This window comes from Streptomyces sp. NPDC042364 (assembly GCF_056437585.1).
In genome coordinates this window covers 1-56,839 of sequence record NZ_JBWKAJ010000033.1, presented here as the reverse complement: position 1 = coordinate 56,839, position 56,839 = coordinate 1, and the positions used below count along the sequence as shown (strand labels likewise).

51 protein-coding genes and 3 pseudogenes (1 of these 54 cut by a window edge) are annotated in these 56,839 nt (G+C 70.6%); 18 read left to right on the top strand and 36 right to left on the bottom strand.

Going from position 1 to position 56,839, the window contains the following annotated elements:
• On the bottom strand, positions 1-135 hold the beginning of the coding sequence (locus AC067N_RS37145; protein WP_478683369.1) for a hypothetical protein. 270 nt of this gene lie to the left of the window's left edge; only the first 135 of its 405 coding nucleotides appear in the window; the start codon lies at positions 133-135; the stop codon falls past the left edge of the window.
• A 158-nt stretch (positions 136-293) separates the two neighbouring features.
• Here AC067N_RS37145 and AC067N_RS37140 point away from each other — a divergent pair, with 158 nt between their 5' ends.
• Positions 294-971 (top strand): DUF4389 domain-containing protein, encoded by a 678-nt coding sequence (locus AC067N_RS37140; RefSeq protein ID WP_478683368.1) that lies wholly within the window; start codon positions 294-296, stop codon positions 969-971.
• A gap of 87 nt (positions 972-1,058) precedes the next feature.
• Here the strand turns inward: AC067N_RS37140 and AC067N_RS37135 are convergent, their stop codons facing one another.
• From AC067N_RS37135 to AC067N_RS37125, 3 genes are all read right to left on the bottom strand, one after another.
• On the bottom strand, positions 1,059-1,187 hold the full coding sequence (locus AC067N_RS37135; protein WP_478683367.1) for a hypothetical protein: 129 nt from the start codon (positions 1,185-1,187) through the stop codon (positions 1,059-1,061).
• Positions 1,188-1,244: 57 nt separating this feature from the next.
• Positions 1,245-2,351 carry a ricin-type beta-trefoil lectin domain protein gene (locus AC067N_RS37130; RefSeq protein WP_478683366.1) on the bottom strand — a complete coding sequence of 369 codons (1,107 nt, stop codon included), beginning with the start codon at positions 2,349-2,351 and terminating at the stop codon, positions 1,245-1,247.
• A gap of 734 nt (positions 2,352-3,085) precedes the next feature.
• Positions 3,086-4,042: a hypothetical protein gene (locus AC067N_RS37125; protein WP_478683365.1), complete on the bottom strand. Its 957-nt coding sequence runs from the start codon at positions 4,040-4,042 to the stop codon at positions 3,086-3,088.
• A gap of 461 nt (positions 4,043-4,503) precedes the next feature.
• On the opposite strand from AC067N_RS37125, the gene AC067N_RS37120 reads away from it, so the two are divergent.
• Positions 4,504-4,737: a hypothetical protein gene (locus tag AC067N_RS37120; RefSeq protein WP_478683364.1), complete on the top strand. Its 234-nt coding sequence runs from the start codon at positions 4,504-4,506 to the stop codon at positions 4,735-4,737.
• A 455-nt stretch (positions 4,738-5,192) separates the two neighbouring features.
• Here AC067N_RS37120 and AC067N_RS37115 read toward each other — a convergent pair whose 3' ends face one another.
• From AC067N_RS37115 to AC067N_RS37075, 9 genes are all read right to left on the bottom strand, one after another.
• On the bottom strand, positions 5,193-5,828 hold the full coding sequence (locus tag AC067N_RS37115) for a CoA transferase subunit B (protein WP_478683371.1): 636 nt from the start codon (positions 5,826-5,828) through the stop codon (positions 5,193-5,195).
• A 20-nt stretch (positions 5,829-5,848) separates the two neighbouring features.
• The gene (locus AC067N_RS37110) at positions 5,849-6,631 is read right to left on the bottom strand and encodes a CoA transferase subunit A (RefSeq protein ID WP_478683363.1); all 783 of its coding nucleotides are present in this window, start codon (positions 6,629-6,631) and stop codon (positions 5,849-5,851) included.
• 46 nt (positions 6,632-6,677) lie between these two features.
• Positions 6,678-7,427 carry an SDR family NAD(P)-dependent oxidoreductase gene (locus AC067N_RS37105; RefSeq protein ID WP_478683362.1) on the bottom strand — a complete coding sequence of 250 codons (750 nt, stop codon included), beginning with the start codon at positions 7,425-7,427 and terminating at the stop codon, positions 6,678-6,680.
• A complete protein-coding gene (locus AC067N_RS37100; RefSeq protein ID WP_478683361.1) occupies positions 7,424-8,395 on the bottom strand; it encodes a fumarylacetoacetate hydrolase family protein in 972 nt (323 codons plus the stop codon). The genes AC067N_RS37105 and AC067N_RS37100 overlap by 4 nt, the downstream gene beginning before the upstream one ends.
• 116 nt (positions 8,396-8,511) lie before the next feature.
• On the bottom strand, positions 8,512-9,450 hold the full coding sequence (locus tag AC067N_RS37095; protein ID WP_478683360.1) for a VOC family protein: 939 nt from the start codon (positions 9,448-9,450) through the stop codon (positions 8,512-8,514).
• 8 nt (positions 9,451-9,458) lie between these two features.
• Positions 9,459-10,475 (bottom strand): amidohydrolase family protein, encoded by a 1,017-nt coding sequence (locus AC067N_RS37090; protein WP_478683359.1) that lies wholly within the window; start codon positions 10,473-10,475, stop codon positions 9,459-9,461.
• Positions 10,472-11,647, bottom strand: a complete 1,176-nt coding sequence (locus tag AC067N_RS37085; protein ID WP_478683358.1) for an FAD-dependent oxidoreductase — start codon at positions 11,645-11,647, stop codon at positions 10,472-10,474. Before AC067N_RS37085 ends, AC067N_RS37090 begins: the two co-directional genes overlap by 4 nt.
• A 207-nt stretch (positions 11,648-11,854) precedes the next feature.
• Positions 11,855-12,817: a cyclase family protein gene (locus tag AC067N_RS37080; protein WP_478683357.1), complete on the bottom strand. Its 963-nt coding sequence runs from the start codon at positions 12,815-12,817 to the stop codon at positions 11,855-11,857.
• Positions 12,814-13,797 carry a fumarylacetoacetate hydrolase family protein gene (locus tag AC067N_RS37075; protein WP_478683356.1) on the bottom strand — a complete coding sequence of 328 codons (984 nt, stop codon included), beginning with the start codon at positions 13,795-13,797 and terminating at the stop codon, positions 12,814-12,816. Before AC067N_RS37075 ends, AC067N_RS37080 begins: the two co-directional genes overlap by 4 nt.
• 119 nt (positions 13,798-13,916) lie before the next feature.
• Between AC067N_RS37075 and AC067N_RS37070 the strand changes: the two genes are divergently transcribed.
• A complete protein-coding gene (locus tag AC067N_RS37070; protein WP_478683355.1) occupies positions 13,917-14,867 on the top strand; it encodes a LysR family transcriptional regulator in 951 nt (316 codons plus the stop codon).
• A gap of 89 nt (positions 14,868-14,956) precedes the next feature.
• On the opposite strand, the gene AC067N_RS37065 is transcribed toward AC067N_RS37070, so the two are convergent.
• The 3 genes from AC067N_RS37065 to AC067N_RS37055 all read right to left on the bottom strand — a co-directional run bounded on the left by AC067N_RS37065 (position 14,957) and on the right by AC067N_RS37055 (position 18,322).
• On the bottom strand, positions 14,957-16,225 hold the full coding sequence (locus AC067N_RS37065) for an MFS transporter (RefSeq protein ID WP_478683354.1): 1,269 nt from the start codon (positions 16,223-16,225) through the stop codon (positions 14,957-14,959).
• Between the two features lie 651 nt (positions 16,226-16,876).
• Entirely contained in the window at positions 16,877-17,371 is a 495-nt protein-coding gene (locus tag AC067N_RS37060) for a GNAT family N-acetyltransferase (RefSeq protein ID WP_478683353.1), read from the bottom strand.
• A 432-nt stretch (positions 17,372-17,803) separates the two neighbouring features.
• Complete coding sequence (locus tag AC067N_RS37055; protein WP_478683352.1) at positions 17,804-18,322, bottom strand: hypothetical protein; 519 nt, start codon at positions 18,320-18,322, stop codon at positions 17,804-17,806.
• An 854-nt stretch (positions 18,323-19,176) separates the two neighbouring features.
• Here AC067N_RS37055 and AC067N_RS37050 point away from each other — a divergent pair.
• Complete coding sequence (locus AC067N_RS37050) at positions 19,177-20,511, top strand: helix-turn-helix domain-containing protein (protein ID WP_478683351.1); 1,335 nt, start codon at positions 19,177-19,179, stop codon at positions 20,509-20,511.
• A gap of 146 nt (positions 20,512-20,657) precedes the next feature.
• Positions 20,658-21,248 (top strand): MepB family protein, encoded by a 591-nt coding sequence (locus AC067N_RS37045; protein WP_478683350.1) that lies wholly within the window; start codon positions 20,658-20,660, stop codon positions 21,246-21,248.
• Between the two features lie 180 nt (positions 21,249-21,428).
• On the opposite strand, the gene AC067N_RS37040 is transcribed toward AC067N_RS37045, so the two are convergent.
• A complete protein-coding gene (locus AC067N_RS37040; RefSeq protein WP_478683349.1) occupies positions 21,429-21,749 on the bottom strand; it encodes a hypothetical protein in 321 nt (106 codons plus the stop codon).
• A 361-nt stretch (positions 21,750-22,110) separates the two neighbouring features.
• Positions 22,111-22,581 (bottom strand): hypothetical protein, encoded by a 471-nt coding sequence (locus tag AC067N_RS37035; protein ID WP_478683348.1) that lies wholly within the window; start codon positions 22,579-22,581, stop codon positions 22,111-22,113.
• Positions 22,582-23,196: 615 nt separating this feature from the next.
• Between AC067N_RS37035 and AC067N_RS37030 the strand changes: the two genes are divergently transcribed.
• The 3 genes from AC067N_RS37030 (at position 23,197) to AC067N_RS37020 (ending at position 25,654) form a co-directional block, all read left to right on the top strand.
• A complete protein-coding gene (locus AC067N_RS37030; protein WP_478683347.1) occupies positions 23,197-23,439 on the top strand; it encodes a DUF6411 family protein in 243 nt (80 codons plus the stop codon).
• Positions 23,440-23,681: 242 nt separating this feature from the next.
• The gene (locus AC067N_RS37025) at positions 23,682-24,647 is read left to right on the top strand and encodes a YihY/virulence factor BrkB family protein (protein WP_478683346.1); all 966 of its coding nucleotides are present in this window, start codon (positions 23,682-23,684) and stop codon (positions 24,645-24,647) included.
• Between the two features lie 458 nt (positions 24,648-25,105).
• The gene (locus AC067N_RS37020) at positions 25,106-25,654 is read left to right on the top strand and encodes a hypothetical protein (RefSeq protein ID WP_478683345.1); all 549 of its coding nucleotides are present in this window, start codon (positions 25,106-25,108) and stop codon (positions 25,652-25,654) included.
• Positions 25,655-25,790: 136 nt separating this feature from the next.
• Here AC067N_RS37020 and AC067N_RS37015 read toward each other — a convergent pair whose 3' ends face one another.
• The 8 genes and pseudogenes from AC067N_RS37015 to AC067N_RS36980 form a co-directional block, all read right to left on the bottom strand.
• The gene (locus tag AC067N_RS37015) at positions 25,791-27,014 is read right to left on the bottom strand and encodes an acyl-CoA thioesterase/bile acid-CoA:amino acid N-acyltransferase family protein (RefSeq protein ID WP_478683344.1); all 1,224 of its coding nucleotides are present in this window, start codon (positions 27,012-27,014) and stop codon (positions 25,791-25,793) included.
• 201 nt (positions 27,015-27,215) lie between these two features.
• Positions 27,216-27,743, bottom strand: coding sequence for a DinB family protein (locus AC067N_RS37010; RefSeq protein ID WP_478683343.1), 528 nt, complete (start codon positions 27,741-27,743; stop codon positions 27,216-27,218).
• A gap of 599 nt (positions 27,744-28,342) precedes the next feature.
• Entirely contained in the window at positions 28,343-29,296 is a 954-nt protein-coding gene (locus AC067N_RS37005; RefSeq protein WP_478683342.1) for a hypothetical protein, read from the bottom strand.
• Positions 29,297-29,704: 408 nt separating this feature from the next.
• A complete protein-coding gene (locus AC067N_RS37000; RefSeq protein WP_478683341.1) occupies positions 29,705-30,211 on the bottom strand; it encodes a DUF6624 domain-containing protein in 507 nt (168 codons plus the stop codon).
• Positions 30,212-30,334: 123 nt separating this feature from the next.
• A pseudogene (locus tag AC067N_RS36995) lies at positions 30,335-31,090 on the bottom strand (IS5 family transposase); the annotation flags it as partial.
• Positions 31,091-31,397: 307 nt separating this feature from the next.
• Complete coding sequence (gene car(A), locus AC067N_RS36990; RefSeq protein ID WP_478683340.1) at positions 31,398-33,053, bottom strand: ABC-F type ribosomal protection protein Car(A); 1,656 nt, start codon at positions 33,051-33,053, stop codon at positions 31,398-31,400.
• A 195-nt stretch (positions 33,054-33,248) separates the two neighbouring features.
• A pseudogene (gene hflX, locus AC067N_RS36985) lies at positions 33,249-34,353 on the bottom strand (GTPase HflX); the annotation flags it as partial.
• A pseudogene (locus AC067N_RS36980) lies at positions 34,331-34,753 on the bottom strand (IS5 family transposase); the annotation flags it as partial. The pseudogenes hflX and AC067N_RS36980, both read right to left, overlap by 23 nt.
• A gap of 93 nt (positions 34,754-34,846) precedes the next feature.
• Here AC067N_RS36980 and AC067N_RS36975 point away from each other — a divergent pair.
• Both AC067N_RS36975 and AC067N_RS36970 read left to right on the top strand, forming a co-directional pair.
• A protein-coding gene (locus AC067N_RS36975; RefSeq protein ID WP_478683339.1) for an IS5 family transposase occupies positions 34,847-35,655 on the top strand; the annotation gives its coding sequence in 2 pieces (ribosomal slippage) (positions 34,847-35,194 and positions 35,197-35,655; 807 coding nt in all).
• A gap of 320 nt (positions 35,656-35,975) precedes the next feature.
• Positions 35,976-37,211 (top strand): GAF domain-containing sensor histidine kinase, encoded by a 1,236-nt coding sequence (locus tag AC067N_RS36970; RefSeq protein WP_478683338.1) that lies wholly within the window; start codon positions 35,976-35,978, stop codon positions 37,209-37,211.
• Between the two features lie 283 nt (positions 37,212-37,494).
• Here AC067N_RS36970 and AC067N_RS36965 read toward each other — a convergent pair whose 3' ends face one another.
• Entirely contained in the window at positions 37,495-38,103 is a 609-nt protein-coding gene (locus tag AC067N_RS36965) for a hypothetical protein (RefSeq protein WP_478683337.1), read from the bottom strand.
• A 466-nt stretch (positions 38,104-38,569) separates the two neighbouring features.
• Here AC067N_RS36965 and AC067N_RS36960 point away from each other — a divergent pair, with 466 nt between their 5' ends.
• Both AC067N_RS36960 and AC067N_RS36955 read left to right on the top strand, forming a co-directional pair.
• A complete protein-coding gene (locus AC067N_RS36960; protein ID WP_478683336.1) occupies positions 38,570-40,150 on the top strand; it encodes an alpha/beta fold hydrolase in 1,581 nt (526 codons plus the stop codon).
• 440 nt (positions 40,151-40,590) lie between these two features.
• On the top strand, positions 40,591-40,869 hold the full coding sequence (locus AC067N_RS36955; protein WP_478683335.1) for a GlsB/YeaQ/YmgE family stress response membrane protein: 279 nt from the start codon (positions 40,591-40,593) through the stop codon (positions 40,867-40,869).
• Positions 40,870-41,697: 828 nt separating this feature from the next.
• Here AC067N_RS36955 and AC067N_RS36950 read toward each other — a convergent pair.
• A complete protein-coding gene (locus AC067N_RS36950; protein ID WP_478683334.1) occupies positions 41,698-42,123 on the bottom strand; it encodes a DUF6003 family protein in 426 nt (141 codons plus the stop codon).
• 628 nt (positions 42,124-42,751) lie between these two features.
• Here AC067N_RS36950 and AC067N_RS36945 point away from each other — a divergent pair.
• The gene (locus tag AC067N_RS36945) at positions 42,752-43,660 is read left to right on the top strand and encodes an NAD-dependent protein deacetylase (protein ID WP_478683333.1); all 909 of its coding nucleotides are present in this window, start codon (positions 42,752-42,754) and stop codon (positions 43,658-43,660) included.
• 87 nt (positions 43,661-43,747) lie between these two features.
• On the opposite strand, the gene AC067N_RS36940 is transcribed toward AC067N_RS36945, so the two are convergent.
• Complete coding sequence (locus tag AC067N_RS36940) at positions 43,748-44,602, bottom strand: oxygenase MpaB family protein (RefSeq protein WP_478683370.1); 855 nt, start codon at positions 44,600-44,602, stop codon at positions 43,748-43,750.
• A gap of 274 nt (positions 44,603-44,876) precedes the next feature.
• Between AC067N_RS36940 and AC067N_RS36935 the strand changes: the two genes are divergently transcribed.
• The 5 genes from AC067N_RS36935 to AC067N_RS36915 all read left to right on the top strand — a co-directional run bounded on the left by AC067N_RS36935 (position 44,877) and on the right by AC067N_RS36915 (position 49,764).
• Positions 44,877-45,719, top strand: coding sequence for a UbiA family prenyltransferase (locus AC067N_RS36935; protein ID WP_478683332.1), 843 nt, complete (start codon positions 44,877-44,879; stop codon positions 45,717-45,719).
• Positions 45,720-45,912: 193 nt separating this feature from the next.
• Positions 45,913-47,004 carry a type III polyketide synthase gene (locus AC067N_RS36930; protein WP_478683331.1) on the top strand — a complete coding sequence of 364 codons (1,092 nt, stop codon included), beginning with the start codon at positions 45,913-45,915 and terminating at the stop codon, positions 47,002-47,004.
• Entirely contained in the window at positions 47,001-47,519 is a 519-nt protein-coding gene (locus AC067N_RS36925; protein ID WP_478683330.1) for an isoprenylcysteine carboxyl methyltransferase family protein, read from the top strand. The genes AC067N_RS36930 and AC067N_RS36925 overlap by 4 nt, the downstream gene beginning before the upstream one ends.
• Positions 47,520-47,529: 10 nt before the next feature.
• Positions 47,530-48,582, top strand: coding sequence for an NAD(P)/FAD-dependent oxidoreductase (locus AC067N_RS36920; protein ID WP_478683329.1), 1,053 nt, complete (start codon positions 47,530-47,532; stop codon positions 48,580-48,582).
• Positions 48,583-48,864: 282 nt separating this feature from the next.
• Positions 48,865-49,764 carry a universal stress protein gene (locus AC067N_RS36915; protein ID WP_478683328.1) on the top strand — a complete coding sequence of 300 codons (900 nt, stop codon included), beginning with the start codon at positions 48,865-48,867 and terminating at the stop codon, positions 49,762-49,764.
• A gap of 249 nt (positions 49,765-50,013) precedes the next feature.
• On the opposite strand, the gene AC067N_RS36910 is transcribed toward AC067N_RS36915, so the two are convergent.
• From AC067N_RS36910 to AC067N_RS36880, 7 genes are read right to left on the bottom strand one after another with little or no spacing between them, the layout of a single operon-like run.
• Entirely contained in the window at positions 50,014-50,829 is an 816-nt protein-coding gene (locus AC067N_RS36910; protein ID WP_478683327.1) for a histidinol-phosphatase, read from the bottom strand.
• 4 nt (positions 50,830-50,833) lie between these two features.
• Positions 50,834-51,622, bottom strand: coding sequence for an SDR family NAD(P)-dependent oxidoreductase (locus tag AC067N_RS36905; RefSeq protein WP_478683326.1), 789 nt, complete (start codon positions 51,620-51,622; stop codon positions 50,834-50,836).
• Complete coding sequence (locus tag AC067N_RS36900) at positions 51,619-52,638, bottom strand: hypothetical protein (protein ID WP_478683325.1); 1,020 nt, start codon at positions 52,636-52,638, stop codon at positions 51,619-51,621. Before AC067N_RS36900 ends, AC067N_RS36905 begins: the two co-directional genes overlap by 4 nt.
• Positions 52,635-53,825 carry a methionine adenosyltransferase gene (locus AC067N_RS36895; protein ID WP_478683324.1) on the bottom strand — a complete coding sequence of 397 codons (1,191 nt, stop codon included), beginning with the start codon at positions 53,823-53,825 and terminating at the stop codon, positions 52,635-52,637. The genes AC067N_RS36900 and AC067N_RS36895 overlap by 4 nt, the downstream gene beginning before the upstream one ends.
• Positions 53,826-53,869: 44 nt before the next feature.
• Positions 53,870-54,886, bottom strand: a complete 1,017-nt coding sequence (locus tag AC067N_RS36890; protein WP_478683323.1) for an NAD-dependent epimerase/dehydratase family protein — start codon at positions 54,884-54,886, stop codon at positions 53,870-53,872.
• Entirely contained in the window at positions 54,883-55,329 is a 447-nt protein-coding gene (locus AC067N_RS36885) for a type II toxin-antitoxin system RatA family toxin (protein ID WP_478683322.1), read from the bottom strand. Before AC067N_RS36885 ends, AC067N_RS36890 begins: the two co-directional genes overlap by 4 nt.
• A gap of 43 nt (positions 55,330-55,372) precedes the next feature.
• Positions 55,373-56,542, bottom strand: coding sequence for an acyl-CoA dehydrogenase family protein (locus tag AC067N_RS36880; RefSeq protein ID WP_478683321.1), 1,170 nt, complete (start codon positions 56,540-56,542; stop codon positions 55,373-55,375).
• Between the last annotated feature and the right edge of the window lie 297 nt (positions 56,543-56,839).

Here is a 56,839-nt window from a genome sequence, read left to right as displayed (position 1 = left end):
GGACCCGCTGTCATGCCCCGTGAGGAACCGCAGGTCCGTGACGCGGCTCATGTAAGAGCCGAGACACTCGTTGATGTCGGTGGTGGTCAGAGGCCACGCACGGTGGCGGGGCAGTCTTCGATTTCGTGCGGGCATGGCAAGCAGAATCGCAGAAGTGCGCTGCCGGCTCTCACAGGCTCGTTCAGCGGCCTGCTCCAGCAGTGCCCGGCGGACAGCCGCGGCGGAGCCGGTGAACCGCGATCGGGCGGCCCGCCCGAGTCGCGGGTCTCCCCTTCGCGTGCGAGCCTGAATCCATGATCGGTACGTCCCCTGTGCGGCTGGAGGCCTCTCTCGACCCTCGGCTGTCAAGATGGCTGTGGCTGGTGAAGTGGCTGCTCGCGATCCCGCACTACATCGTGCTGTTCTTCCTGTGGATCGCGTTCGCCGTCGTGACGGTGATCGCGTTCTTCGCCATCCTCTTCACCGGCCGATATCCCCGGTCCCTCTTCGACTTCAGCGTCGGTGTCCTGCGCTGGAACTGGCGGGTCAACTTCTACGCCCACACCGCGCTCGGCACCGACCGGTACCCGCCGTTCACCCTCGCGGACGTGCCAGATTATCCGGCGCGTTTCGACGTCGCGTATCCCGAGCGTCTCTCCCGCGGGCTGGTCCTGGTGAAGTGGTGGCTGCTGGCGATCCCGCAGTACGTCGTCGTCGGGATCCTCGTCGGCCACGGGGGGTGGGGAGGAGAGGACGACGGCTGGGGTGGCGGCGGGCTGATTCCCTTCCTCTCCCTGGTCGCCGTGGTCGTCCTGGCGTTCACCGCCCGCTACCCGGTGCACCTCTTCGACTTCCTGCTGGGCCTGGCGCGCTGGGTCGCCCGGGTGGCCGCCTACGCCGCGTTGCTGACGGACCAGTACCCGCCGTTCCGTCTCGACATGGGCGGTCAGGAGTCCCCGCCGACGGACCTGACGAAGCATCCAGTGCAGTAGGACCGCGAGCGCGCCGTACCGGGTGTTACGCGGCTGCGCTGTGCCGATTCGTCGGTGTGCCGACCAGGTGGCCTCGGGTGGAGGCGCTCACGGCAGCCTGCCGCTCGGAGGACCGGGGCTGCTGAACCGGATCGAGTGGGGCGCCGACGAGGTCTGGACGACGTGCGCGACTATGTTGGACAACGCCGACTTGGACACGGAGGGCGGCGCGATCATCCAGTGCAGTGTGCTGATCGCGCGCGCCACCCCGTTGGCTGCTGCTCGAAGGGAAGGTCAGCCGGCGGTCAGCGTGGTCCACTTCTGGTTGGTGCCGCCATGGCAGTCCCACAGGTGGAGCTGTGTGCCGTCGGTCGTGGAGAAGCCCGGTACGTCGAGGCAGCGGCCGGAGGCGGGGTTGCGGTAGCCGCCGTCGTATGCCTGCCACACCTGGTTGGCGCCGCCGTGGCAGGTCCACATCTGCACCTTGGTGCCGTTGGCGGTCCCGCCGCCGGAGACATCGAGGCACTTACCCATGGAACGCAGGGTGCCGTCGGTATAGGCGGACCAGTACTGGTTGGCGCCGTTACCGCAGCTCCAGATCTGGACGGCGGTCCCGTCGGCGGTGCTCGCGCCGTTGACGTCCAGACACTTCCCGGACATCCCGGACTGCACGCGCGCGGGGGCGGGGGCGGGGTTCCTCAACCATCCGGAGTTGTCCGCGGCCTGGACGCCGCGGTGGAAGGCGTCCGCCATCTTCTGGTAGCCCGAGTCGTTGGGGTGCAGGGCGTCGGCCAGATCTGCCGTGGTCAGACCGCTCATGTCGACGTGGGCGACATGCTTGCCCGCGGCCTGCGCGTCCCGCACGATCTGGGTGATGCCCTGGTTGTACGCGGCCCGGTACTGCTCCTCCGAGCCGCTGGTGGACACGACCAGGGACGCCACCAGGACGGTCGCGTCGGGGGCGGCGGCCGTGACCCGGTCGACCAGCGACTTCAGCCGGGCGGTGGCGGTGGACACCTGATAGCTCTCGTTGAGGTCGTTGGTGCCTATGTGCAGAGTGACGACGTTGGGCCGGTACCGGGTCAGCGAGGCGTCGGTGAGTGCGGCGATCTGATGGATCTTGTATCCGGAGTGGCCCTCGTTGTCGGGGTCGGACATCGAACCACCCCGCCCCGTGCCCACGAAGTCCAGCGGATGGCCGTCCGCCGCGAGCTTGTTCCACAACGGCCCCCGGTAGCCGTTGCCCGTACTGCTGCCCACACCCCAGGTGATGGAGTCACCCAACGGCATGACCCGCAAAGGCGTGTTGGGGGCGGCGGAGGCCGGGGCCACACCCGCCGCCGTCACTCCGAACGTGGCGGCGACCAGTGTGATCAGGGGAAGAATCCAGGACCTTCTCATGCGGGCGTCCTCTTCTGGGGGTGACTGCCGAATCGACGAGGCGGATCTCGGTTCGAGCCCCCGTATAGATACCACGCGATCACGTCCATGACATCCCATGAATGAAAGAAACAACTCAGGGATCGGTGAGGCTCCAGAGAGCCTGCAGGATCTGTGCTTCGTCGCACGGCCCGTTAACATCCCATGTATGAAGGGTCGTGGCGCATCCGGCGCCCGTAGATGTTCCACCCCAGAAGGTTCCGGGCGCTGCCACCGTCCCTCGTGACGTCGTCGTCGACGGCGCCAACGTAGGCCGCGTCCTTGATGGTGCCCCAGGGGCGCGGGTTGTGGGGCACGCGAGCGGTCAGCCGGAACACCGTCACAAAGCAGCGGCGCGACAGGCAGGCCCAGCCGCATTGCGGGGCGATGCGGCCCACACGCCCGCGAAACCGGGTGAGGTGCGGGCGCCGTACGAACGGGTCAGGGTCGCACCGGTCTCGGTGATCGCCAGGTTGCAGTCGTTCCACTGCCGACATCCCAGGGCGCCGAGGCTGCCGCGCTGTGGGTGCGGTCGACAAGCCCGGCTCCGGCGTCGAGCGAGCGGGCGTCCAGCAGGTCTGGCTGAACGCGGTCGGCCGGGGTGCAGCGGCAGCACCCCGGCACCGCCGGGCGCCGCCCCACCGCCCCTTCCGGCGGGCGGTCGGGCTCGGCGGCCCGAAACCCTGTGTCGGCGGAGAAGTCCGGCGAGGGGAACTTCAGATGGCCTGACGCCGTTTCACCTGTTCCAGCGCCTTGGTGTATTGCTGCACAGGGTCTCCTGACATCTCCCACGGCCACGGCGTCACCACACCGTCGAGAGCCTCGAAGACAGCTGCCGCATCCGAATGCCGTCCCGCCTCGACCAACGCGTAGGCAAGTGTGTTCAGGTCGGCGAGCGCGGACGCGTGCCGAAGAAATCCAGGTCTGAGCCATAGTTGTGAGGCGCGTTCCAGCGCTGCGGACTCCCATGGTTGTGACCATGTGGAGCGGGCCGCCATCAATCCCTGCACGCCGCCGCGCATGACTGCCTTCACATGACGCCTTACCACCGCGGTGAGTTCAAGCCCCGCGGTGGGCGCATCGGCCGGCGCGCGATTCTTGATGGTATCGATGAATTCCATCCACTGCAGATACGAGCCGCATTCCTCGGGCGAGAGATAATCAAGCATCTCCCGGTAGGCCCAGCGATTCCAGGGGTCTCGATTGACTACCTCGTTCCAGACGCCGACCATTTCCGGTGTCGGACGCCGGAGCAGACGCAGCAAGGCCAGCAGTACCGTCCACGGCGTGGGGTCGTCGGGGTTGTCCGCTGCTGCTTGGCGACAGGACTCCGCGATCCCCGCGCCTGCCACGGAGCCGGTTTGACTGCCTCGTATCACGTCCACCCAGGCCTTGAAAAGACGCGCCTCCCCGTCATCCGGCTGACGCCTCAGCCACCGCTCGGACATCTGACCGTCGGCCACGGCCTGTCCCAGGATCACGAGACGGTGAGCCTTTCGGTCCCAGTCTTCTCGTGCGTCGGCGTCCCGGAGAGTGGCTGCGATGGCATCGACCTGGATATCGACCATGTTCGGCGTCGGCAGCCGGTACAGCAGCTTCAGGGTCTTGCCAAGGTATTTGTCATCAAGCTCGGGGGCCAGGCGCGGCTTTGAACGGCGGGAGAGAATAGACACCCACGCATCGTATGGTTCTTCACCAGGAAGAAAATGGCGGTCTGGAAACTGTTATCACTTGATGCTCTACTGGTCCGTAGCGTGAGACGCCGATATCAGTGACTCCCCGTCAGCAGGCTGTCGGCCCGGTGGTGTGCCGGCGACGTGGGACGACGTCATCGAAGTCCCTGCCTGCCGGATCGGTCCCGGACCCTGCCCCGGCGTACCAGTCCAGTCTCAGCAGCAGCCACTCGGCAGGGCCGTGGCTGCGCTGCCGCGGGTCGCCTGCGACACCTGTAGGCGGGGACTCCCCGCCGCAGACGTCGCCCCTCGGGCCCACCGAGGCCATCACGGCCCACGCACCATACGTGGCGAAACGTGCGATGGATGAATCGCGTCGCCCTTGCTGCGCTGCCCCTGCACGTCAGGGCACACAGGTTGTTCGTGGCACCGCGCGAACAGGACAGAGCGGGAGAAGAAGAGTGAATGCGCTCGACACACTGAATGTGCTGGCCCTCGTATTGGCGGCCGTGTTCCTTGCCATGGCGTGTGTCAAAGCGGATTGGGTGCGCGGGTGGCGTGAGAGGCTCAACCCGGGCGCCGAGGAAGTCCCCGATGCCGCCTTCACTGCCGCCCGCATCATGTTCGTTGTCATGGCTGGCCTGTTCGTGTACATGGCCGTGACCGGATTCAGCGTTTCTGCTGGCCGGCCCTGACAGTTCGCCTGCGCTTGGCGGCGCCGCATGCCTTCGTCGCGACGGAGAGGGCGGCATCCTCGTCTTCTTTCCCTGGTAGGAGTGGAAGCCGCCCAACTGTCCCGGTCACCCTGCCAGTGCTCGCGGGTGAGTTCGGCGACCGGTTCCATTGGCTGCAGCGCGGGCCGCGGGCAGAACGCGGCGACGCTGCCAGGCGCCCGCGTGGTCATGGCATACAGCGCGGCCATGGCCACCACCATGGAGACCGGCCGGATCGGCGACCTGCCGCTCCGGCCCGCACAAAGAGCGGGGCGTTCTTGACGGCTTCCCCCGGCTCCCGGTGGACGGTTCGTCACCGGGCCGGTTCCGCCGTACCGCGGTGGAGCCGGGTCGGGGGCGCTTCGGCTCCTCCGCGTCGGCAGCGCGCCGGACCGGCCCGCTCGATGCGGTCGATGGTCGTCCGCCCACTGCGTGGTTCACGGCTTCCGGATCAGGGGTGCGTCGGTGCGGGCGGCGATGTCCTCGGCGGTGACACCCGGCGCGCATTCCACGAGGGCGAGGCCCTCGGGTGTGACGTCGAGGACGCCGAGGTCGGTGATGATGCGGTGGACGCACCGCTCCCCCGTGAGCGGGAGGGTGCACTCCTTGAGGATCTTCGGGCTGCCGTCCTTGGCGGTGTGTTCCATCAGGACGATGACGCGCCGGGCGCCGTGGACGAGGTCCATCGCGCCGCCCATGCCCTTGACCATCTTGCCGGGGATCATCCAGTTGGCCAGGTCGCCGGCGGCGGAGACCTGCATGGCGCCGAGGACGGCGGTGTCTATGTGGCCGCCTCGGATCATGCCGAAGGACAGGGCCGAGTCGAAGAAGGAGGCCCCGGGCCGCACCGTGACGGTCTCCTTTCCCGCGTTGATCAGGTCGGGGTCGACCTCGTCTTCGGCCGGGTACGGGCCGGTGCCCAGGATGCCGTTCTCGGAGTGCAGGACGACATGGACGTCGGGGGGTAGGTGGCCGGGGATGAGGGTGGGCAGGCCGATCCCGAGGTTGACGTACGAACCGTCGGTGAGTTCGGCGGCGGCGCGGGCGGCCATCCGGTCACGGGTCCAGCCCAGCTGCGTTCCGAGGGGGGTTCTCATGCGCGTACGGTCTCTCGTGTCGAAGCCGCGGAAAGGGAAAGGTGCTCGATCTGCTTGTCGGCGGCCTCGGCCGGAGTGAGGACCACGATCCGCTGGACGAAGACGCCCGGCAGGTGGATCTCGTCCGGGCTGAGCTCGCCCGGCTCGACGAGTTCCTCCACCTCGGCGACGGTGATGCTGCCCGCCATCGCGGCCAGCGGGTTGAAGTTGCGGGCGGACTTGCGGAAGACCAGGTTTCCGTGGCGGTCGCCGCGCCAGGCCCGTACGAGGGCGAAGTCGGTGGTGATGCCGTGCTCCAGGACGTACGCGCGGCCCGCGAAGTCGCGGGTCTCCTTGGGCGGGGAGGCCACCGCGACGGTGCCGTCTGGCCGGTAGCGCCAGGGCAGCCCTCCCTCGGCGACCTGGGTGCCCACCCCTGCCGGGGTGTAGAAGGCGGGGATGCCGGCTCCGCCGGCGCGCAGCCGTTCGGCCAGCGTGCCCTGTGGCACCAGCTCCACCTCCAGCTCGCCCGCCAGGTACTGACGGGCGAACTCCTTGTTCTCGCCGACGTAACTGCCCGTGACACGGGTGATCCGCCCGTCGGCCAGCAGGACTCCCAGTCCGCGCCCGTCCACACCGCAGTTGTTCGACACGACCTCCAGGCCGGTGGTGCCCTGGGCGTGGAGGGCCTGGATGAGCACGCCGGGGATGCCGCTGAGGCCGAAGCCGCCGACGGCCAGCGACGCGCCGTCGGGGATGTCGGCGACCGCCTCGGCGGCGCTCGCGCGGACCTTGTCCATGGGAGGGAGGCCTTTCTGATCGTGTCTGTCGTGCGCGGTCGCCGGCTCAGGCGTTCACGCTCAGGGCGTCCGAGATCGACTTGGCGCCGCCGTGCGCGGTGAGTCCGCCGTCGACCGGGATCTCGGCACCCGTGATGAAGGACGCCTCGTCTGAGAGAAGGAAGGCGACGACCGGGGTGATCTCGTCGACGGTTCCGGTGCGGCCGAGGGGTGTCTCGCGGACGTTCGCCTCCCGGAACGCGGGCGCCGCGGAGGCGGTCATGTCCGTCTCGATGAAGCCGGGGTGGACGATGTTCACACGGATGCCGACGGGCCCCAGTTCCATGGCGGCGGTCCGCGACAGACCGCGCAGTGCCCACTTGCTGGCCGTGTAGGCGACCGGGTAGTGGCCGGTGAGCGCGGCGGACGAGCCGACGTTCACGATCGAGGAGCCGGGCGGCATCAGCGGGGCCAGGTGCTGGATTCCCAGCAGTGGGCCGGTGACGTTGACCGCGTGGACCCGGGCCATGTCCTCGGGGCGTACGTCGTCGATCCGGGCCCGCCATGTGACGCCCGCGTTGTTGACCAGGCCGTGCACCCGCCCATACGTCTCACGCAGGTCGGCGGCGAGTTCCGCCCAGTCCTTCTCGCTGGTGACGTCGAGTCGGCGGCAGCCGGGTGCCTGTGTGACGTCGGTGGCGATCACCCGGGCGCCCTCGCGGGTCAGCGCATCGGCCTCGGCGGCGCCCTGGCCCCCGGCCGCGCCCGTGACCACGATGACCCTGCCGAGGAGCCGCTGGGGAGGGAGTTCGGTCACGGTCGTTCCCTCGTGCGGCGTCGGGCGACGGGGACGGTCATGGGGGCCGGGCCGGCCACGACGGTGTTGGAGACGGAGCCGATGCCTTCGACGGTGAGGGTGACCGTGTCGCCGGGCTTCAGGGGAGGCGGGGACTGTTCACCCCGTACACCCCACAGCTCGGCGAGGCAGCCGCCGTTGCCGCAGGTTCCGGAACCGAGGACGTCGCCGGGGCGGACGACGGTGCCGCGTGAGGCGTAGGCGACCATCTCCTCGAAGGTCCAGCTCATGTTGGACAGCAGATCCCTGCCCACGACCTCGCCGTTGATCTCGGCTGTGAGCGCCAGGCGCAGGAAGCCGTCCGCGTCGCGGTACTTCCCCAGCTCGTCGGCGGTGACCAGGTAGGGGCCCAGCGTCGTGGCGGTGTCCTTGCCCTTGCAGGGGCCGAGGCCGACCTTCATTTCGGCGGACTGCAGGTCCCGGGCCGACCAGTCGTTGAAGACGGTGTAGCCGACGATGTGGTCGCGGGCCTGCTCGGGGGTGAGGTCGCGGCCCTCCTTTCCGATCACGGCGGCGACCTCGAGTTCGAAGTCGAGCACGCTCGACCCCGGCGGCATCGGGATGTCGTCGTGCGGCCCGTACATCGCGTAGGGGTTGCCGAAGTAGAACGTCGGGGCCGCGTACCACCGCTCGGGCACGCCGGCGGCCCCGTCCACGGACCGCCGTACGCCCTCGACGTGTTCCTCGAAGGTGACGAAGTCCCGCACGGTGGGCGGCTGGAGCGGCGCCACGAGTCGTACGTCGGACACGTGGGGGCCGGCCGGCCCTCCGAGCATCGCGGAGCCCGCGTCGAGCAGTTCGGGCAGGCCACCGCCCTCGGCGAGCAGGCCGGTCAGCGAGGTGACGCCGGGAAGGGGGTGGAGCGTGCCGTCCTCCTCGACGACGGCCACCTGGCGTCGGTTGCGGTACTCGTACGTGGCGAAACGCATGGCGGTTTCCTGTCGGCTGACGGCGTGAGGGTGGGCACGAGGGCCGGGGGCGCGGCGGCGAAGTCAGGGCGGTTGACAGGCGATCGCGCCCCCGGGAGGACTCGGGGCTTCGCCGATCAGACCGGCGGGGCGACGAAGACGCCGCGGTCGACGTCGTTGAAGGACTCCTTGGTGACCAGTTCGTTCATGGGGTTGGCGGTGCCCCACTGGTCGGTGACCTCGGGCTGGGAGAAGTCGTAGACGTGCGGGTGCCAGGTGTCCTCGTCCAGCAGCTCCAACTCCGTCGTGTACTCGACCGTGTTGCCGTGCGGGTCGAGGAAGTAGGTGAAGGTGTTGTCGCCGGCCATGTGCCGTCCCGGGCCCCAGATCTTGCGGGCGCCGGAGCGGATGACACGGCCGGAGCCGCGCATGTACTCGTCGATGCCGCGCATCTCGAAGGAGATGTGGTGCAGGGAGGTGTGCGGGCCCTTGGCGATGGCCATGGAGTGGTGCTGGTTGCTGATCCGCATGAAGTGCATGACGTCGCCGATGTGCGGGTGGCCGAGCGTGTCGGACAGCCGGAAGCCGAGGTGCTCCTCGTACCACGCCTTGGTCCTGTCCAGGTCCGGCGAGTTGAGGACGACGTGCGACAGCTTGACCGGGATCGACTCCTTCTCCTCGATCCTGCGGTGCTGCCGCGCCTCGACGTCGGCGGAGACCTCGATGGTGCGGCCGTCGACGTCGAAGAAACGGAAGCCGTACCCGCCGCCGGGGGTGTCCACCTTGCCCGGCTGGGAGATCAACTGGACGCCTCCGGCGAGGAGTTGTTCGGCGAGTGTGTCCACGTCGGCCGGGCTCGCGGCGCCGTACGAGACGAGGTCGAGGCGCTTCTCGTCGGCCTTGCGCAGCCGGACGACGTACTGCTCCGGGGAGCCCTCGGCGGCGAGGAAGGAGATGCCGGAGTCCTCGGCGACCTTGGTCAGGCCCCAGACGCCGGCGTAGAAGTCGAGTTGCTTGTCGTAGTCCGGCACGGCGAGGTCGACGTGGCGGAGGTGGGTGAGCAGGCGGTTACTCATGGGGGGGGTTACTCCTCGGAGAGGTTGAGCAGAGCGGCGGCGTTACCGCCACGGACGGAGTGGAAGTCGGTGTCGGGCAGGTCCGCGGCGCGCAGCGCGCCGAGCGGGTCGTCGGTGCCCATGTCGAACGGGAAGTCGGAGCCGAGCAGGACCCGTTCCCGGCCGGCCGCTCGCAGCAGCTCCCGCAGCACCTGAGGGTCGTGGACGAGGGAGTCGAAGTACAGCTGCTTCAGATAGCTGCTCGGTTCCCGCTCACAGCCCCGGGCGTCGGGACGGGCCCGCCAGGCGTGGTCGGAGCGGCCGATGTGGGTGGGCAGGTATCCGCCGCCGTGCGCGGCGATCAGCTTCAGGCCCGGATGACGGTCCAGGACGCCGGAGAAGATCAGATGGGAGAGGGCGACCGCGTTCTCGGTGGGCTGGCCGACGGTGTTGGACAGGTACCACTGGTCCAGGCGCTCGTCGAGGGTGCAGCCGAACGGGTGCAGGAAGAGGAAGGCGCCCGTCTCCTCCGCACGGGACCAGAGCGCTTCGTACGCCGGGTCCGACAGTTCGTGGCCGGGCGCGTGCGAGGAGATCTCCACGCCTCTCAGCCCCTGGTCGAGGGCGTGGTCGAGCAGGCCGACCGCGAGGTCGGGATGCTGGAGCGGGACCAGGCCCAGGCCGTGCAGGCGGTTGGGGGCCTTCGCACAGTGTGCGGCGGTGCCCTCGTTGGCCAGTCGGCAGACCTTCTCGGCCAGTTGGGGCTCGGCCCAGTAGTGGTAGTGGGACGGCGAGGGGCTCACCAGCTGTATGTCCACGCCCTGCGCGTCCATGGCCGCCAGGCGTACCGCGGCGTCCGTCAGCCTCGGGATGCGGGCTCCGACCATCGGACCGTTCACGGTCAGGGCGGCCGGGCCGTTGCGGCGTGCGTCGAGGGCACGGGCCTCGGCGAGTCCGGGATGACCGGCCACGGCCTCCTCGACCTCCGGGAGCAGGAGGTGCGCGTGGACGTCGATCGTCGGCGCGGACGACGCGGTGGCGGTCACGGGCGCTCCTTGAGGACGTTCATGGTGCGGCCGATCAGCCCGGCCATGTCGGCGTCGCGCACGCCGTCCAGCTGCCACTGGCCGATCTGCACGGACGCCTCGACGACGGTGCGCACCCGGGGGATGCGGCGGTCGTGGTAGGCCTGCAGCAGCTCGTCGTCCCAGGCCCGGCCGTCGGCCACGGCCCCGGTGAGCAGCTCGGCGAGCACGGAGGCGTCCTCCAGGGACATGGCCGCGCCCTGGGCGATGGTGGGCGGGCAGCAGTGGGCGGCGTCGCCGATGAGCACGACCCGGCCCCGGTGCCAGGAGCCCTCGACCAGCAGGCGGTCGAACCAGGTGTAGTTGACCTTCTTCGGGTCGGTGATGTGCTCGGTGATCTCCGGCCAGACTCCGCCGTAGGCCCGCGCCAGGCGGCGCATCTCGTCGGCATGGGTGGCCGGGTCGATGGAGGCGCGATCGCGGCATGCCTCGACGACGTAGGCGTAGATGGTGTTCTCGCTGGTGGGGCAGTAGCCGGCGATGTAGGCGGGGCCGCCGTAGGCGAGGTCGGTGCGGGTCACGCTCTCGGGCCGTGGGGCGGCGACGCGCCAGATGGCCATGCCGGTCGGCTCCGGTTTGTCCGTGATGCCGATCGCGGCGCGGGTGGCGGAGTTGAGACCGTCGGCGGCGATCACCAGGTCGTAGCGGCCCGCACTGCCGTCGTTGAAGCGCACCGACACGCCCTCGGCGTCCTGCTCCAGCGCTTCGGCGGTGGTGCCGAGGCGAACGTCGGCGCCGGAGGCGCGCACCGCGTCGATGAGGATCTGCTGCAGCTGGGGGCGCTGCATGCCGAGGGTGGCGGGCAGGTCCTCCCCGCCGGTCTGGATGTCCTCGGCGACGAACAGGACGGTGCCGTCCGGGGCGGTCACCCCCAGCGAGCCGAAGGCGTATCCGGAGGCCTCCACCTGTTCCCATACGCCCAGTTCGCGCAGCACCCGCAGGGCGTTGCCCTGGAGGGTGATGCCGGAGCCGGTGGTGGCGTTCCAGTCCGGCTTGGCCTCGATCAGGTCGACGGCGATGCCGGCGCGGCGCAGCAGGATGGTGACGGCGTTGCCGGAGGCGCCCCCGCCGATGACCAGGACGGTGGGTGTGCCCCCGGCCGGAGGCTGGGGGAGAGTGCGGCTGTCAGCCATGTCGGGGATACCTCCCGGGGTTGGGCCGCGCGACGTCGGGCGGCGGGGGCTGCGGCTCGCCCGCTCGGGTGCGGGCTTGGGGTGTGACGGGTCACCCGGCGAAGCGGGGGGCGGGCGGACCGGGTGGAGCGGTGGGGGCCGGGTGGAGCGGTGGGGGCCGGATGCGCCGCTGCTGTCCGGGGAGGGCGCATCCGGCAGTTGTGCGGCCTATTTGACGGCGATGGGGTTGACGGGGGAGCCGACGGCGCCGGTGATGGGGAGGGGAGCGGCGGTGAGCCAGAACTCGTACACGCCGTCGTCGGCGCAGTCGGCGGCGAGTGTGTCGGGGTCCCACATCTCGCCGATCAGCAAACCCGTGTTGGGGATGACGACCTGGTGCAGCGGCTGGAAGGCGTTGTCGAACTCGTTGGGGCGGACCTCGAAGCCCCAGGTGTCGGTGGCGATGGCGGCGATCTCGGTGCCGTGCAGCCAACCGGCGGTGGTGAACGACAGGCCGGGCGCGGGGCCGCCCGCGTAGTCGCCCCAGCCGCCCCGCCGGGCGCGGGCGAGATGTCCGGTGCGGACCAGGACGATGTCGCCGCGGCCGACGGTCACCCCGTGGGCCTCGGCGGTCTGCCGGAGGTGTTCCTCGGTGATGGCGAACCCGTCGGGCAGCTCGCCGTCCGTGCCGACGACCAGGCCCACGTCGAGCAGCACGCCGCGGCCGGCGACGTACGGGGCCATGTGCTCGATGCCGGTGACGAGGTCTCCGTCGGAGGTGACCACCTTCTCGGCGGCCCGTCCGTTCCACGCCTTGCCGTGGTCGAAGATGTGCCCGAGGCCGTCCCATTGGGTGGAGCACTGAAGCGGCATCGCGATCACGTCGTCGGCGCCGCCGATACCGTGCGGGAAGCCCTGGTTGCCCAGCGCCGCGTCGGTGCCGGTGTCGAGCATGGTGTGCACCGGGTTGGTCCGCCGGCGCCAGCCCTTCTGCGGGCCGTTCATGTCGAACCGCTGCGACAGCGAGAAGCTGACGCCTCGGCGTACGAGCGCCGCGCCCTCGCACCGCTTGGCCTCGTCGAGGAAGTTCAGTGTGCCGAGCACGTCGTCCTCACCCCAACGCCCCCAGTTGGAGTACGCCTTGGCGGCCTCGGCGATCGCGCCCTCCGGGTCGCGGCGGTCCAGGTTCATGCCGTTCCCTCCGCGACACAGCGGGTGCGCTGCACACCGAGCCCGGTGATGGAACCCTCCATGACGTCGCCGTCGCGCAGCAGGCGTCCCCAGTGGATGCCGTTGCCTGCCGGGCTGCCGGTCAGCACCAGGTCGCCGGGCAGGAGCCGGGACGTCTGGGAGGCGTACGACACCAACCGGGCGACTCCGAAGAGCATGTCCTTGGTGGACTCGTCCTGCATGGTCTCGCCGTTCAGCTTGAGCGTGACCCGCAGGTCGCCGGGGTCGGCGATCGACTCGGCGGGCACGATCCACGGACCCAGCGGGGTGAAGCCGGGCGCGTTCTTGCAGCGCAGCCAGTCGGTGCCGATGGCGGGCATGTCCCGGCGGAAGACGCCGGCGCGGTCGGTGAGGTCGTTGGCGATGGTGTACCCGGCGACGTACCCCAGTGCCTCCTCGACCGTCACCTGGTAGGCGGGCTTGGCGATGACGGCCGCCAACTCCAGTTCCCAGTCGGGCTTCTCGGCCCATGCGGGCAGGACCACGTCGTCGTAAGGGCCCGTGATCGCGCTCGGCAGACCGATGAAGACGTACGGCAGGTCCTCGGCGGCCCGGCGGTCCATGACCGCGGCGATCTCCTCGCGCGCCTCCTCGACGGTGCGGGGGTCGTCGGGAGAACGGTGGGCGACCTCCAGGTCGATCACGTGCTGCCGGTAGTTGGCACCGGACTGGAAGACCTGCCGTGGCTCGATGGGGGCGTGCACCCGCAGGCCTTCCAGCGGCCGCCAAGCGAGGTCGTCGTCGTCCGCCAGGGCGTGCAGGATGGGGAGGGTCTCCTCCCACCGCGCCACCACGGCGCGCAGATCCGATGGCGCCCAGTCCAGGGCGCTGCGCAGATCGAGCACCCGGTCTTCGGCCAGGAGGCCGGGAAAGGTCTGCCCGTCCTGAGCGGAGAAGGTGCCGAGCGCGAACGGGCCGGCAGGTTGCGCGAGCGTTGCCATCAGATTTCCTCCTGCTGGGTTGCGGTCTACTCTGGCCCCGATCGGTCAATCACGGAAATCAATTCTGTGAATGAGTCGAATCCATGAAACGAATGGCTCTGCTGTGAGGTGGTCGCCCGGTGAACCTGTCCCGACTGGACCTCAATCTGGTCGTCGCCCTTCGTGCGCTGCTGGAGGAGCGCAATGTCACCCGGGCCGGCGAACGCATCGGCCTGAGCCAGCCCGCCATGAGCGCTGCGCTGTCCCGGCTGCGCCGCCATTTCGACGACGAGTTGCTCGCCCGGACCGGCAACGCCTACGAGCTGACTCCCCTCGGCGCCGCCCTGCGCGACCGCAGTGCCACCGCGTGTGACCTGCTGGAGCGGGTCTTCGCCAGCCAGGCCGACTTCGATCCGGCCGCGGAGAGCCGAGAGTTCACCCTCCTCGCCTCCGACTACGGGGCGGCCGTGTTCGGTGCCGCACTCGCCCGCACCCTGCACGAGGAGGCGCCCGGCATCCGGCTCACGTTCCAGCACCCGGCACCGTCCGTCGTGGAGAACACCGCGGCGGCGCTGAGCACCGTGGACGGGCTGCTGATGCCGCACGGCGTCATCGACGGCTTCCCCGCCGTCGACCTGCACCAGGACCGCTGGCTGTGCCTGGTCGCCGATGATCACCCCGAGGTCGGCGACGAGCTCACCCTGGACCAGCTGGGGCGTCTGCCCTGGGCCGTCTACCAGCGTCCCTACGACGCCCCGGCCGCCCGCCAGCTCAGCATGATAGGGATCAGTCCCCAGGTGGAGGTGTCCGTGCAGACCTTCCAGCTGCTGCCCCTCATGGTCGAGGGCACCCGCCGGGTCGCGATGATGCAGGAGCGCCTGGCGCGCAAGGCGGTCCGTTCCGCGGCGGTGCGCGTCCTGCCCTGCCCGTTCGAGGCGGTACCGGTGCGGGAGGCGATGTGGTGGCACCCGGTGCACGCTCAGGACGCGGGCCACATCTGGCTGCGGCAGAAGGCCGCGGAGGTGGGGGCGACGCTGACGGGCGACAGCCACGGCAGTGGCAGGGGCCAAGGACGGGGCGTCCCCGCCTGACCGAGCGCGGGGCTGCCACCGGGCCGGCTCTGACCGGGTCCGGTGACAGCCCGTCAACGGCGCGCTTTCGGCGGGCGGCCTGCGCGATCTCAGGCCAACTGCTCCGGCAACGGCCGGGGGTCGACGGCGCCCACACGGCGGCGGGCCGTCCACAGCCCCGCCGCGACGAGGCCGGCGGCGAGTCCCAGCACGCCCACCGCGCCGGCGAGACTGCCGACCGCGGACTCCCCGGCGAGCAGCACCAGCGGGCAGACGAACTCACCGCCGAAGAAGGCCGCCATCCACAGCCCCGTGCCACGGCCGCGGTCCTCGAACGCCAGGCGGGACATGGCACTGGTGAGAAGGGCGGGCAGCAGCATGCCGGTGCCCACACAGTTGACGACCGCCCCGATGACCAGCAGTGGGGCGTTGCCCGCGAGGAACATCACCCCGAAGCCGACCGCGCAGACCGCGAGAACGGCGGGCAGCATCGGGTCGGGGGAACGCTTGAGCCGGGCGAAGGCGACCGCTCCGCCCACGGTGGCGGCACTGGCGATCGCGGTGGCCGGCCCGATCACGCCCGGGTTCTCCACCCCGAGGTCGTCGAGCAGGTACGACATCTCCACCGGGACGGTGTAGAAGACCATCGCCCCGAAGAAGGTGAGGGCGCAGATGCCCGCCAGTTGCCGCCAGGGGAACGAGCGGCGGGCCTCCGCGTCGGCCGGGGTTTCGTCGCCGGCCGCGCGGGCCGCCGGGTCGGGCAGGGCGGTTGCCATCAGCGGGGCGAGCGCGAGGCTCACGGCGTAGACCCAGAAGGGCACACGCCAGCCCGCCGATCCGGCGGCGCCGCCGAGCACGAAGAAGAAGGTGGCCGACGCGGAGGCGCACATGGTCTGCAGGGCGAGGTACTTCACGCGCCGGTGACCGCTGTAGTAGTCGCCGATCAGGGTCGTGCAGCAGGTCATGATCGCGGCCTCGGCGACTCCCACCAGGGCGCGGCTGGCGATGATGCCGCCCAGCGAGTCCAGCCAGAGCGGGGCCGTGCCGAACACGGCGTACAGGATGGTCGCCACGATCAGCAGGCGCTTGCGGCCCAGCCGATCGACGATCACACCGGCGAACGGGGCCAGCAGCGCCAGCGCCAGGGCCGGGACGGTCAGCGCGAGGGGAACCAGCGCCTTGGCCCCCGGGACCGACGCGAAGTGGTCCTGCATCTTCGGCAGCACGGGGGCGATCAGCACCGCCCCCAGGATCGGCAGACAGCTGCCCGCCATCAGAAGGGTCACCCGCAGCCGATGGGCCGGGCCCGACACGGTGACGGCTGACGGGGCGGTGGCATCGACCGCGGCGGGAGGCGGCGGGGACACGGAACCGGGCATGACGACTCCAGGGGACGGCGTAAGGGAGCGGGCATGCCTCACGGGCGCCGACGGCGCACGGCATGCTCGGGGAGTTCGCACGCCGGCAGCATCCGGACAGCGGCGTGCGGTAGCGACGACTATGGGGGGCGACACGGCGCCGGTGCCATCCCCGGGGCAATCCGAATCCCGTATCCGGGTTATCCACGCGGTGGATGGGATGGGCAGTGGTCACGCGGCCGGAACACGTGCACGGCCGTTCCTGCGCGCGGGCAGCGGTATCCCGGTCGACGACCCAGCAGCGCTGTCCCGGTCGACGACCCACCGTCCCCCGCGAGGCGACCGCCGTCGTCAAGGGTTACATCCGCCACGGCCTCCACGTCCAGCGGATTGCGCCGACTTCCCGCGCCCGGCCGGCATCCGCGCACCGGTTCCCTGCCTTGGGGTCAGTGGGGGCGGCCCCCGTCCCTCGACCGCTTCCCCGGCAAGCTCGGACGGTCCGGCCGGCTAAGAGCTCCGAACAAAAGTGGAGCCCGGCTCGCGACGCCTGGCACGCACGCTCGCCGCGTTGCCGAAAGCCCCTGGTAGCCCCGCTACAAGGAGCTTCCGGCGCCTTGCGATCGCACGCACCAGACGCCGCGAGCCGATCGGACTCCACTTTTGTTCGGAGCTCTAAGGCATCAGGTCGCGCTGATACCACGTTCCCGGCTCACCGCAGAGGTGGGCCGGGTCCGCCGGGCCGACGGGGATGAACCCGGCTTTGGTCAACACCTTGTGGGACGCCACGTTCTGGCGGGCGCTGGCCGCCCGCAGTGTGCGCAGCCCGTGCTCGGCCGTCGCCAGTCGGCACAGCTCCCGGACCGTTGCGGTCGCCAGGCCACGGCCGGCAGCATGCTGCGCGACCCGGTAGCCGAGCTCCGCAGTGTGGTCTTCGATGTCGATCAGATTGAACCTGCCGAGTACCGAGCCGTCCTCGGCGACGAGCACGTGGAAGGCGCAGGTGCCGGCCTCCTGCTCGGCGAGCAAGGCGTCGTACCGGTCGGTGAACCGGTCGAAGAAGTCATCGCCTCGATCGGGGACCGAGGCAGCGAAGTAGGCGCGGTTGGCCAGCTCGAAGGCCAGGACCGCCGGGGCATGGCCGGCATGCAGCCGTCTCAGCTCGGGCATTGCCCGACTTTACCGAGATCGCGCGCCGTGGCCACCTGGGTTTCCGTGGCATCCCTTGTCGTGGTGCAGCCGATCAAGGTGAGGAAGTGGAGTGCGCCGGGGCAGGTGCCGGAGGGGGCTTTCACCTCCCGCCCGCACGGTGGCCACGGCGGGAAAGCCGATGCGACGCGACGGACGCCCCGCACCCCGCGCGAAGGTCAACGACTCGGCCGGCGGCGTGACGTTCGTGATCGCCTTCGACAAGGCGGGCCCGCTGCATCGTTCGTCCGGCAGACCCTCTGCTGGCCGCACCCCACACCTGCGCGCCGCCGTCGACCGTGTCGTACCGACCGCGGGGATGCCCCCCGGCCCCTCGGAGGGCGTCCCTCGGCTTTTCACGCCGGTGCCCTGTCCCGGTCGGGACAGGGCACCGGCGTGGGAGCCGCTCCGCCGTCAGCGGGTGCTTGTGGTGTTGATGTCGCTGATGTGGTTGTACCGCTCCACCAGCACGAAGAACTTGGTCTTCTGCGCCGTCTCTCCGCTGCCGAAGGTCAGGGTGACCATGACCTCATGGCTGTGCCCCATGGCACCGTTGTCGGTCACCGTCCACCGCGCCGGGATGTTTTGGGCCCGCAGGACGCCGTCCGCCTGGTTCTTCTTCTCCCAGGCTGCCAGCCGCTCGGCGAAGTCGGGCGTCAGGTAGTGCTTGCGGAGCGCCTTGGCCAACGTGGTGTCCGGGTCCGGGTAGTCGCCCTTCGCGTCGATGTACGCGCCGTAGAAGTCGGCGACCCGGGTCACCGCGTGACCGGGCGTGCCGCTGACCGACTTCGGTGCGGCGATGGACGCCTTCGCGGGGGCCTGCTCGGAACGCGGGGTTCCGGCGGAGGCCTGGACGGTGGCGCCGATGCCGAGGGCTACTGCAAGGACGCCGGCGGTGAGGACGGTGCGGGTGGTGCGGATCCTGCTCTTCATGTGTGGTCTCCGTTTTCGAGTGGTCGAATGGTCGAGTAGTGATCAGGTGGTCGGATCGTCGGGTGGTCGTGGTCGGACTGTGCTGTGGTCGCCGGGTGGATGGCCGACCCAGCGACCTGTGTGGCGGGAGGGCAGCCCTGGGCGGCTCCGTCAGTGGAGCTGGTGCGCGGCCTTGCTGGTCGTCTGCTTGAAGGCCTTCACAGAGCGCCCTGGAAGCCGCCGGACTGCGCCCGGTGCACGGTCGTGCTCGGAGCGGCCGTCCCGGCCGAGCGGCATCAGGCGGAGGTCGCTCACGCTGCCGCGCCGAACGGGTGTCGGGCAGGACCACGGTGATCCACCGGGCGTTCGCGTCGAGGGCGATGCGGAAGTCGCGGTGCGCCGGGCGGACTCGATGCCCGGCGGCGGCCGCAGGCATGTGTCCCAGTCCCTCCCTGCGGTACGTCGGCGGTTACCCTGCCGGCCGCCCGAGGCGAAGTGGGTTGCGGCCGCGGGTCCGTGGCCGCGAGGAAGCGGGGCGCTGCCTCGGCGGCGGTGGCTGGTGTGGCGAGCACGGCCAGACCCGTGACGATGACTGCGAGGAGCGCGCCTGCTCGGGTGCGCTGGGCATGGGTGTCCCCCGTGAATGAGTGCGGTGAATGCATGAATGCAGTGCCTGTGTGTCGGACGTCGCCCGACGCCAGTTGGTCGGTCCGGCTCTGGTCGGTGCGACACCAAGAGCATCGGCGGTCACCGGACTCCGGCGCAACGACTGCCGCCCTTTCGACGATGGTGGAACCATCCCAGCCCGTCTGACGTGCAGGGATGTGAGTGCCTGGGATACGGGATCGCGGGCGGACGACGGGGGAACGGTGTCGATGCGGGACGATGTCGAGGAGTTCGCGGCGCTGCTGCGCCGGCTGAAGGACCGCACGGACCGCAGCTACGGCTCCCTGGCCCGCCGCCTCAACATGAACACCTCCACGCTGCACCGGTACTGCGCGGGGGAAGCGGTGCCGCAGGACTTCGCGCCCGTGGAGCGGCTCGCGGCCTTCTGTGGAGCGACACCGAAGGAGCGGCTCGAACTGCACCGGCTGTGGTTGGCGGCGGTGGCGGCCAGGCAGGGGGTGCGTACGGCCGATTCAGCGGAGGTGGTGGTTCCGGCACCGGCGCCGGCGCCGGACGCGAACGGCGGGCTCGTCGTGGACGGCGGCCCCGCGGAGCAGCCCGGGGGCGGCCCCGCGGAGCTGCCGGGGGGCGGCCCCGGCCCGGACGAGCCCGCACCCTCCCCCGCTGCCCGCTCGTGGTACCGCCGCCCACGCATCCTGGCGTCCACCGCTGTCGCCTGCGCGCTGCTCGCCGCCTTGGGCGGCGCGGCCGCCCTGTCGGACGACCACTCCTCCGAGGTGGGTGCCTCCCGCTCCCCGGGCCCGCGGACGACCGCCCCAGGCTCACCCCACCGTTCGGCGAAACCGCCGGCCACCGCCTCCCCCTCCCCGGGTTCCGCGGCGCCCGGCTCCCGGCAGCGGACCCCCGTCCCGTCCACCGGCAGCGGTCGCGCCTCGCCCGCGAAGCCGGCCACCGGCCTGCCCCTCACCTGGAGCACCGACTCACTGGTCTGGAACAAGGGCTGCGACCACGACTACGTCATCGACAAGCGGCCCACGCAGGTGCCCCCGCCACCGATGGAGCAGGACGCCGGGGTGTGGGCGGCGACGCAGGGCGCGGTGCACGGGCGGCAGACGATGGTGCGGATCTCGGTGCAGGGGCGGTCGTCCACAGCCGTGGTCCTGGAGGCGCTCCACGTCCGTATCGTCAGCCGCGGCACCCCGGCCGCCGGGAGCGCGTACGCCATGGACCAGGGCTGCGGCGGCGAGCTCACGCCCCGCCGTTTCACCGTGAATCTCGATGCCGACCGCCCCATCGCCCGCCCGAAGGACGGCGCCGACCTCGAACGCACCATCCCGGCCGTGCACTTCCCGTACCGCGTCTCCGCCGAGGACCCGGAGGTGCTGCTGGTCGCCGCCACGACGGAGACCTACGACGCCCGCTGGTACCTCGAACTCGACTGGTCATCCCAGGGCCGCACCGGCACGATCCGCATCGACGACCAGGGTCGCCCGTTCCACACCACCAGCGTCAAGGGGATGCCGCACTACTGGTACGGAACGAACGACACAGGAGAGCGTGCCTGGGTCCCGTACGAGAGGTAGGGCCCGCCGGTCAGCGGCACCCGCACCGGGGTGCCGTGTGCGTCGGCCGGCACCTGGTGCTGCTTCGATCCCGGTCGTGTCGGGAACGGTCTTACCGGCGTCGTCGCCGAACGCGACCGTTCCGGCACATGTGACAGGGTGAACGAATGGCGACGAACCGCGGGCACTCTCCCGATCTCCACCCCACCGGATTCAAACCGTGGTCGGACACCACCCCGGTCCACGGAGATCTCCTCGCGGTGAAAGCACTCGTCTACGACCCCTGCGGGTTCACATGCTCGCAGCCGGCCCCAGAACCCGAGAGTGCCGCATACGCCGCCCACGTCTTCACCCTTGACGGACTAGCCATCCGATTCCGCGCCGCCAAGACGACCCCGACCAAGGTCGGCCAGTTCGTCACCGTATGGAAGAGGTCCCCGGGCGGGCCCATCCAGCCTTTCGACGCCACCGACCCCGTCGACCTCTTCGTCATCAGCACCCGCGACCATCATCACTTCGGCCAGTTCGTCTTTCCCATGGACGCCCTCTGCCAACACGGTGTCGCATCAGTAGCCGGCGCCGGTGGGAAACGAGCCTTCCGCGTCTACCCGCCCTGGGTGACCACCACCAACCGCCAGGCCGGCACTGCGCAGGCATGGCAGCTGGACTACTTCCTCCACCTGCCCCAGGACCGACCCGTCGATTCCGCCCGCGCCCAGGAGCTGTACCACCCATGGGACGGCGACCAGCCCGGGTGACACGATCGCCTACCCTGCGGAGGGCCCAGGCAGTGCGCACCGCACCGGGCCGGCCGGTGCGGTGCGGTGCGGTGCGGGTACTGCGGACCCGGTGCGCACCCCGGCGGGCCCGGTGGTGCGCACCGGGCCCGCACGACGCCGTGCACCGCACGTGATGCGCACCGGATCCGGCGTTTCCCGCTACGTCGTCTGCTGGCCGTCGAGTTCCCGCCGGGCGGCCAGAGCCCTCGCCAGTACCTTGGACCGGTAGGGATTCGCGGCGTCGAGGGCCGTCGCCACCGCCACCGCCTCGTCCAAGAGGGCCAGCCGTTGCCCGGGCAGTTCCCGCACCAGCGGCGAGGCACTGGCCTCCACCAGGACGTACGCCAGCTTCGACCCGTACACCTCCGGCTCTACCTGCGTCAGCACGCGGTAGATCCACAGCCCTTCCAGGCCGCGCACCACCCGCCGGTTGGCGCCGAGCAGCTTGACCTTCGCCCGCAGAACCATGTCCTGATCCATCGCTCCCCCTTCGTTCCCTCACCCCCGGCCCGTCTTCGTCAGGCGACGAGACAGCACAGCGAACGCGTCGGCACCCGGGAACGGATGCCGACACGGACGTCGGGGAGTGGATGACGTTGAGTCTGCGGGCGGACCACCACCTGCGACAAGTACGAACGGACGTGCTCTCCGTCCTACCGAAACCGCCTCCGAACAGGCATGATGGATCTGACACTCGCTGAGGACCGAGTCCGCGCCCCGGGGCGCGAGCGGCGCGGAATCCACGCATCATGCGTGGCGCCGACGACAGCGATGCCGCCGCGGGCAGTTCACTCGCCGGCGGTACCCGCCCAGCAACAGGCAGGCACCCGGCCCCGACGGCTCAGCGGCTGCCGGGGCGCAGCAGCGTGGCGGCCGCGGCGATGAAGGCGACGGATGCTTCTTTGGCCGCATGCCGCCGTGCGTCCAGCTCGGTCTGGTCGACGGCCGTGCGCAGCGCGTACGTGGCATCTGCGGCCTGCTGTGCGGGGACGGCCAGCTCGGGGACCAGGATCTGAAGGCGGATCTGGGGTGCGGTGACTGCCGCCCGGGTGTCATGAGACCTCGTCTGGGCCTCCAGCTGATGCTCGGTGCCTGCCTCGGCCAGGGCCAGACGCTCCCGATGGAACATCGCCGAGCGGTGCGCGTCCAGGGCGGCCGCGAAGTCGGTGACGGCACTGAGCTGGTCCTGGCGGTGGCTGTCGGCGCGCTGCTCGGCGCGTGCGGTGCGGTCCGAACGGTGCTGGAGGAGGCCGGCGGTCACGGCGCCGGCGAGGGTACCGAGTACGGCGACGATCGAAGGCCATATGGACATCAGGTGTCTGGTCCTCTCGGGCGATGGTTGGGGTGAGGGTCGGCGGACAGGGAAGTACGCGGCGGCACCTCCGGTGGCTGGCCCGCCTGCGTGATCGATGCCCTAAGCGTGAAGGCCTCCACCCCGTCCCCGCCGGGCCGGATACGGACGCGGCGAGGAAGGCCGTCGGCCGCCAACGGGGCATCGTCACCGACCTCCTCAGACTGCTGCTCACGTTGCCGGCCACGGCCGCGAGCGTGCAGGACGCGATGGCCGGTACCCGTCCGGCCGGCCGGCCGGCCGCCGGATGCCACGACCGATCTGATGCGCTGAAAAAGATCTTCCCGAAGACCGTGGGCCCGAGAAGGCGTTGCCCTGTCCCACTTGACGGGGCATCAGGGCCCTTAGAGCTCCGAACAAAAGTGGAGCCCGGCTCGCGACGCCTGGCACGCACGCTCGCCGCGTTGCCGAAAGCCCCTGGTAGCCCCGCTACAAGGAGCTTCCGGCGCCTTGCGATCGCACGCACCAGACGCCGCGAGCTGATCGGACTCCACTTTCGTTCGGAACTCTTAGGAGCGACGCGGCGGGGCACTCGGGTCCGGTCCGTGCCATCCCCTGGCGCAAAGGAGCCGACTCATGGTGATCGCCGCCGTCATAGCCGTATGCGTGGTCCTGGCCGCGCTGGCGTTTCTCGTCCCCCGCATCTCGCGCCATCCCGAACGCGGCACCCAGCGTTCGCTCGGCGTCGGCGCGCGCGCCGGCGGCAAGGCGCCCGGTGTTCTGGGCAGGCTCTTCAGCAAGCCGTTCCACAGCGGTTCCCGCGCAGTGGGCCGCAGTGGCTCGGCCGGCCGCCGCGCCCGCGGCCGCATGCCCTTCTGACCACCACGGGCATCGCACCTGACTGGGTATCATGCGCAGTCTGCTTCGCGTATCGGCCACGTCGGACAGGGTGCCGAGGCGGTCGGCGCACCTGACGCCCCCATGGTCGGTGCCGCCGACGCCGTCCTCGACCCGGCAAGGCGGAAGCCACCCCCGCCCTCTCCCCCACTGCTCTGTTTCCGCGCACCGGCAGCCCCGGCACCACCCACCGTCCGTCCGTCCGAAGGGAGAAGACGTTCTCGATGGGGACCGCTGTGCACGTCCCGCAGACGCGGGACATGATCGGGGACGAGCTCTCCGGCGACGAGGCGCTCACCGCGCTCAGACGTTACGGAGGCCGGCGGCTGCTCCTGGACGCCTTCGCCCGGTTCCGCTACGGCGACGGCTTCAGCAGCTCCCGGTCGCTGGCCTTCCAAGCAGTCCTGGGCATGGTGCCCTTCACCATCGCCCTGGTCGGAGTGGCCACCACGGTGCACACGGAGAGCGTGGGACGGATCATCGAACTCACCCTCGGCCGGATCGTGCCGGGCGCCAGCGCACACTTCGTGGAGGACGCCCTCGCCGCCGCGGAACGCAGCGCCGGTTCCGGCGTCGGCAGCGCCGTCGCGATGTGGCTGGGGCTCGCCTTCGCCCTGCTCAACCTGGCCTCGGCGATGGGCCAGGTCGAGCGCGGCGCCAACCGCATCTACGGCATCGAGCGCGACCGGCCGTTCCCGGCCAAGTACGGGCGGTCCCTGCTGCTCGCCCTCGCCGCGGGCATGCCGATGGTGCTGGGGTTTCTCGTGCTCGTCGCGGGGGACGCCGTCGGGAGCGCGGTGGTGGAGGCCTTCGGCCGGCCCCGGGCGTGGCTCGACTGGTGGGGAGTCCTCCAGGTGCCTTTGGGCGTGGCCCTCGCCTGGGTCGGCTCGGCGGTGATCTTCCGCTGGTCCCCCCGCAGGGACCAGCCGGGCTACACCTGGCTGGCGTTCGGCTCGGCGGTCCATCTGGTCCTGTGGGTCGCGGCCACGTGGCTGCTGGCGCTCTACGTCGCCGAGAGCGGGTCCTTCGGCGCGGTGTACGGGCCGCTGACGGCCTTCGTCGCCCTGCTGCTGTGGGCCAACCTGACCGGCGTGGCGCTGTTCCTCGGCATCGCGTTCGCCGCACAGCTCGAAGCGGCCCGCGCGGGAATCACCGAGGCGGTGCACCCGGACCCTGGACCGGGGCCGTGACCTCCGCTCGAAGGTTCGCCACTCCGGCCTCCTCGTCACGCGCCAGCTCCTGCGACCGCAGCGCGGACATCGTCGTCGATCTCGGGCCCTTCGCGCGGCGTCGGGGCGCGAAGGGCCCGATGGGCGCGGACGCGGTGCTCGACGTACCGCTTCGCGGCGTCGTTGCCGCAGTCCGAGCGGGAGAGCGCCGACGTCGGTAGCCGGACGAACCGTCCCGTGGCGGGGTCCTGCTCCCCGCTACCGCCGCTTGCCGACAGTCGGCTGCCCTGTCCGGTGCGGTGCGGTGCGGTGCGGTGCGGTGTCATCGAAGCGCTGTCCAGGCGATATCCGCGACAGGGGGTGGGTAATTGGGTGGGCTGTCTGGTCCCGCGTTCGAGGGTGCCGAGGCCCGGCGGGTGCGGTGTCTTCCGACGTATTCATGCGTCGGGGATTACGGGAGAACCCTTAGGTTGGCGGGCATGACCATGCGCGGGCGGAGCTATCGGTATGTCGGGCCGGCCGGATTGAGGAGTCTGGTCCGGCCGGACGGCGAGGGTCACGGCATGCGTTCGCCGGCGGACTTCGACGAGTGGGTGTCCGCTCGGACGGTGGAGGAGTTGGCCGAGCCCTTCACCTTCGTTGTCGATCAGGCTGGTGTCCTGCGTGTCGCGCCGCGCCGCAGTGAGCACGTGGTGTGCGCTGGTGGCGAGGCGGTCCTGGGCGCCGGCGAGATCAGCTTCCGCGAGGTGTCAGGGCGGTGGGCGGTCGAGGAGGTCAGCAATCAGTCGACCGGCTACTGCCCGGACATCAGCTCCTGGCCGGCCGTCGCCGAGGCTCTGGACCGGGCCGGGATCGTTCGCCCGACAGGTTTCACTCACGAGGTGGTGTTCCGACGCTGCTCCTCCTGCCAGCAGCTCAACATCGTGCGTGAGGAGGACTTCGTCTGCGTCTTCTGTGAGGAGGACCTGCCGAGGGAGTGGAACGTCGACCAGCGCCGACGCCGTCCGGCGGCCCCATCCGGGTGCTGACCGAGCAAGTGGAATCGAACAGCGTCGCCATCGCCTCCCACGAGTCCTTCAGCGCGCACCGGCGCGCCGCCGCTGCCGCCGGGCCGCGCTGGACGAAGACGTTCATGTCGTCGGCGAGGCTGCCGACAGTTGTAGATCATGGTTCGAGGAGTCGGAGCACATGTGGCCAGCTGTCCGCCTTCGCTCGGGCGTTCGCTGTGCGGGTTCCGCCCAGGTGGCTGCCTCCGCCGCCGGGGAGGTAGGGGAAGTCCGCGACGTCGTGTCCGGCCTTCGGATACAGCAGGGCCTGGTGCTTGTGTCTGGTCGCGTTGCGTTCCTGTGCGATCGATTCGGCGGACGGGAGCGAGCTCCACACCGGGTCGTCGCCGCCGGCGATGGCCAGCACGGTGCCTCGTACGTGGTCGAGCGGGATGGGGATGAGCTGCAGGCCCTTGCCGTTCTTGGTCCATGCGGCCTGTCCTCGCCCGCAGCCGAAGCAGTCGCGGTAATAGGCTTGGTTGGTGTTGCGGCTAGGCATGTAGACCACGGCATCGCGGACGAGGTCCGGATAGTACTGGGCCATCAGCTGGGCTGCTTCGGAGCCGCGGGAAACGCCGATCACCACGAGACGCTGATCGTCGGCCTGCGGCTGGTTGTGCAGAAGCCGGGCGGCGGTGGCGAAGTACTCCAGAGAGATGGCGGCGAGGTTCTTGGGCCGTCCCTCGCAGTCGAAGTAGCACAGGGTTAGGGCGGGGTGGCCGCGGGAGGCCAGCAGGGTCGCGGTGAGCGGGGGGCCGAGGCCGCCCTCCGAGCCGCCGAGGAGCAGGACCGGCGCGCGCCGGGGCCCGTGCGGGGGAGGTAGGAAGAGCTGCCCGCGCAGCTTGTCGTGGGCCACGGTGAGCTCCTTGCGGCGCACTCCGCCAACAGCCCAGGTGCGGGTGACTTGTCGCTCCGCGATGGTGCGGTTTCCTGCTTGGACCGCGAGGTGTACCTGGTAGGAGGACGCCTTTCGCGGGTCGTTCGGGCGGAACCAGCTCTTGTCGGGATCGTTCTTGGCGGGGGTCATGGACCAGAACAGGCCCATGCCGTCGGCTCCCCGATAAGTTCCGGCCTTGGGCTCGGCATGATCCAGATCCACGACGCCCTTCTCGTCGGCGTTGAAGACGGCGCGCCCCGTCCAGGTCATGCCGTCGGCGTCGGTGGCGCGTGCCGTGACGGTGATCTCCTCGCCGGAGGCAAGCCCACCGATCCGAGTGCGTACCGGCTCGTCCGCCAGGCCCACCGGCTTGTCCAGGTGAAGGGTGGCCACCCGGCTGTGTGGGACGTCCGGTTCGCGGCTCCCGGAGCAGCCTGCGGTGGCCAGCAGGATCAATGCTGCCATGTAAGCCGCGGTTCGCCTTCTCGCCCTCTGCATACGTGCAGTGTGTTCGTCCGATGTCTCTGCGGGGAAGGGGAAGTTCAGTTCACGACGGCATGATGGGCTCGGGCCGCCCCGGGCTGGGCAGGCCCGCCGCCGGCCGGGAGGAGGAGCCGGGAGGAGAGGCGGGTGCCTGCGCGGTCTCTTCGACCGCGCAAGCACCTTTCATGCGCCGGTAGTTCCGTCGACCTGCTCGCGGATGAGGTCGGCATGACCGTTGTGACGGGCGTATTCCTCGATCATGTGCACCATGATCCAGCGCAGGGAGACTCCCTGATCTCCGACGTGAACCGCTTCCTGTTCGGACAGGCGGCCGGAGTCGTCCAGCGATGCGTCGGCGATCAGCTCGCGGCCTCGGACGACCTCCGCCTGCCACGTGGCCATCGCCTCGTCGAGCCCTCGGTCCGGTTGAAGGGCAAACCCGTCGAGGTTGCCCTCTCCGAAGACCGGCGGCACGTCCTGGCCTGCGAATACACGCTGGAACCAGATGCGCTCCACCTCAGCCAAGTGCTGAACGAGACCGAGCAAGGTCATCGACGAGGATGACACTGGGGCAAGCCGTAATTGATCGTCTTTCAGGCCCGAGCACTTCAGGGCGAGAGTCGCGCGATGAAAGTCCAGCCATGCTTCCAGCATGGCCCGCTCGTGTGCATGGGCGGGTGGGACAGGCCGTCCGTCTGGTGTCGTATTCATGAGCGAACCCTGGCAGCAACAGCTGTGCATCACGAGCGTCTTCGCCAGGGACGAACGCCTGTCTCGCCTCTCTCGCAGACGAGCCACCGACTTCGAGGCTCACTGGCGCCGAGGGACGAAACGAGGATGGTGCCCGGCAGAGGAGCGAGAGATGAGTGACGGATGAGTGACGAGGCAGGACGGGGTCGGGAAAGCGTTCCGGTTCACTACCACCGGTTCGACATCAGCGACGAGGACGGGCCGAGCGGACCTGAACCGGTCCGCGAGCTCGACGGACTGCTGTGAGTGGTCGATGGGGTCATCGTCGTCATGACCGGATTCCACACCGGTGATGTCGACGTCACTGTCATTCTTCACCGGGCCGAGGCGCCCTTCGTCCAACCCGAGGCTGACCCACAGGTCTTGAGCATTGCTCCCCGCGCCTGACGGCGGTGACTGGCAGGAAGTCGTGGAGATCTCCGCGCACTCCGCCTCTGGTGAACTCATGGTCCGCGCCATGATGGACGGTCTGGACGACGACCTTCCCGTCCTGTCGTTCAACGGCCCCGGCACCTACCGGCTGGACGCCGCGTCGGCGCGAACTCCCAGAGTCCTCCTCGTCACAGTTCGGCAGCACAGTCGCAGATCGATCGCCCGTCCCGGTTCGTGACCCTTCGGCAGCACCGCGCTGCTCGGCCGTCCTTGACCGTGTTCTCGCTCGGCAGGCAGATCCGGCGTGCCCAAAGCCCCAGCAGTGCCATCCCGCCGGCCAACAGGGGTACCGGGTCGCTGGCAGAAGGCGCCAACGCGTATCCCAATGCTGTGACCGTGCAGACGGTGAGTGGAATGAACGCCGCGGCACCTTCCATTCCCGATCGCAGCGTCGGCCGACAAGCGCCCAGCACGCTGGACCCGCCGGGGACCCAAGGGCCGACGGCGACGATCAGCAGCCCTGCGGTGCCGCAGACGTCGGCCAGTTGGGAAGACATCGCTTCGTGCCCCTGTGAACCGACCCTCAGCAGACGCAGGGTGTCGCCGATCAACATGACGAACACTCCAACGATCGCTGACCACACGGTGGCCTGATGGTCCCCCTGCACGAGACGTCGCAGGGCGAGCAGAAATCCGAGGAACACGACTTCCGAGGTCCAAAGGACGCCGAGCATTCCCGTCTCCGGCCGCCAGCCGTCACCGGCCCCGCCGAGGAGCACCCATGCCGCCATGAATCCGGCCCCGGCCATGACAGCCCCATCAAGCACGCGCCGCAGCCACGCCCGCCAGCCCGTACCGGCATCGGCGGCGACCAACAGACCCGCCATTCCCAGCCCGACCGTGATGGTCACTCCGGTGACCACCGCCGAACCGGCCAACCCCCATGCCCCCGGGGCCCGTGCCGGTCGGGCCGACAGCGCGGCAACGGAGGCCCGATAGACGCCCCCGGCGGCCGCGGAACCCGCCACCAGCAGCAGACGCGTGCGCACCCGCCCAGGCGCGCCCCGGACTCGCAACAACAAGGAGAGGGCCAATACCCAGCAGCCGAAGGACGGTCCGAGGGACAACATCATCTGTGCCATCAGTCTCCCGCCCGGCCTTGGCGCGAGGCAGTCGGCACTGCTCCGGCGGGACACGCCACACCCGCCTCGCCCCGGATACACGCGCTGTGCCGACCGCATCGGCTCGTCCGGACCCTGAGCGCGTCCGGAGACTCTCCCAACCTCACCATGCAGGTGCCCCTTCAACCGGTAGCCGCCGTCAGGGCCTCCCCCCACGGCCGCCGGATCCGTGCACAGACCGTACGAAACTCGCACCAGCGGCGAGCCGCGAATCCAGCTGATTCACTCGTGTTACGTAAGGAGAGATCAGTTGCGGTCGGGTCGCGGCGCTACCGGACCCCAGACCGTGCTAGGTCCTGTCCGGCGGATCATTGCCTGCGGCGGCGAGCCTCGGGCAGTGATCCGCAGCGCGCGACTTGGAACAGCGCGTCAGGGCAGGGAGAACTTGGCAACGTACTCGTCGAAGGGCTCGATCCCGACTTCTGCGCGGAGTTCGTTCATGCGCTCGGGCTCTGCACAGGGCCACGGAATCGGTACCCCGTCCTTCACGCCGGCGATTTGAGTGCCGTAGACCTGCTTGCAGCCCTCATTGACCAGCGTGCGGTCGTGCAGGAAGGCCAGCTCGCGCGGGCTGGCCGAGCCTGCCGACACCGCCTGCTGCATTAGATGGAGGGCGCGCCGCTGAACATCGAGTTGCCGGTCGGCGTGCTGGGCGATCAGCCATGCTGCGCGTGCGGCCTCCTCACCAACCAGTTCTGCCGTCGGCCAGCCGTATTCGTCCATGATCTCGCCCAGCCGGTCACCGTGCCGGGCGGTCAGCCGCCGCCAGGCCAGCTGCTCGGCAGGGTCATCGCTGTTCGCGCGGACTGCGGACTGGTGATCGGCTGCAGCCATGTTCGCGAGCTCCACGGCCAGCGCGGCAACATCGTGCGCCACCCTCAACTCCCAGGTTGGATTCCTGCGTTGTGCCCGTTGCCCGCAAGCCTAAAGGCGCAAAGCAGGTGTAAAGATCATTCCGGAGAACGGTGACAGGCACCTCCCCACATGGGGATAATGGATCTACCCCCGAAGCCAGAGCCGGATCGCTACGACAGTCACGGTGCCCTGGAAGACATAGCCACGCTTGTCGAACCTCGGGGCTACGGCCCGGAAGTGCTTGAGGGCGTTGATCGTCCGCTCAACTTCATTCCTTCGCTTGTAGATCGTCTTGTCGAAGCCGGTCGGCCGCCGCGACGCTTTCGGTTGGTCCGCTGGTTGCCCGGTTCGGGGATGGTGTGCTTGATCTGCCGTCGGCGCAGGTAGCGGCGGTTACGGCGCGAGGAGTACGCCTTGTCACCGCCGAGATGATCCGGGCGGGTGCGGGGACGCCCGCCGTCGAGGCGGACAACACGGATACGTTCCATGACGGGGATGAGCTGTGGGGCATCGCCCCACTGGCCCGCAGTGATCAGCAGGGCCAGCGGACGGCGCCCGCCCTCTCCGGCGAGATGAATCTTGCAGGTGAGACCGCCCCGGGATCGCCCGAGCCCCTCATCGGGCCGGTGCTGCCGGGGCGTGCGTCTTTTCCCGGCACTCGCGGGGGTCTCCCGCGCGCTCCGGCGGCATGCTGGTGGGCCGGCAGGAGGTGGAGTACACACTCACCATGGACCAGTCGATACGGCCTTCCTCGTCAGCGTCGGCCAGGACGGCCGCGAAAACCGTGTCCCACGTGCCGTCCGCCGGCCAGCGCCTGTGTCGCTCAGACACGGTCTTCCACTTGCCGAAACGCGCAGGCAGATCCCCCCACGGCACCCCGGTGCGCTGCCGGAAGAGGAGGAGATCTCCCTGCCCCATGAACATGCCAACGACTCGAATCCGAGGCAGTCACATGATCCGTCGGACAGGGCATAACCCACTCCCGCCACGCCTCCGTCCGCTCCCTTGAGCGATACCCCCGCCCCGGAGTCGACTCGGTCGCCCGACACGTCGAGGACGCGACCCCGCCGCACGTCGTCGGACGTGACCCTCGCCGTTTGCAGCCGACGACAGCTGTCGGCGCCCCGAAAACCCTACCCGTCCGCCTCTGATCGGTCGGAGGAACGGACCCCGTCGGCCGTCCCTCCGTCCGTATGGCACCCAGCGATCAGGCGGAGGTGAACTCGGCCACGAGCCCGTCACTCAGCGTCAGGTGGGCGCCGTTGAAGCGGGATCGCATCCGCCGGTCGTGGGTGACGACGACCACCGTGCCCTGATAGCCGGTCAGCGCCTCCTCCAGTTCCTCGACGAGCGCGGGCGAGAGGTGGTTGGTTGGCTCGTCCAGCAGCAGCAGGTCCACCGGCTCGGTCACCAGCCGGGCCAGTTCGATGCGGCGTCGCTGCCCGTACGACAGCTCCTCCACCCGCTGCCGCAGGTCGTCCGGGCTGAACAGCCCGACCGAGAGCAGCGCCTCGGTGTGCTCGTCGATGTCGCCAACCCGTCCACTGCTGAAGGCCTGAAGCACTGTCATCCTCGTTGGCCATGAGGCCTGTTCCTGCCTCAGATGCCCGACCCGGCCCGACACCCGCACCGATCCGCTGTCGGGTGTCAGCTCCCCGGAGAGCACCCGCAGCAGCGTCGTCTTGCCAGCCCCGTTGGGGCCGGTGATCAGCAGCCGTTCACCGGGCCCAAGGCGCAGGGAGTCGATGCCGAGCCGGTCGCCCACCCGTACGCCGGTGAGTTCGGCCACCGTCTCCTCCGGTTTCGCGGCCTCGGTGGTGATCTCCGCGGTGAAGGTGAGCGGTTCGGGCGGCGGCGCGACGGGGTTCTCGGTCAGCCGTGCGACCCGTTCCTTGGCGTTGCGGATCCGCACCATCGCGCCGTGGCCCCGCCCACGCATCCGGAACTGCCCGGCGCCGAAGACGGCGAAGGGCAGCTTGCGCGGGATGGCGTCCAACCGTGCCACGTTGGACGTGATCAGCTCGCGACTGCGGTCCAGTTCGGCGCGCCACTGCTCGTACTCCAGCAGCCGACGCTGTCGTTCGGCCGCCTTGGCCGCCAGATAGCCCTCGTAGCCGTTGCCGTAGCGCGCCACCGTGCCGGAGTCGACCTCCAGGATCGTGGTCGTGAGCCGGTCGAGGAACAGCCGGTCGTGTGTGACTGCGACGACGGTGCCCTTGTGGCTCCGCAGGTGTTCCTCCAGCCAGCCCACGGCCCGGTCGTCCAGGTCGTTGGTCGGCTCGTCCAGCAGCAGCAATTCAGGTTCCGAGGCCAGAGTCGCGGCCAGGGCGAGACGCGACCGCTCGCCGCCGGAAAGGGTGCCCAGCTTCCGGCCGCGGTCCAGCCTGGGCAGCCCGAGTCCGTGCAGCGCGATCTCCACCCGGGAGTCGGCCTCGTAGCCGCCCCGGGCCTGGTACCGGTCCACCAGCACGGCGTAGCCCTCCAGGAGGGTGGCGAGTTCGGTAACCTGCTCTTCCTGGTGCGGCCTTTCGGCCAGCTCGGCCTCGGCCCGGCGCATGCCCTCCTCGAGTTCCCGCAGGTCGGCCAAGGCCAGATCGACGGCGTCCTGGACCGTGGCGTCCAGCGGCAGCTCCAGTGTCTGGGCCAGATAGCCGACTCCACCGGGCGCGACCACGGTGAGCGCACCGTTGTCGGGCTGTTCCTGCCCGGCGATGAGTTTGATCAGCGTGGACTTGCCGGATCCGTTGTCCCCGATGACACCTACCTTCTCGCCCGGCTTGATCGTGACGCCGATCCGGTCGAGTACGACGTGGTCCTGGTAACGCTTGGTGATGTCATGCAGGGCGAGTTGCGCTGTCGACACGCAGGAGTCCTCCTGATCGTCACTGGGTTGAGTGATGTCGCCGCGCACACAGCAGACCGTCGGGAGGGGATCCGTTCGGTGGGAATACCACATGGCGAAGGATCGCGGTGCGGTTGTTTCCTCAGGGGTGCACGGCGGGGCGCGGTGACGGAGCCAGGCTCGACGTCCCACGCCTTCGCGGACCACACGTACCGATCACAGGGAACCCATGCCGTCAGCGTAGGCGGTACGAGGCTGCACCGGCAACCGGTCTGGCCGGAGCACAGGGTGGGGGTAGGCCCGTAGCACGGACGCCAGTTCCGGCCCCACCTTCGCCTTGAGCAGGGTCCCTTGCTCGGTGTGCTCGGCCGACAGCACCTCGCCCTCCTGGTGGCCTGCGCGACCAAACTGCCCTGGGTGTAGGGGACATGGCCTCGATCTCCACCTCGGGGTGCGGCAGAAGGGCGTCGACAAGGTCCCGCAGGGCCTCGATACCGTCTCCGGTGCGCGCGGAGACGGTATCGAGCCTGGTTCCGCCTCCACAGGCGGAAGAGCACGTCCGTCGGCGGCGTCTGCCTTGTTGACGACCACGACCTCCCTGATCCCGCCCGCGCCGACGTCCGCCAGGACCTCCCGGACGGGGGCGAGTTGCGCCTCCGGTTCCGGGTGCGAGCCGTCCACCACGTGCAGCACCAGGTCCGCGTCCGCCACCTCTTCGATCGTGGAGCGGAACGCCTCGACGAGGTGGTGCGGAAGGTGCCGTACGAAACCGACGGTGTCGGCGATGGTGTAGGTGCGGCCGCTCGGGGTCTCCGCGCGGCGCACCGTCGTGTCCAGAGTGGCGAACAGCGCGTTCTCCACCAGCACTCCGGCGCCGGTGAGCCGGTTCAGCAAGGAGGACTCGCCGGCGTTCGTGTACCCCGCGAGGGCGACCGACTGCACCTTGTTGCGCCGCCGCTCGTCGCGCTTGATGTCCCGTCCGGTCTTCAACTGGGCGATCCCCCGGCGGAGTTTGGCCATCCGCTCGTGAATCTGCCGCCGGTCGGTCTCGATCTTCGTCTCGCCGGGTTCGCGGGTCGCCATGCCGCCCCCGGCCCCTGCCGCCCATCTGCCGGGACATCGACTGACCCCATCCACGCAGCCTGGGGAGCATGTACTGCATCTGGGCCAGTGCCACCTGAGCCTTGCCCTCGCGGGACTTGGCGTGCTGAGCGAAGATGTCCAGGATCAGCGCGGTACGGTCCACGACCTTGACGCGTACGACGTCCTCAAGATGGACCTGCTGGCTGGGGCTCAGTTCCCCGTCGCAGACGACCGAGTCCCTCGTCGGGGCGGTGGTACCGGGGCGTCGTTCTTTTTTCGGGATCCGCGGCTTGGCCGTGCGGGCGCCAGCCGCGTGCTGGTGGGACCGGCAGGACGTCGAAGTCGACGCCGATCATGCCCCAGTCGATCCGCCCGGCAAGGTCGGCGTCGGCCTGGACCGCCTGCAGGGTCCGGTCCCAGGTACCGTCCGCCGACCAGCGACGATGCCGCTCGTAGACGGTTTTCCAGGAGCCGTAGCGTTCCGGCAGATCACGCCACGGGACACCGCTACGTATCCGGAACAGGATCCCGTTGAGCACCGTGCGGTGATCGCTCCACCGGCCGCCTCGGCCACCTGGAGGCGGCAGACGCGGCTCCAGCAGCAACCACTCGCGATTCGTCAGATCCCCCCGACCCATGACCCGACCAACGAGCGACCAGAAAGTCACATGATCCGCCGGACAGAACCTAAGACACCGTTTCTAATGGCGTGATCACTCGTTGAGCCGTGCATGACTGATCTGGTGGAGCGGTTGGTGCCGGACGAGTTGTGGACGCTGTTCCGGCGGGTGGTCCCGTCGACGGAGGTCATACGCCCGCAAGGCGGCGGGAGACGGCGGGCGGGTGACCGTGAATGTCTGGCAGCGATTATCTTCGTGGCCACCTCGGGCTGCACGTGGCGGCAGCTTCCGCCGGTGTTCGGGCCGGCCTGGCCCACCGTCTACCGGCGTTTCGCCCAGTGGAGTCGGGACCGAGTCTGGGCTCGGCTCCACCGCGTCATCCTCGACGAGCTCGGCGCTCGGGGCGAGCTGGACTGGTCGCGGTGCGCGATCGACTCGGTCAGCCTGAGGGCCGCAAAAGGGGGCCACTGACCGGACCGAATCCGACCGACCGCGGCAAGCCGGGATCGAAAATCCACCTGATCACCGTCCGGAACGGACTGCCGATCTCGCTGGGTATCTCGGGCGCCAACATGCATGACAGCCTCGGCCTTGAGCCGCTCGTACGCGGGATCCCACCCATCCGGTCCCGCCGCGGCCCACGGCGACGAAGGCCGGCGAAGCTGCACGCGGACAAGGGCTACGACTACGACCACCTGCGCCGATGGCTCCGCAAACGCGGCATCCGCCACCGCATCGCACGCAAGGGCATCGAGTCCTCAAAGCGGCTCGGCCGACACCGCTGGGTCGTCGAGAGAACCGTGTCCTGGCTCGCCGGCTGCCGTCGTCTGCACCGCCGTTACGAGCGCAAGGCCGAACACTTCCTCGCCTTCATCGGCATAGCCGCAGCCCTCATCCGTCACCGTCGCTTCACCAAATGAAACGGCGTCTAAGGGCGGCTACCCGCTCCGGCCTCGCTCCGGCCCGCCGTGAAACCGGCCCCGTCCCCCACTCCCGTGGTTTCGTCCTGGACCGATCGGCGTGAACGCCCGGACGACATGGGCGACGCCTTCGACGGGCGCAGGGGCTGCGAGAGCGAGTACGTCGAGTGGCAGGCCGTGCCAAGGAACTCGTCCGCCCTCACCACGCCGAACACGCTCGTGGTCGGCCCGTCGGGTGATCCGCGGGTGGACACGGTCGCTACGAGCCTCGCACGGGGAACGATCTTCCGACATCCACCGGGCAAGAAGGAGCGACCACCATGGGCACAGCATCGTTCCCGGTGACTGCTGATGAGCCCGAGCGCCTGCGTCTCCTTGAGCGGTACGGCATCCTGACGGCGCCGGCCCCGCCGGACCTGGCGTCGATCGTTGACCTTGCCGCCTACACCTGCGATGTCCCGCACGCGGTGATCAACATCATCTCCGCCGAGCACGCCAACCTGGTCGCCGCCATCGGCTTCGAACCGGCGCAGTGCGCCCGCAGCGACTCCATGTGCGCGGTCACCATCGTCGAACCGGCCCCGGTGTGCGTCCCGGACGCCAGCCTGGACCCGCGCTTCGCCGACAACCCCTACGTCAGCGGCGCCCTTGGCGACATCCGCTTCTACGCCGCATCCCAGCTTCGCACTCCGGAAGGACCGGTCCTCGGCACCCTCTGCGTCTTCGACACCCGGGTGCGCCGACTGACCACCCCCCAACGCGACGCACTGGACAAGCTGGCCCGCATGGTCGTCGACGTCCTCGATTTGCACCGTCACCAGCGGCTGCTGCGTCAGGCCCTGCAGGCCGCGGACGAAGCACGCGCGGAGCTGCAACGCTCGAACCACGCCCTGCAGCAGTTCGCCGGGCAGGTCAGCCACGACCTGAAGAACCCGCTGACCGGCATCCTGGGTCACGCCGCCAACCTGTACGACATCCCGGCGATCGCCAACGACCCGGACGCCTCGTTCTGCGCCCAACGGGTCGTCAGATCCGCGAACCGCATGCGCGCGATGATCGAGGACGTGCTCGCCCTGGCCGGTGCGGGCGGACATCTCCACCTCGAACCGGTTGACCTGAACGCCCTCGCACACGCCGTCATCGAGGACCTCGACGGCCCCATTCGCACGTACCGCGCGCGCGTCACCGTCGAAAGCCTGCCCATCGTGGTCGCCGACCCGACCCAGCTGCGCGTGCTCCTGCAGAACCTGGTCAGCAACGCCCTCAAGTTCCGCCATCCCGAGCGACGCTGCCAGATCGCCATCACCGCCGATACGAACCGGCCGGGTACGGAGATCGCTGTCATCGACAACGGACGCGGCATCCCAGCTCGGGACCGTCAGCGTGTGATGGAGATGTTCACCCGGCTGGACCAGCGCGTCGAGGGCTCCGGTATCGGACTGGCCACCTGCCAGCGCGTCGCCGCAGCCCACGGCGGCAGCCTCCGACTCGAAGGGACACCGGGCGGCGGCACCACCGCCGTGCTCACCCTGCCCGGCGATCCCGCACCGAACTGACGGGCTTGTGCGTGGCGGCGGGCCGGCGGGACCCGGATCACGGTGCCGTCGATGATCCCGGTCCTGTCGCCGGCTCCGAGGTGGCCGACGACCTCGGCCGGGTTACGCAACCCATGAACCCCATGCCCGGACTGACGGTGTGGCCAAGCTGGTTGGTGGGGGCGTTCACGGTCTGGGCGCGTAGCAGGCGAGTCCCGGCTCGTGCCGGAGCGGCGGACCCGCTCCGGCACTCGCGGGGTCGATCAGGGCCCTGAGTGCCGGTCGGCGGCGCTCCGTACCCTCCCTACTTCTTGACCGCCCACTCCAGCGGCGGGTTGTAGAAGCCCTGTGCCAGTTCGACGGCGGCGGGCTTCTGGCCCGCGGGGATGAGGAAGGCGGTGCACACCGTCTCGGACTGTCCGGCGCTCAGCTGCTTCTCGGTGTCCGCCGCCGGGCAGTTGGGCCACGTGGCCTGTCCCAGAAGAACGATGAGGGCCTTGGTGCGCTGGTTGCCACTGGTCTTGACGACCAGATCGTCATCCATGTCCCCCAGCGGCATGGCCTTGCCGCTCTCGTGGGCGTACTTGACCGTCACGTACACAGGCACCTGAGGGCCGTCGCTCTCATCCAGTTTCAGACCGGAGTTCGCCACGTCGGCCTTCGTGCCGGTCTCCACCTTCAGCGGGGTGACCGTGAACGTGCTGCCTTTCGACCGCTTCATGCTGGACTCCTGGGGCGGACTGGCCTCGCCCAGACGGTAGACCGTCTTCGCGCTCGTGGCCTTGCCGTTCGCCTCCGGCGTCCCAGAGCCCTTGTCCTTGCCCGTCGCCGAGTCGTTGCAGCCTGTCAGCGCCACCACGAGCGCCAGGGCGCCCACGGCCGACGGCGCCACGCGAGTCTTCCACGTATTCATGCTCTACCCCGTTGATTCGTCCTACTGACTGCCCAGGCCCTCGTAGGGCAGGGCACTGTACGAGGGGACGGAACATATCCGTCGATCCCTCCGCTTCGATCTTGCCCTACTGGTCTTACGCGAGGGCCGCCGGGTCGGCTCCGGTGGCCCTCGGGCGCTGCTCCGCGACCCTGATGGCTGCGTGCGCCGCTCCGTCCGGCGACTTGTCCGATCCGGCTGTATTGATCACGAGCGTGGTGGACACCGGCCGCGCCTGGCCGACGTCCGTGCGCGAGGCCGAAGCGGGAGCCGCGTGTGACGCAGAGGGCAAAGTGCCGGTCGCGGTTGTCCGACTCCAGCACGATCCACTCCAACTCCCCGTCCGTCCACGGTGGGAGAAACACTGCCCTGTAGAAGGATCAATCCGCGTCCCGTGCGAGGCAGGGTGGGTGCGTCCCATACGCATCGACCCAAGGACCCAACACGCGTGCGCAACAGTCGAACAGCTCTCTTCGTGGCGGTCAGCGCGGTCGCCACACTGGTCCCCGCGTTGACCCCCGCCACGGCGTCCGCCGCGGAGAACCCGCTGCGCCCCTACCTTCAGCAGAAGCCGGCCTGGCACCGCTGCGACAAGTCGCTGCCCGCCTCCCTGCAGTGCGCCACGATCAAGGTGCCGCTCGATTACGCCAGACCGGGCGGGAAGAAGCTCGACCTCGCGATATCCAGGATGAGGACGAGCACCAAGAAGGAACGGCGCGGTGTGCTTCTGCTCAACCCGGGTGGTCCGGGCGGCACGGGCGTCGAGATGCCGCACTACCTGGCCGGTGAACTGCCGAAGGCGGTGAAGAACAAGTACGACCTCGTCGGCTTCGACCCGCGGGGCATCGGGCGGAGTTCACCCGTCAGCTGTGGCCTGACGTCCGGCGAGCGGAACTGGGAACGGCCGTACAAGGCGGAGACGTTCACCAAGGACGTGAAGTGGGCCCGGACCGTCGCGGAGAAATGCGACAAGAAGCAGGGCGACAAGCTGCGCCACATCACCACCCGCAACACCGCCCGGGACATGGACGTCATCCGCGCCGTGCTCGGTGAGAAGAAGATCTCCTACCTCGGGTACTCCTACGGCACCTACCTCGGCGCCGTCTACACGCAGATGTTCCCGAAGCGTTCCGACCGTTTCGTGCTGGACAGTGCCGTCGACCCGGCCCGGATCTGGCGCGGAATGATCCAGGTGTGGGCGGAGGGCGCCGAGCCGGCTTTCACCCGCTGGACCGAGTGGACCGCCCGTCGGAACTCCAAGTACAAGCTGGGTGACACTCCCGAGGCGGTCCGCAAGACGTTCTACGACCTGGTCGCCCAGGCCGACCGCAAGCCCATCGACCTCGACGGCATACTGCTGACCGGTGACGACATCCGCGGTGGCCTCCGGGGCATCTTCTTCGGCACGCGAGACGCCGCGGAAGCGGTCGTGGAGTTGAAGAAGGCCGCCGCCGGCGCTCCCTCGTCCGCCGACCGGGAGCCCAGGAAGCCCGAGCCCGTCCCCCCGTCCTTCGGTGGGAAGGTGCCCGGGGACAACAGCGACGCAGGCTTCTGGACCGTCGTCTGCGCCGACACCCGCGCCTGGCCGCGCGATCCCGAGCAGTACCGCGAGGAGGCGATCCGGGACAAGGCCAGGTACCCGCTGTACGGCGACTTCGCCTCCCACATCAAGCCGTGCGCCTTCTGGAAGAAGCAGGGCAGCGAGCCCGCCACGAAGATCGGCAACAAGGTGGGCGCGCTGATCCTCCAGAACGAGTGGGATTCCCAGACGCCGCTGACCAGCGGCCAGGGCCTGCGCCGCGTCATGAAGGGTTCAAGGATGGTCACGGTCGCCGGAGGTGTCGGGCACGGCATCTACGGCACCAAGTCGTGCGCCGACAAGACGGCCACCACCTACCTGACCACCGGCAAGCTCCCCGCGAAGGACATCACCTGCAAGGCCGCTCCGTCCGCGGGCGAACGCAGCACCCCCAGCCCGCTGCCGCTGCCGACGCCGCCGGGCATCCCGGGGATGGTCAGCCGCTTCTGATCGCCACGAGTCCCTGGGAGGCCGTCCGCCCGCGGGAGGCCTCAAGCCTCGTCACCATCCGGGCAGGCCGACAAAGGGTCAGCGGCAGGATGTCGACAGCTGTGTATGAATTCGCGTCGGCGGGGTAGACGGCTGGCGCTGGCCGGGGAAGGGCCGTGACCTGGGGAGGTCACACGGTCCTTCCCCGTTCCGCGTTCCCCGTCCCCCGTGCCCGGTTGGCGGTTGGCGGTTGGCGGTTGGCGGTTGGCGGTTGGCGAGCGTGATCGCGGTGACCCGGCAAGCGGCCGGTCACCGCGCTCGTGCATCAGCCGGCCCGCCGCCGTCGGCTCACAGCGTTCGCACCGGCCGGAGCACCGGCTGAAGCCGGCACGTTTGTTCTGGCGCATTTGGTGCAGACGATGAGCTGACACAGCCTTTACACGACGAAGCGGAGAGGCACCATGGGCATCATCGCGTGGATCATCATCGGCCTGCTCGCCGGCGCCATTGCCAAGGCACTGATGCCGGGCAAGGACCCCGGCGGCATCATCATCACCATGCTCATCGGCATCGCCGGCGGCCTCCTCGGCGGCTGGCTCGGCAAGGCCATATTCGGCGTCGACTCCATCGACGGGTTCTTCGACCTCTCCACCTGGATCGCCGCCATCGTCGGCTCCGTCATCCTGCTCGCCCTCTACCGCCTCATCGTCGGTAACCGGCACACGCACCGTCACGCATGACCTGCTGAAGGCAGAACGCCTCCGGACACCCCTGGACGGCTCCCCTCCCGGCACACGGGACGGGAGCCGTCAGCATGTACGGCCGGATCACCCCGCGGCCCACCTGGCAGGCGAAGTCGCCCGTCCCTGCCATGACCTGGAGTCCGGAAGCCGAATGACGGCTGACCTGAAGCGACGGTGGCGGGAGCTGGTCTCGCTGGAGATCGAGTGTGGAACGGCGTCGAAGGGCGGTTGCTCGGGGTGCTGCACCTGCTGCTGCGTCGGCCGGGGCCGCGGATCCCGGACATCGCCGAGGAGTTCTCGATCACGGTCGGCGGGACGAGCAAGATGGTGGACCAAGATGGTGGACCCCGCCTGGAGGTGGCGGGCGGTCCTCGGCACACGGCGGACAGGCGGGCGCGCTCTGGACGAGAAGCGGAAGTCCTCGGGGCGGAACCCGGCGCCGGCGATGCCGTCGAAGGCAGTGGCGTTGTCGATCGGCCAGGGACGAGGAGGTTGCCGGGGCATCCGCTGGGGGCGGCGTACTTCTGGGAGCGGTCTTCGCCCGGTTGCGGGTCCTGGGAGACCGCACCGGCGCGGCATCTCCTCATGGTTCTCGGGGGTCTCGGCCCCGTCCATGGGCCCTCCGGGGCCGGCCGGTCCCGGAGGGCAGCGGCGGCTTTCAGCTGCCCCGGAAGGCGTCCTCGGCGCTCTGGTCGCCGACCGGGGAAGAGCCACATCTCGGTGATCTTGCCGCTCTGGACACGCAGGAGGCCGACGCCCTCCGTGGCCGTGGAGGAACCTTCGCCGAGTATGCGAGGCCGGCGGGCCCGGAGGCCACCGGCGTGATCAGCCGTCCGCCGCGGCGGTCACCGTCGCGGGATCCACTCCGGTCAGTTCGACGATGCGGTGGGGTGGTACGCCGGCGGCCAGCGCGCGTCCGATCAAGCCGTCCCGGCCCTCCGTGCAGTCGCGGTAGGCGAGCAGCTCCTCCTCGACCCTGGCGAGCGGTTCGGGTGCCAACCGGTGTCGGAGCCGACTCATTTCCTCGTCACTCAGCGGGACGGGCAGTCGTTCCGCCCCGTCGGGGATCGCCGCCGTGTCCTCCGGTGGCAGCAGACGCAGGTGTGGCGAGGTCGGTGTGATGTGGTGGGCGTCCAGCCATGCGCGTACTGCCGGGGTCTCCATGCAAGCGAGGTCGCCCACCGCGGCGGGGGCGACGCCGAACGACGGGGAGCCGTCGTCGAGCAGGAACAGGTAGGCGTCATCGGTCATCCTCGTTCTCCTCCTCCAGCGGGGTCGGATGACGTCCCGTTACCCCGTCGGTGCCGGATCGGATCAGGGTGTCTCAAGAGGTCGGCTCACTGCTGAATGGAGGTCATGCGCCGCGCGTCTCCGGGCGCCGTCCGGCGCGAGGCGTGCCGGAACACCGCCGCCGCGTGCCGGGAGGACCCGTCGGCCCGTCAGGCACCATCGCGCGAGCAGCACCACGGCCACGGCCACGAATGCGCCGGCCGCGTAGACCTCATGACCAGCCACCGACTCCTCCTGCCGGACACCCGTATGGACTGTGCCGCGTTCGTCTGCCCCGTATCGCAACGTCGATGTCACCGCTTCGCGGGGAAACCGCTCATGTCCCCTGTGCCTGGCAGCCGGCCGCGGGGTGGACGGGCATCCGGCAGGGGGACAGCGGCCGCACCGGAGGTAACGCAGCCGAACCGGCGAGGCGGTGCCCGTCCGGGACGACGTGCCTTCAGGTGTACGGAGGACCGCCTCCCCGACGTCGGTCGCGCCTGGCCACGTCGGTGTCGGCGTCTGCGTCTGCGTCTGCGTCTGCGTCTGCGTCTGCGGGACCTTTCGCGGGGGGAACGCCGGTGGCAGCGTGTTCCGTACCCTGGGCGGCATGCGGATGCGCCCCACCCTGAGCTGGTCCCCTGCCGAGGACCTGCCGCCGGGCACCACGGACCTCGGACCCGTCGCCCGTGCCCTGGGCTCCGGCGGTGTGCTGGTGCTCAGCGGGGCGGGCATCTCCACGGAGTCGGGCATCCCCGACTACCGGGGCGAGGGCGGGAGCCTCAGCCGGCACACCCCGATGACGTACCAGGACTTCACCGCGAGCGCCCACGCCCGGCGCCGTTACTGGGCGCGCAGCCATCTCGGCCGGCGCACCTTCGGCCGCGCCCGACCCAACGCCGGACACCGTGCCGTCGCCGCGTTCGGGCGGCACGGTCTGCTCGCGGGTGTGATCACCCAGAACGTCGACGGGCTGCACCAGGCCGCCGGCAGCGAGGGCGTCGTGGAACTCCACGGAAGCCTGGAGCGGGTCGTCTGTCTTTCCTGCGGCGCGTTCAGCCCGCGCCGGGAACTGGCCCGGCGGCTGGAGGAGGCCAACGAGGGCTTCGAGCCGGTGGCCGCCGGAATCAACCCGGACGGCGACGCCGACCTCACCGACGAGCAGGTCGCGGACTTCCACGTGGTGCCCTGCGCGGCCTGTGGCGGCATCCTCAAACCGGACGTGGTGTTCTTCGGTGAAGCCGTTCCGCCGCGGCGGGTCGAGCACTGCCGCTCCCTGGTCCGCCAGGCGGCCTCGCTGCTGGTCCTGGGCTCCTCGCTGACCGTGATGTCAGGGCTTCGATTCGTCCGCCAGGCAGCCGAGGCCGGGACGCCGGTGCTGATCGTCAACCGGGACGCCACCCGCGGCGACCGGCACGCCGTCACCCGAGTAGCGCTGCCGCTGGGAACGGCCCTCACCACTGTGGCCGGCCGGCTGGGTCTTCCCGTCGACGCCGAGGTGACGCCGAGGACGAAGTAGGGCTCAGGCGAAGGCCGGTGCGCCGCCGTTCCGCGTGGCCCTGTGGCCCACTTCGGCGTGCCGCCGCGGCGGTCCTCAGAAGTCCACCTAAGGGTGACTCATGCTCCACCTGATCGCCCTGGTCAGGACATGGCCGGTGAGCGGTACCGCGACGTCCTCCAGGCCGGGGAGACGGGGAAGGCCCAGCAGCCGGCGGGCCCAGTCCGGGAGGGACGTCACCGCGTTGGCGGCGAGCAGGGCATAGGCAGGCCGGGCGACAAGCGGCAGCGGTGGGTGTACCAGCAGGAAGCGCGCGGCCGCCCTGCTGTCCGGGGTGGCACGGAGTTCCGGACGGTACGCGGCCAGGCGCGAGTCGAGTTCCGCCCGTGTCCGGGGCGGGTCGGGCACCCCGAGGGCCGTCGCCACCCTCGCCGTGTCCGCCACATAGGCGTCGTAGTCTCCGGAGGCGAGGGGCTGGGCGCCGAAGCGCTCGTGGGCGCGCAGGAAGCTGTCCGTCTCGGTGATGTGCACCCATTCGAGCAGGTGGGGGTCGGCGGCCCGGTAGTGCTCGCCCTCCGTCGTCGTCCCGCTGACCCGCTCGTGGATCGCGCGGACCCGTTCGACGGCGCCGAGGGCGTCGTCGGCGGTTCCGAACGTCGTCACGGCGAGGAACGTACTGGTGCGCTGCAGCCGCCCCCAGGGATCACCGCGGTACCCCGAGTGAGCGGCCACGGCGGCCATGGCCAGCGGGTGCAGGGATTGCAGCAGCAGGGCACGCAGTCCGCCGATGAACATGGACGCGTCCCCGTGCACCACGCGGATGGGCCGTTCGGGGCCGAACCAGCGCGGCCCAGGAGTGTCGTGGATGCGAGCACGGTTGGCGGGACCGTCCGGTCCCGCGACGCGGCGGAAGAGCGCCTTGCCGAGCCTGTCCCGCACGCCGGAGACCGTGAGGACGTCCATGTCCATAGACCCATTCTGCGGCCTCGTCCTCCGCGGCGGAAACGGCGGCGGCATGGCCGTCGGGGCGTCCGCCGAATGCCGGAGTGCCTCGTGTGAGCGGGCGGGTGACGTGGCAGCGATCCTGTATGCCCCTGGTGTGCTCGGTGAAAGGCCGTGGCCCGTGCGTGCCGGCCCTCGGACCCGTCCCGACGTCCGTGCCGCACCCGCGCACGCTCCACGGCACGACGAGTGCCCACGGTGTCGCGAGCCGTCATGGCCCGACGGAGGTGCGGCGATGCCCGTGACCGCCCGCGCGGTCCCGGCGCGACCCGGATCGCCGTGCGTGCCCGCGCTGCTCGTCGCCGCCCATGGCGGGCCCGCTCTCGCGGTCACCGCCGTCACGGCTCTGCTCGCGCTGCGCGCCGACCTGCAGCCACTCGACGCCGTCGCGGTCACCGCGGCGGTGTTCGCCGGCCAGCTCACCATCGGCTGGGGGAACGACCTGCTGGACCTCCGTCGCGACCGCGCCGTCGGGCGCACCGACAAGCCGCTGGCCACCGGAGCCCTCCACGTCGGCGGGGTGGTGCCGGCACTGGTAGTGGCGGCATTCGCCTGCCTCGTGCTGTCCGCGCCGGCCGGCTGGCGCAGCGCGCTGGTCAACGCCACCCTCGCCACCGGCGCGGGCCACGCCTACAACCTCGGGCTCAAGGCGACCGCGTGGTCCTGGGTGCCGTACGCCTGCGCCTTCGGGTCGCTGCCCTCGGTCGTCTCCCTCGCCTCCCCCGCCGGGGGCTGGGCACCGCTGTGGATGACCGGCGTCGGCGCCGCCCTCGGTGTCGGGGCTCACCTGCTCAACACGCTGCCCGACCTGGCCGACGACGAACGTACCGGCGTCCGCGGCCTTCCGCACCGGATCGGTGAACGGCGCTCACGCGTCCTTGCCGCCGTGCTGCTGTCCGCCGCCTCGCCGGTCGCCGTGCTCGGCCCCGCTGGGACGCCCCCGAGCTGGGCGTGGGCGGTTCTCGCGCTGGTGGCGGTCCTGACCCTGCTCACCCTGACCGCCCGCGGCCGTACCCCCTTCCGGGCCGGGGCCGCCATCGCCCTGCTCGACGTCGCCCTGCTCGTGGCGGCCGGCTGATGAGGCACTCGGCCGGCCACTTCGGCCTCCCGGTGACAGGGTCCCGCTCGCCCGGTTCCGGCCCGGACGCGGGCCGGAACCGGCTCCGTCGTCCTCGGCCTCCCCTCGGCCGGCTCGCCCCGCCCTTCACGCCCGGAGGCGGTCGGGCACTCGCAACCCCCACCCTCTCGACCAGCCGGCCAGAGGAGCCATCATGACCATGCGCATCGTCAGCGTCCGCGGCACCCTGCCCGAACACCGCCACCGGCAGGAGGACATCACCGAGTTGGTCACCACGACCATGCTGGTCGAGGAGACGGCCCGACACGGCATCGTGGAACGGATGCACCGCAACGTGTGCGTCGAGACCCGGCACACCGTGCTCCCGCTGGAGGAGTACGCCCGGCTCGAGGACTTCGGCCAGTCGAACGACGTCTTCATCCGGGCGGGCGTCGAACTCGGCGCTCGCGCGGTCGTGGACGCGCTCAAGGGCGTCGGCCTCACACCCGCCGACGTCGACTACATCGTCTCGTGCACGGTGACCGGACTGGCCGTCCCCTCGCTGGAGGCCCGCGTCGCGGCCGAGATCGGGCTGCGCCCCGATGTGGTGCGCCTGCCCCTCGTCGGCCTGGGCTGCGTGGCGGGCGCGGCCGGTGTCGCCCGCCTGCACGACCTGCTGCGCGGCCGCCCGGACGGGGTCGCGGTGCTGATGTCGGTCGAACTGTGCTCGCTCACCCTTCAGCGCACCGACACCTCGACCGCCAATCTCGTGGCCGGTGGCCTGTTCGGGGACGGCGCCGCGGCCGTGGTCGCCGTCGGCGCCGAGCACCCGCTCGCCCAGTGCGACGACCCGGCCCGTCCCGAGGTCCTCGCGTCGCGCAGCCGCCTCTACCCCGACTCGGAGCGCATGATGGGCTGGGACGTGGGCTCCGGCGGCCTGAAGATCGTGCTCGACCCCTCCGTTCCCGACCTGGTGCGGCGGCACGTGGGCGAAGACGTCCGCGGATTCCTCGCCGACCAGGGTCTGACCCGCGACGACCTCGGCTGGTACGTGGCGCACCCCGGCGGCCCCAAGGTCCTGGAAGCGCTGCAGGAAGCCCTCGGGGTCGAGCGGGACGCCCTGGGAATGACCTGGGACTCACTGCGCCGGATCGGCAACCTGTCCTCCTCCTCGGTGCTGCACGTCCTGGCGGACACGCTCGCCGAGCGTCCGCCGCCACCCGGCTCCCACGGGCTGATGCTGGCCATGGGGCCGGGCTTCTGTTCCGAGCTGGTGCTGTTGCGCGCTCCGGGTGGTGGGCGGTGAGCAGCGAGGTCCTGTTCACCCTGCTGGTCCTGGCCGTCGGACTGGAGCGGGCGGTCGAACTGGTCGTGTCCCGGCGCAACGCCGCGCTCAGTCTCGCGCGGGGCGGCGTGGAGGCCGGGCGGGGGCACTACCCGTTCATGGTGGTCCTGCACACGGGCCTGCTCGCCGGGGCGCTCGTGGAGGTGTGGCTGCGCCGGCCGGACGCGGTGGCGGTCCTCGCCTGGACCATGCTCGCCCTCGTCACGGCCGCGCAGGGGCTGCGCTGGTGGTGCATCGCCACCCTGGGGCGGCAGTGGAACACCCGGGTGATCGTCGTCCCGGGCGCCGCACGCGTGTCGGGCGGCCCCTACCGCTGGATTCCGCATCCCAACTACGTCGCCGTCGTCGCGGAAGGGCTCGCGCTCCCCCTGGTGCACTCGGCCTGGGTCACGGCGGTCGCCTTCACCGCGCTGAACGGGTTCCTGCTCGCCACCCGCATCCGCACCGAGGACGCCGCCCTGGCCCAACTGACCTGAAGGAGACCCCATGGACCTGCTCGTCGTCGGCGGGGGTCCGGCAGGGCTGGCCACGGCCCTGCACGCGGCCCGAGCCGGACTGGACGTCGCCGTGTGGGAACGACGCCCCGGCACGGTCGACAAGGCCTGCGGCGAGGGGCTGATGCCCGGTGCCGTCGCCGCGCTGGCGGCGCTCGGCGTGCACCCGCCCGGTCACGGCCTGCGCGGCATCCGCTATGTGGCCGGACGGCGGCGGATCCACGCCGACTTCGCGGCGGGCCCCGGCCGGGGGGTCCGCCGCACGGCACTGCACGCGGCGCTGCGCGAGGCGGTGCTCTCCGCGGGCGTACGGATCGATCAGCGCACCGCACACCGCGTCGAGCAGGACGAGGACGGTGTGCTGGTCGACGGCACCCGTGCCGCCCACCTCGTCGCGGCGGACGGACTGCATTCGCCGGTCCGCCGGGCCCTGGGCCTCGACCGGCCGCACCGGGCCCGCACGCGGCACGGGTTGCGGCGCCACTACGAGCTCGCCCCGTGGAGCGACCACGTCGAGGTGCACTGGGCCCCCGACGCGGAGGCCTACGTCACCCCGGTGGCCGACGGCCTCGTCGGCGTCGCGGTGCTCACCGCCACCCGCGGATCCTTCGACGACCACCTCGCCGCCTTCCCCGAACTGCGGGAGCGGCTGGTGGCGGCGGGGCACGCCGGACCGGTACGCGGGGCGGGCCCGCTTCGCCAGGACACGAGCGCGCGCACCGCCGGCCGCGTGCTGCTCGTCGGCGATGCCGCCGGCTACGTCGACGCGCTGACCGGTGAGGGCATCGCGCTGGCGCTGGCGCAGGCACCGGCCGCCGTCCGGGCCGTCGTGGCAGGTGACCTGGCGGGCTATGAGCGGGAGTGGCTCCGGCTCACACGGCGCTACCGGTGGCTGACCCACGCCCTCCTCGGCGCGACACGGGTGCCGCCGGTTCGTGCGGCGCTGGTTCCCCTGGCTCGGCGGATGCCGTGGCTGTTCGCCGCTGCCGTCGACGCGCTGGCCCGCCCGGCGGGGAGGCATCGGACGAACCTGCCGAGTGGATAGCGACGCGCACCGCCCGGCCTGCCGGGCCACGACACGGCGGGGGTGGCGAAGGACCGAGCGGTCCACCGGACGGGCGGCTTCCCATGAGGGCTCGCCGTGACGGCCCGGGGCTGTCCGGGAGGCGACATGGCCACGAGCGCCCGCCACGGTCGACGGGACGCGCGCCGCCGCCCGTTCGATGCCGAATGCCCGTTCGGGACGGCCATCACGGCCCGTGGCGGCTCGTGCGGCCGTGCGGCCGTGCGGCCGGAGGGAACCTGAGGACACGGAAGCGGAGGAGCGATGAGCGGTTTGGGTGTGAGCGGTTTGGTCGTGGTGGGAGCGGACGGCTCGGCATCGAGCCTTGCCGCGGTGGAGACGGCGGCCAGGGAGGCCCGGTGGCGTGGGTCGGGGCTGCGGGTCGTGCACGCGCTCATGTGGCCGGCCCTGCACGTGCCCTTGGTACCGCCTCCTCCCGGCCCGGAGGAGGGTGTGCTGACCCTGGCCGAACCGATCGTCGCCGAGGCGGAGGAGCGGGCCAGGGCGGTGGAGCCGGACCTGGACGTCTCCCACGCCGTGGTGACGGGGGAACCCCTGACGGTGTTGGTGGCACAGTCGAGGGAGGCGGATCTCGTGGTCGTCGGATCGCGGGGCATGGGTGGCTTCGCCGGGCTCGTGGCGGGGTCGACGGCAGTGCACCTGGCGGCTCACAGCCGGTGTCCGGTGCTGGTCGTGCGGGAGCACGGCGAGAGCCAGGGGCCCGTCGTGCTGGGGGTCGACGGTTCCTCGGCGGGGGCGAGGGCGGTCGAATTCGCTTTCGCCGAGGCGACGCTGAGCGGTGCCGAACTCGTGGCCCTGCACTCCTGGACCACCTGGAACACGCTGATGCCTCCCTCGGTGCACACCGCGATGCAGCACGCCGACGAGTCGGGAGGACCGGCGGCGAGCGCGGAGCGTCTGCTCTCCGAGGCACTCGCCGGCCATCAGGAGAGGCACCCGAGCGTGAAGGTGCGGCACGAGGTCGTGCACGGAGGGGCTCGTGAGGCGCTGATCGAGGCGAGCCGCAGGGCCCGGCTGGTGGTGGTCGGCGGTCGCGGCCGCGGCGGCTTCTCGGGCCTGCTGCTGGGTTCGGTGAGCCAGGCAGTGCTGCACCACGCCCACTGTCCGGTGGCGGTGGTCCGAGGGGAGACCGGGAGCGGCTGAGCCGGTTCGGGGCCGGCCCGACGGGTTGCGCCCCGGGAGCGCGCAGGGCCCGCCGGGCCGCGCTCGCGCGTCAACGACGCGACGCGACACGGCGGTACGCCGCTCCGCCGCTCGCCCGCTCAACCGCTCAACCGCTCAACCGCTCAACCGCGAAAGCACTCGGGGCGCCCGAAGCACAGGGCGCACGTGCCGGTTGGCTGTGGTGCCTCCGGGGCGGGGCGTCGCGTGAGCGGGCCGCCTTCGGCGGTGTCAGGCCAGCGGGACCGTGCGGGCGGTGCCCCGGCGGAACACCGTCCAGGTGCGGTAGCCGATGTCGTGCAGGACACGGACCACGTCCGGGTACTGGTCGCAGACGCGCTCGGGTACGTGCGCGTCGGAGGCGAAGGTGACGGGCACGCCGAAGTGGTGCGCCCGCTCCAGGAGGTCGTGCTCCGGGTACCAGCCGCCGTGCATCTTCGTACCGCCCGATGTGTTGATCTCCATGACGGCGCCGGAGTCCCGGATCGCCCGGAGCATCTCGTCGGCCGCGGCGGGCGCGGGGACGGTGCCGAGCTTCGGATGGTTGCCCTTCAGAGCGTCCACGTGTCCCATCACCTGGAACAGGCCGGACCGCGCGCACTCGGCCACGGCACGGAAGTACCGCCCCTTGACCGCCGCCAGCTCCCGCTCGCTGTCCTCGACGGTCTCCCAGCGGGTGGTGTCGAAGATGTCGCGGCCTTCGAACATGTGGACAGAGCCGATCACGTAGTCCAGCGGGTACCGGCTCAGCGCCTTCGTGTACGGGTCCATCCGGCCCCGGAAGAAGTCCGCCTCCGTGGAGACGAGGATCTCGATGCTGCGGGCGAACTCCTCCTTCAGCGCCAGCGCTTCGGCGATGTAGGACGGGAACTCCGACTTCGGCATGGCCACCGGGGGCAGCGCGTGATCCGCCTCCTCCGCGAACATGGGGGTGTGGTCGGACAGGCCGAGGACCTTGACCCCCTTGTCGAGGGCCGTGGTGACGTAGTCGCGCAGCGAACCGTCGGCGTGCCCGCACCGGTTGTGGTGGGTGTGCAGGTCGATCACTGGATCACACCGCCAGGTAGCCGCCGTCGACGGCGAGATCGGTGCCGGTGATGAAGCTCGCCTCACCGGAGAGCAGGAACGCGATCGGCGCCGCGACCTCCTCGGGGTCGGCGAAGCGCTTCAGCAGGAACTTGCCGCCGTGTTCGGGCGCGGCCTCGGCCGTCGCCCGGTCCAGGCCCAGCGCCTCGCGGTGGAACCGCTCGTTGTTGGCGTTCCACACCGTGCCCGGGCTGACCGAGTTGACGCGGATGCCGCGGGGGGCGAGTTCCTCGGCGGTGCACCGGGTGAAGCCGAGCACGGCCGCCTTGCCCGTGTTGTAGGTCAGGTAGCCGCTCTGCGAGATGTGCGCCGATATCGACGCCATGTTGACGATGGCCGCGTCGGCGTCGCGGTCGGGGAGGCCCGCGACGAACTCCCGGGTGACCAGCGAGAGCCCGACGATGGTCGGGTCGAGCGCGGCGTGCCAGTCCTCGGCGGTCGCTTCCAGGCCCTTGAAGACGAACCCGGCGGCCAGGTTGACCAGCAGCGTCGGCCGTGGCCAGCCCTCCGGGAGGCCGGCGAGGGCGGCCGTTACGGCGGCGGCGTCGGTGACGTCGCCCACGGCGAGCCTGACCTCGTAGCCCTCGGCGGTCCATTTCCCGACCGCGTCCCGGCCGTGCTCCTCGCTCTTGTCGTAGACCAGCACCCGGCAGCCTTCCGAGCACAGCCGCTCGACCACCGCGGCGCCGATGCCCTGTGCGCCGCCGGTCACCATCGCGGTGCGTCCGGCGAGTCCACGTGCCCCGCTCCTCATCGCGCCAACTCCTTCTCGGTGGTCGTCGTCCCGGCGGTGATCCACCGCCCGACGAGGCGGACGACCTCGTCGCGGTCCAGGTTCTCGGTGGCCCCGTGCGGGGACAGCGTCCGCCCGGGGCCGTCGGTGACGTCGGGGTCCGCGGCGAGCGCGGCCGCCGCCCGCGGGTCCAGGCCCGCACGGGCCAGGGTCCGCCCCAGGGAGGTACTGCCCAGGCCGTCGCCGTCCTTGGCGGCGAAGTACCGCCAGTTCTGGAACATGCCCTCCAGGTGCCCGGCGGACAGGTGCACGGCGTTGCGCCCCTCGGAGAGGTCGACTCCGTGCTCGCGGGCGAGGGCTCCGAGGGTGCCGCGCAGTGAGCCGGAGCGGGCGCGCAACGGGTGCAGGTCGCCGAGGACCTCCTCGCGCAGTTCCGCCACGGGGCGCTCGCTGTGGCACTCCAGCAGGCCGACCAGAGCGTCGGGCGTCCGGTAGCCCTGGTCCAGGGCGGGCAGAAAGCCGTTGAGCACGGTCACGGGCCGGTCGTTCACCTCGGTGACGGAGGCGTACGAACCGGAGCCCAGCTTGTGGATGCCCGCGCGGCGGCAGCGCTCTTCGAGGGCACGCGGGGACAGGTCGCCGCAGGCCATCGCCACATAGGCCGCGAGGACGTCGCGTACGCCCGTGCGTTCGCGCAGGTCGTCCAGTGAGCTACGCGCACCGGAGGTCAGCGCGGTGGTGCCGTCGGCGGCCACCCGGTGCAGGCGGGGGTAGTGCAGCAGCAGGTCGCCGCGGGCGGCGAAGTCCGCGGCCGTCAGCACGGCGCAGCGCAGCACGGTCACGCCCTGACGGCCGAGGGCTCCGACCGTTTCCGCGAGCATGTCCGCCGCCAGCGGGGCGGTCATCACCTCCGGTTTGACGACCACGGCGGCGTGGCTGCCGCTCTCGGGCGCCGGCACGGGCGGCCGGCCGCTGTCGGCGCGGCGTCGGGTGTCCCGCGCCGTGGCCGACAGCGCGCGTGCCGAGTCCGGGGTCACCACAGGGTGATGCCCGTTTCGATCAGTTCCGCCGTCAGGTCGCCGTAACCCGCGACCGTCTTCTCCACCAGTTCCCTGAGGCTGGTCTCGTCCGCTTCGGGCGAGGTGACGACGACCTCGTCGGGGCTCTCCAGCGGGGCTTCCTTGGAGGTGAAGATGTGCACCTGGGAGGGGCCGCCGAACTGCTCGTGGACCTGCCGGGCCAGGCGCATGGCCATCACGTTGTAGATCTTGCCGGTGTGGTCGAGCGGGTTCTTGCCGGCGGGCGCCTCGATGCTCATCGGGCGCATCGGGGTGATGAGGCCGTTGACCCGGTTGCCGCGCCCGACGACGCCCACGTCACCGGTGTCGGCCACGGAGCCGAGGGCGGTGAGGTAGGGGCGGCCGTTGCGGTCGGTGGCGTTCATCAGCATGCGGAAGTCCCGCAGGCCGAGCGAGGTGACGTACTCCTCCAGCTCCTGCTGGATGGTGGCCTTGCGGGCCCGGTACTGGTCCATCGTCGTGATGTCGGCCGCGAGGAACGGCATGTTGACGACGAGGCTGAAGGCGTCGTGTCGCCGGCTGCCGAAGACCTTGACGTCCCAGCCGGTGTCGGCGTGGCGCTTCTTGAAGTCGGCGCCGTTGATGAGGTTCTCCAGCCCGAGCACCGCGGTCTCCAGGCGCGACAGCGGGGCGTAGCCGTGCAGCAGGTTGGTGTCGTTGGAGACGAGACCGGCGGAGCGCAGCGGCACCAGGTCGTCGGGGGACGCCGGCTGGTAGCGGGAGACGCCGCGTCCGGAGCCCTGGTGGTCGACGATGCCCAGCTCGATCACCAGATGGCGCTCGGGGTCGAAGCCGGTGGTGACCTCGCGGAGGACGTCGGCGGCGGCCCGGAACATGATGTCGTGCACCGGTATCTCGTCCGTGCCGACGCGGTAGGCGCCCTTGCCGAAGACCTTGACGCGGTACGGGGAGGTGATCTCGCCGCGGCCGAAGTCGACGTCCGCGCCGCCGCCGTACAGCGTGACCTTGTCGAACCAGTGGTGTGCGACGCCCCCGAACTCCTTGAGGCAGTACTGGGAGTAGTAGCGGGACATGCGCTCGGCCATGGCGTCGCACATGGTGTCGGGGTGTCCCACGCCCTTGCGCTCGACGAGTTCGTACGGGAGGTCCTCGACGGTGCGGGAGTCTCTTTCGATCGACAGCATGGCCATCTCTTCCTGGGTGACGGGGGGTGGGGAACGGGGAGCGGTCAGGCGCGCCAGGGGCGCGGGACGCGGCGGGCGGAGCTCGGGTGGGTCTGCGCCCAGCGCCGGATCGACCGGTACAGCACGTCCCGTGTGTCGGGGACCTGGTGGGTGACGTCGAACGGGTCGGTCACCGACAGGTAGCCCTGGTAGGCGCGGAAGGCGGTCACCTTCAGCAGTTGCGCCCGGTCCAGGTACTCCTCGGCGAAGGGCAGGTAGAAGCGGTTCCACTGCTGGGGCGTCACGTACGGCAGCCGGTCCAGCGGGGGTACGTCGTGCTCGGACCGCCAGGCGTTGAGGGCCTCCAGGACGGTGTCGAAGGCCTCGTCGACGCGTTGGGCGCCGTCGCCGCGGCCGAGGACGGAGAGCCGGTGCCCGCGGGGCGGGCCGGAGGCGAGCAGTCGGGTCACGTGGTCGGCGACGTCGTCGGTGCTGACCATGTCGAGGAGGCCCTTCTCCTCGGCGACGAGCGCGGGCACGGCTCCGCTGCACATCGACGCGGGCAGCCAGAAGAAGCCGCTGTAGCGGTCGATCGCGCCGTCCGCCCTGGCGCCCATGACGATCGGGAAGCGCACGATGTCGGCGCTGTCCCGCTCGGCGTGGACGATGCGTTCGGCATGCGCCTTGGACCACTCGTAGGAGTTGCGGTAGGCGTCCCGGGAGGGCGAGGAGATGTCGCCCTGGAGTCCCGTCACGAAGGACGAGGACAGGTGGACGAGGTGGGTGTCGGGGCCTGCCAGGGCGAGCACCGCGCGCAGCGGGGCGACGTTGGCGTCCTCGGCGTCCTCGTCCGGGAGGTTCCAGCGGGTGTCGGCCGCGCAGTGCACGACGGCGTCCCAGGGGTGCCGCAGTTCCCGCGGCACCTCCTGCGCGCCGATGTGCCAGGCGGAGAGCTCCGGGGTCCCGCCGCCGCGTCGGCTGACCCCGTGCGGTGTGTGGCCGGCCGCCCGCAGCGCGCGCATGACCGCGCTGCCCACGGCTCCGGTGGCACCCGTGACCAGGATTCGGGGCGGCGTGGTCACGAGACCGCCGTGATCCGCCGCTCGATGGCCCGCAGCATGTGCTCGGCGTTCTCCCGCAGTGCCTTGGTGGCGACCGGGTTGAGCATGTCGGCGAGGAGCGGGATGCCTATCTCGAAGTCGACGCTGAAGGTGACGACCGAGGTGCCGTCACCGGTGTCCTCGACCCTCCAGTACCCGGTGAACAGGTCCAGGTCCCCGGACACCTGGTCGAAGGACATGACCCTTGTGTCGTGGTCGAGGGTGTCCGTCTCGACCCATTCCAGGACCGAGCCCTTCAGCAGGACCGACCACTCGCTGGTGCGGACCCCGGTGTCGCTCTCGCCGATCACGGTGACCGACTCGACGTTCTCCATGTAGGCGGCGTAGTCCTCGAGGCGGGTGACGGCTGTCCACGCCTCGGCCACCGGGGCGTTGATCGGCAGGTTGACCTCGACATGCGGCATGGTGGTGTGTCTCCTTGTGTGGTGCCCGCGAGCGGGACGGGGGTCAGTCGGCCGGGTCGAAGGTGATCTCGCGCCCCGTGCAGAAGCTGCCGACGACCTCGTCGCAGACCAGGAGGGACGGCGGGTGGTGATGGGCGGCGAGCGAGTCGAGCGCGAGCCCGGCCGCCTCCTGCCCGCGACCGTAGAGACGGCTGCCGACGACGGGGGTGAGGGCGGACAGCACCCGGTCGCGGGTGTCGCTGAGGGTGGCGCGCAGGGCCACCGCGGCGGCCATGGCCGCCTCGTCGCCGAGGGTGCCCGTGTCGATGTCCGCGGCGAGCTGGCGGCAGGCTCCGCCGAGGGTCAGCAGTTCGCGGGTGGCACGGCCGAGCAGCGCGGTGCGCGGTCCGAAGCGCCCGGAGACGCTCAGTCCGTGGTACGCCGTGTCCAGCAGTCCGCTGAGGACACCGTGGTAGGTGGCGGTCAGCAGCACCGAGAACCAGGCCATGCCGGCGGTGACGTTCTCGTCGATGACGTCGGCGGGACCGCGGTGGAAGACGAGCCGGTCGTCGACCTCGACGTCACGCAGCACCAGCCGGGCTGTGTCCGACTCCCGCATGCCGAGCGAGGGCCATTCGCCCTCCGCGTCCAGACCCGGTGAGGAGCTCGGGATCAGGGCGAGGATGGTCTCGTCGGTGTCGGTGACGCGGGCGGTCAGACAGACCAGGGTGGCGGTCGTGGCCAGTGAGCAGGGGTACTTCACGCCGCTGACGCGGTAGCCCTTCTCGGTCTGGACGGCCTCGGACGTGCTGGTCATGAAGTTGGGGCTGCCGCCGGGCTCGGCGAACGCGGAGGCCACGAGGGCGCCGGAGCGCGCGATGCCCTCCAGCAGCATCCATGTGGTGTCGCGGTGCCGCTTCCAGTAGTCGGTCATCAGGCCGACGGTGAAGGCGTGCATGTTCAGGGCGACCGCCGCGGAGGGGTCGATCCGGCCGAGCGCGCGCTGCGCGGCTGCCACCTCGGCCAGGTTCGCGCCGGCGCCGCCGAAGTCCTCGGGAATCGGCAGCGCGGCGTACCCGCCGGCGGCGAGCTCCCGGATGCGTTCGGGGCCGGTGGCTCCCTCGCGGGGCGGGGCGGGCGTCCACGCCGTGCTCCACCCCGCGTCCAACAGTTCCCGGTGCGGCGGTAAGCCGTCCCCGGGGTTTCCTGGCGCCTGTGCGGCAGCCGTCCCCATGGTTCTCCCTTCGCCCGTCACGGACCGCCCGGCCCGGCCCTCCGGGTGTCCGGGGCGTTGTGACGGCTTGACTCTAGGCAGCGCGGACCACTGGATTCAGTGGGTGTTTCTTTGTGCGGAACACGAGATCGCGACGGCCGGGTTCCACCGGCCTGCCACCGGTTCGGCCACTGGTTGGGCCACCGGTTTCGGTCAGACGTTTCGGATGCTCCTATGGATGTCAAGCCGCAGGAGCGAGGTCGGTTTGCGTGATTGGTTCGGTTGGTGTGCTGGTGAGAGCGCGGTAGATCTCGCGGG

Coding starts and splice junctions, on each gene's coding strand:
- AC067N_RS37080 (WP_478683357.1), bottom strand. CDS start 12,817: ATGAACCTGGACCGCCGCGACCCGGAGGGCGCGATCGCCGAGGCCGCC.
- AC067N_RS36945 (WP_478683333.1), top strand. CDS start 42,752: ATGCGGATGCGCCCCACCCTGAGCTGGTCCCCTGCCGAGGACCTGCCG.
- AC067N_RS37140 (WP_478683368.1), top strand. CDS start 294: ATGATCGGTACGTCCCCTGTGCGGCTGGAGGCCTCTCTCGACCCTCGG.
- AC067N_RS36940 (WP_478683370.1), bottom strand. CDS start 44,602: ATGGACGTCCTCACGGTCTCCGGCGTGCGGGACAGGCTCGGCAAGGCG.
- AC067N_RS36965 (WP_478683337.1), bottom strand. CDS start 38,103: ATGAATACGTGGAAGACTCGCGTGGCGCCGTCGGCCGTGGGCGCCCTG.
- AC067N_RS37065 (WP_478683354.1), bottom strand. CDS start 16,225: ATGCCCGGTTCCGTGTCCCCGCCGCCTCCCGCCGCGGTCGATGCCACC.
- AC067N_RS36920 (WP_478683329.1), top strand. CDS start 47,530: ATGGACCTGCTCGTCGTCGGCGGGGGTCCGGCAGGGCTGGCCACGGCC.
- AC067N_RS37035 (WP_478683348.1), bottom strand. CDS start 22,581: ATGTCCATATGGCCTTCGATCGTCGCCGTACTCGGTACCCTCGCCGGC.
- AC067N_RS36885 (WP_478683322.1), bottom strand. CDS start 55,329: ATGCCGCATGTCGAGGTCAACCTGCCGATCAACGCCCCGGTGGCCGAG.
- AC067N_RS36930 (WP_478683331.1), top strand. CDS start 45,913: ATGACCATGCGCATCGTCAGCGTCCGCGGCACCCTGCCCGAACACCGC.
- AC067N_RS36895 (WP_478683324.1), bottom strand. CDS start 53,825: ATGCTGTCGATCGAAAGAGACTCCCGCACCGTCGAGGACCTCCCGTAC.
- AC067N_RS37005 (WP_478683342.1), bottom strand. CDS start 29,296: ATGGCACAGATGATGTTGTCCCTCGGACCGTCCTTCGGCTGCTGGGTA.
- AC067N_RS37130 (WP_478683366.1), bottom strand. CDS start 2,351: ATGAGAAGGTCCTGGATTCTTCCCCTGATCACACTGGTCGCCGCCACG.
- AC067N_RS37085 (WP_478683358.1), bottom strand. CDS start 11,647: ATGGCTGACAGCCGCACTCTCCCCCAGCCTCCGGCCGGGGGCACACCC.
- AC067N_RS36955 (WP_478683335.1), top strand. CDS start 40,591: ATGGGCATCATCGCGTGGATCATCATCGGCCTGCTCGCCGGCGCCATT.
- AC067N_RS36935 (WP_478683332.1), top strand. CDS start 44,877: ATGCCCGTGACCGCCCGCGCGGTCCCGGCGCGACCCGGATCGCCGTGC.
- AC067N_RS37055 (WP_478683352.1), bottom strand. CDS start 18,322: ATGAAGAGCAGGATCCGCACCACCCGCACCGTCCTCACCGCCGGCGTC.
- AC067N_RS36950 (WP_478683334.1), bottom strand. CDS start 42,123: ATGACCGATGACGCCTACCTGTTCCTGCTCGACGACGGCTCCCCGTCG.
- AC067N_RS37050 (WP_478683351.1), top strand. CDS start 19,177: ATGCGGGACGATGTCGAGGAGTTCGCGGCGCTGCTGCGCCGGCTGAAG.
- AC067N_RS37075 (WP_478683356.1), bottom strand. CDS start 13,797: ATGGCAACGCTCGCGCAACCTGCCGGCCCGTTCGCGCTCGGCACCTTC.
- AC067N_RS37095 (WP_478683360.1), bottom strand. CDS start 9,450: ATGAGTAACCGCCTGCTCACCCACCTCCGCCACGTCGACCTCGCCGTG.
- AC067N_RS37045 (WP_478683350.1), top strand. CDS start 20,658: ATGGCGACGAACCGCGGGCACTCTCCCGATCTCCACCCCACCGGATTC.
- AC067N_RS36880 (WP_478683321.1), bottom strand. CDS start 56,542: ATGGGGACGGCTGCCGCACAGGCGCCAGGAAACCCCGGGGACGGCTTA.
- AC067N_RS37110 (WP_478683363.1), bottom strand. CDS start 6,631: ATGGACAAGGTCCGCGCGAGCGCCGCCGAGGCGGTCGCCGACATCCCC.
- AC067N_RS37100 (WP_478683361.1), bottom strand. CDS start 8,395: ATGCGTTTCGCCACGTACGAGTACCGCAACCGACGCCAGGTGGCCGTC.
- AC067N_RS37030 (WP_478683347.1), top strand. CDS start 23,197: ATGGTGATCGCCGCCGTCATAGCCGTATGCGTGGTCCTGGCCGCGCTG.
- AC067N_RS36915 (WP_478683328.1), top strand. CDS start 48,865: ATGAGCGGTTTGGGTGTGAGCGGTTTGGTCGTGGTGGGAGCGGACGGC.
- AC067N_RS37060 (WP_478683353.1), bottom strand. CDS start 17,371: ATGCCCGAGCTGAGACGGCTGCATGCCGGCCATGCCCCGGCGGTCCTG.
- AC067N_RS37020 (WP_478683345.1), top strand. CDS start 25,106: ATGACCATGCGCGGGCGGAGCTATCGGTATGTCGGGCCGGCCGGATTG.
- AC067N_RS37015 (WP_478683344.1), bottom strand. CDS start 27,014: ATGGCAGCATTGATCCTGCTGGCCACCGCAGGCTGCTCCGGGAGCCGC.
- AC067N_RS37135 (WP_478683367.1), bottom strand. CDS start 1,187: ATGATCGCGCCGCCCTCCGTGTCCAAGTCGGCGTTGTCCAACATAGTC.
- AC067N_RS37025 (WP_478683346.1), top strand. CDS start 23,682: ATGGGGACCGCTGTGCACGTCCCGCAGACGCGGGACATGATCGGGGAC.
- AC067N_RS37040 (WP_478683349.1), bottom strand. CDS start 21,749: ATGGATCAGGACATGGTTCTGCGGGCGAAGGTCAAGCTGCTCGGCGCC.
- AC067N_RS36905 (WP_478683326.1), bottom strand. CDS start 51,622: ATGAGGAGCGGGGCACGTGGACTCGCCGGACGCACCGCGATGGTGACC.
- AC067N_RS36970 (WP_478683338.1), top strand. CDS start 35,976: ATGGGCACAGCATCGTTCCCGGTGACTGCTGATGAGCCCGAGCGCCTG.
- AC067N_RS37010 (WP_478683343.1), bottom strand. CDS start 27,743: ATGAATACGACACCAGACGGACGGCCTGTCCCACCCGCCCATGCACAC.